At 74.8% G+C, this 56,566-nt stretch carries 55 protein-coding genes (2 of these 55 cut by a window edge); 6 read left to right on the top strand and 49 right to left on the bottom strand.

The window, feature by feature from the left end:
- The 31 genes from whiA to pyrR form a co-directional block, all read right to left on the bottom strand.
- Positions 1–552, bottom strand: the 5' portion of a protein-coding gene (whiA, locus tag QRT03_RS18745; RefSeq protein ID WP_286054511.1) for a DNA-binding protein WhiA. Its footprint begins 465 nt before the window's first position; the window shows 552 of its 1,017 coding nt (coding positions 1–552); it begins with the start codon at positions 550–552; its stop codon lies off the left edge, out of view.
- The gene (locus tag QRT03_RS18740; protein ID WP_286054510.1) at positions 543–1,703 is read right to left on the bottom strand and encodes a gluconeogenesis factor YvcK family protein; all 1,161 of its coding nucleotides are present in this window, start codon (positions 1,701–1,703) and stop codon (positions 543–545) included. The genes whiA and QRT03_RS18740 overlap by 10 nt, the downstream gene beginning before the upstream one ends.
- Positions 1,700–2,590, bottom strand: coding sequence for an RNase adapter RapZ (rapZ, locus tag QRT03_RS18735; protein WP_286054509.1), 891 nt, complete (start codon positions 2,588–2,590; stop codon positions 1,700–1,702). The genes QRT03_RS18740 and rapZ overlap by 4 nt, the downstream gene beginning before the upstream one ends.
- Positions 2,587–4,611, bottom strand: a complete 2,025-nt coding sequence (gene uvrC / locus QRT03_RS18730; RefSeq protein ID WP_286054508.1) for an excinuclease ABC subunit UvrC — start codon at positions 4,609–4,611, stop codon at positions 2,587–2,589. The genes rapZ and uvrC overlap by 4 nt, the downstream gene beginning before the upstream one ends.
- 111 nt (positions 4,612–4,722) lie before the next feature.
- On the bottom strand, positions 4,723–5,268 hold the full coding sequence (locus QRT03_RS18725; protein ID WP_286054507.1) for a MarR family transcriptional regulator: 546 nt from the start codon (positions 5,266–5,268) through the stop codon (positions 4,723–4,725).
- Positions 5,269–5,765: 497 nt separating this feature from the next.
- On the bottom strand, positions 5,766–6,491 hold the full coding sequence (locus QRT03_RS18720; protein ID WP_286054506.1) for a PIG-L deacetylase family protein: 726 nt from the start codon (positions 6,489–6,491) through the stop codon (positions 5,766–5,768).
- 18 nt (positions 6,492–6,509) lie between these two features.
- Positions 6,510–7,328, bottom strand: a complete 819-nt coding sequence (locus tag QRT03_RS18715) for an SWIM zinc finger family protein (RefSeq protein ID WP_286054505.1) — start codon at positions 7,326–7,328, stop codon at positions 6,510–6,512.
- Positions 7,318–10,359 (bottom strand): DEAD/DEAH box helicase, encoded by a 3,042-nt coding sequence (locus QRT03_RS18710; protein ID WP_286054504.1) that lies wholly within the window; start codon positions 10,357–10,359, stop codon positions 7,318–7,320. The genes QRT03_RS18715 and QRT03_RS18710 overlap by 11 nt, the downstream gene beginning before the upstream one ends.
- Positions 10,360–10,412: 53 nt before the next feature.
- On the bottom strand, positions 10,413–10,907 hold the full coding sequence (locus QRT03_RS18705; protein ID WP_286054503.1) for a Rieske (2Fe-2S) protein: 495 nt from the start codon (positions 10,905–10,907) through the stop codon (positions 10,413–10,415).
- A gap of 62 nt (positions 10,908–10,969) precedes the next feature.
- On the bottom strand, positions 10,970–11,656 hold the full coding sequence (locus tag QRT03_RS18700) for an HAD family hydrolase (protein WP_286054502.1): 687 nt from the start codon (positions 11,654–11,656) through the stop codon (positions 10,970–10,972).
- A gap of 636 nt (positions 11,657–12,292) precedes the next feature.
- A complete protein-coding gene (locus tag QRT03_RS18695; RefSeq protein ID WP_286054501.1) occupies positions 12,293–13,309 on the bottom strand; it encodes a quinone-dependent dihydroorotate dehydrogenase in 1,017 nt (338 codons plus the stop codon).
- Positions 13,309–13,791 (bottom strand): PH domain-containing protein, encoded by a 483-nt coding sequence (locus QRT03_RS18690; protein WP_286054500.1) that lies wholly within the window; start codon positions 13,789–13,791, stop codon positions 13,309–13,311. The genes QRT03_RS18695 and QRT03_RS18690 overlap by 1 nt, the downstream gene beginning before the upstream one ends.
- On the bottom strand, positions 13,788–14,294 hold the full coding sequence (gene ribH, locus QRT03_RS18685; protein WP_286054499.1) for a 6,7-dimethyl-8-ribityllumazine synthase: 507 nt from the start codon (positions 14,292–14,294) through the stop codon (positions 13,788–13,790). Before ribH ends, QRT03_RS18690 begins: the two co-directional genes overlap by 4 nt.
- The gene (locus QRT03_RS18680; protein WP_286054498.1) at positions 14,291–15,556 is read right to left on the bottom strand and encodes a bifunctional 3,4-dihydroxy-2-butanone-4-phosphate synthase/GTP cyclohydrolase II; all 1,266 of its coding nucleotides are present in this window, start codon (positions 15,554–15,556) and stop codon (positions 14,291–14,293) included. The genes ribH and QRT03_RS18680 overlap by 4 nt, the downstream gene beginning before the upstream one ends.
- Complete coding sequence (locus tag QRT03_RS18675) at positions 15,553–16,215, bottom strand: riboflavin synthase (RefSeq protein WP_286054497.1); 663 nt, start codon at positions 16,213–16,215, stop codon at positions 15,553–15,555. Before QRT03_RS18675 ends, QRT03_RS18680 begins: the two co-directional genes overlap by 4 nt.
- 122 nt (positions 16,216–16,337) lie before the next feature.
- Entirely contained in the window at positions 16,338–17,027 is a 690-nt protein-coding gene (gene rpe, locus QRT03_RS18670) for a ribulose-phosphate 3-epimerase (protein ID WP_286054496.1), read from the bottom strand.
- A gap of 24 nt (positions 17,028–17,051) precedes the next feature.
- Positions 17,052–18,515: an RsmB/NOP family class I SAM-dependent RNA methyltransferase gene (locus QRT03_RS18665; RefSeq protein ID WP_286054495.1), complete on the bottom strand. Its 1,464-nt coding sequence runs from the start codon at positions 18,513–18,515 to the stop codon at positions 17,052–17,054.
- Between the two features lie 34 nt (positions 18,516–18,549).
- The gene (gene fmt / locus QRT03_RS18660) at positions 18,550–19,476 is read right to left on the bottom strand and encodes a methionyl-tRNA formyltransferase (RefSeq protein WP_286054494.1); all 927 of its coding nucleotides are present in this window, start codon (positions 19,474–19,476) and stop codon (positions 18,550–18,552) included.
- Positions 19,477–20,046, bottom strand: coding sequence for a peptide deformylase (gene def, locus QRT03_RS18655; protein ID WP_286054492.1), 570 nt, complete (start codon positions 20,044–20,046; stop codon positions 19,477–19,479).
- 43 nt (positions 20,047–20,089) lie between these two features.
- The gene (locus QRT03_RS18650; RefSeq protein ID WP_286054920.1) at positions 20,090–22,150 is read right to left on the bottom strand and encodes a primosomal protein N'; all 2,061 of its coding nucleotides are present in this window, start codon (positions 22,148–22,150) and stop codon (positions 20,090–20,092) included.
- A 205-nt stretch (positions 22,151–22,355) separates the two neighbouring features.
- Positions 22,356–23,552, bottom strand: coding sequence for a methionine adenosyltransferase (gene metK, locus QRT03_RS18645; RefSeq protein ID WP_286054919.1), 1,197 nt, complete (start codon positions 23,550–23,552; stop codon positions 22,356–22,358).
- 168 nt (positions 23,553–23,720) lie between these two features.
- Positions 23,721–24,938 (bottom strand): bifunctional phosphopantothenoylcysteine decarboxylase/phosphopantothenate--cysteine ligase CoaBC, encoded by a 1,218-nt coding sequence (gene coaBC, locus QRT03_RS18640; RefSeq protein ID WP_286054491.1) that lies wholly within the window; start codon positions 24,936–24,938, stop codon positions 23,721–23,723.
- A 30-nt stretch (positions 24,939–24,968) separates the two neighbouring features.
- Positions 24,969–25,253 (bottom strand): DNA-directed RNA polymerase subunit omega, encoded by a 285-nt coding sequence (rpoZ, locus tag QRT03_RS18635; RefSeq protein ID WP_179793234.1) that lies wholly within the window; start codon positions 25,251–25,253, stop codon positions 24,969–24,971.
- A complete protein-coding gene (gene gmk / locus QRT03_RS18630; protein WP_286054488.1) occupies positions 25,250–25,900 on the bottom strand; it encodes a guanylate kinase in 651 nt (216 codons plus the stop codon). Before gmk ends, rpoZ begins: the two co-directional genes overlap by 4 nt.
- On the bottom strand, positions 25,897–26,214 hold the full coding sequence (gene mihF, locus QRT03_RS18625) for an integration host factor, actinobacterial type (protein WP_018333653.1): 318 nt from the start codon (positions 26,212–26,214) through the stop codon (positions 25,897–25,899). Before mihF ends, gmk begins: the two co-directional genes overlap by 4 nt.
- A 195-nt stretch (positions 26,215–26,409) precedes the next feature.
- On the bottom strand, positions 26,410–27,309 hold the full coding sequence (pyrF, locus tag QRT03_RS18620; RefSeq protein WP_286054487.1) for an orotidine-5'-phosphate decarboxylase: 900 nt from the start codon (positions 27,307–27,309) through the stop codon (positions 26,410–26,412).
- A complete protein-coding gene (carB, locus tag QRT03_RS18615; RefSeq protein WP_286054486.1) occupies positions 27,306–30,668 on the bottom strand; it encodes a carbamoyl-phosphate synthase large subunit in 3,363 nt (1,120 codons plus the stop codon). Before carB ends, pyrF begins: the two co-directional genes overlap by 4 nt.
- 4 nt (positions 30,669–30,672) lie before the next feature.
- Positions 30,673–31,782 carry a glutamine-hydrolyzing carbamoyl-phosphate synthase small subunit gene (carA, locus tag QRT03_RS18610; protein ID WP_286054484.1) on the bottom strand — a complete coding sequence of 370 codons (1,110 nt, stop codon included), beginning with the start codon at positions 31,780–31,782 and terminating at the stop codon, positions 30,673–30,675.
- A complete protein-coding gene (locus QRT03_RS18605) occupies positions 31,779–33,071 on the bottom strand; it encodes a dihydroorotase (RefSeq protein WP_286054483.1) in 1,293 nt (430 codons plus the stop codon). The genes carA and QRT03_RS18605 overlap by 4 nt, the downstream gene beginning before the upstream one ends.
- On the bottom strand, positions 33,068–34,024 hold the full coding sequence (locus QRT03_RS18600; protein ID WP_286054918.1) for an aspartate carbamoyltransferase catalytic subunit: 957 nt from the start codon (positions 34,022–34,024) through the stop codon (positions 33,068–33,070). The genes QRT03_RS18605 and QRT03_RS18600 overlap by 4 nt, the downstream gene beginning before the upstream one ends.
- 23 nt (positions 34,025–34,047) lie before the next feature.
- Positions 34,048–34,632, bottom strand: coding sequence for a bifunctional pyr operon transcriptional regulator/uracil phosphoribosyltransferase PyrR (gene pyrR / locus QRT03_RS18595; RefSeq protein WP_286054482.1), 585 nt, complete (start codon positions 34,630–34,632; stop codon positions 34,048–34,050).
- A gap of 348 nt (positions 34,633–34,980) precedes the next feature.
- Here pyrR and bldD point away from each other — a divergent pair, with 348 nt between their 5' ends.
- Positions 34,981–35,469 (top strand): transcriptional regulator BldD, encoded by a 489-nt coding sequence (gene bldD / locus QRT03_RS18590; RefSeq protein WP_286054480.1) that lies wholly within the window; start codon positions 34,981–34,983, stop codon positions 35,467–35,469.
- Positions 35,470–35,607: 138 nt separating this feature from the next.
- Here bldD and nusB read toward each other — a convergent pair whose 3' ends face one another.
- The 3 genes from nusB to QRT03_RS18575 are packed head-to-tail and all read right to left on the bottom strand — an operon-like array spanning position 35,608 to position 37,837.
- Entirely contained in the window at positions 35,608–36,108 is a 501-nt protein-coding gene (gene nusB, locus QRT03_RS18585) for a transcription antitermination factor NusB (protein ID WP_286054478.1), read from the bottom strand.
- The gene (gene efp, locus QRT03_RS18580; protein WP_286054477.1) at positions 36,108–36,671 is read right to left on the bottom strand and encodes an elongation factor P; all 564 of its coding nucleotides are present in this window, start codon (positions 36,669–36,671) and stop codon (positions 36,108–36,110) included. Before efp ends, nusB begins: the two co-directional genes overlap by 1 nt.
- A gap of 50 nt (positions 36,672–36,721) precedes the next feature.
- A complete protein-coding gene (locus QRT03_RS18575; RefSeq protein ID WP_286054476.1) occupies positions 36,722–37,837 on the bottom strand; it encodes a M24 family metallopeptidase in 1,116 nt (371 codons plus the stop codon).
- 52 nt (positions 37,838–37,889) lie between these two features.
- Here QRT03_RS18575 and QRT03_RS18570 point away from each other — a divergent pair, with 52 nt between their 5' ends.
- Positions 37,890–38,717, top strand: coding sequence for a hypothetical protein (locus QRT03_RS18570; protein WP_286054475.1), 828 nt, complete (start codon positions 37,890–37,892; stop codon positions 38,715–38,717).
- A 9-nt stretch (positions 38,718–38,726) separates the two neighbouring features.
- On the opposite strand, the gene QRT03_RS18565 is transcribed toward QRT03_RS18570, so the two are convergent.
- Complete coding sequence (locus QRT03_RS18565) at positions 38,727–39,617, bottom strand: LysR family transcriptional regulator (RefSeq protein ID WP_286054474.1); 891 nt, start codon at positions 39,615–39,617, stop codon at positions 38,727–38,729.
- A gap of 74 nt (positions 39,618–39,691) precedes the next feature.
- Here QRT03_RS18565 and QRT03_RS18560 point away from each other — a divergent pair, with 74 nt between their 5' ends.
- Positions 39,692–40,585, top strand: a complete 894-nt coding sequence (locus QRT03_RS18560; protein WP_286054473.1) for an EamA family transporter — start codon at positions 39,692–39,694, stop codon at positions 40,583–40,585.
- A gap of 20 nt (positions 40,586–40,605) precedes the next feature.
- On the opposite strand, the gene QRT03_RS18555 is transcribed toward QRT03_RS18560, so the two are convergent.
- From QRT03_RS18555 to QRT03_RS18500, 12 genes are all read right to left on the bottom strand, one after another.
- Positions 40,606–41,145, bottom strand: coding sequence for a protein-L-isoaspartate O-methyltransferase family protein (locus QRT03_RS18555; RefSeq protein WP_286054472.1), 540 nt, complete (start codon positions 41,143–41,145; stop codon positions 40,606–40,608).
- A gap of 4 nt (positions 41,146–41,149) precedes the next feature.
- Positions 41,150–42,244: a 3-dehydroquinate synthase gene (aroB, locus tag QRT03_RS18550; protein ID WP_286054471.1), complete on the bottom strand. Its 1,095-nt coding sequence runs from the start codon at positions 42,242–42,244 to the stop codon at positions 41,150–41,152.
- Positions 42,237–42,761: a shikimate kinase gene (locus tag QRT03_RS18545; protein ID WP_286054470.1), complete on the bottom strand. Its 525-nt coding sequence runs from the start codon at positions 42,759–42,761 to the stop codon at positions 42,237–42,239. The genes aroB and QRT03_RS18545 overlap by 8 nt, the downstream gene beginning before the upstream one ends.
- Positions 42,761–43,963 (bottom strand): chorismate synthase, encoded by a 1,203-nt coding sequence (gene aroC / locus QRT03_RS18540; RefSeq protein WP_286054469.1) that lies wholly within the window; start codon positions 43,961–43,963, stop codon positions 42,761–42,763. Before aroC ends, QRT03_RS18545 begins: the two co-directional genes overlap by 1 nt.
- Positions 43,964–43,988: 25 nt before the next feature.
- Positions 43,989–44,597, bottom strand: coding sequence for a prepilin peptidase (locus tag QRT03_RS18535; protein ID WP_286054917.1), 609 nt, complete (start codon positions 44,595–44,597; stop codon positions 43,989–43,991).
- A 99-nt stretch (positions 44,598–44,696) separates the two neighbouring features.
- Entirely contained in the window at positions 44,697–45,569 is an 873-nt protein-coding gene (locus QRT03_RS18530) for a shikimate dehydrogenase (protein WP_286054468.1), read from the bottom strand.
- Positions 45,569–47,308: an endolytic transglycosylase MltG gene (locus QRT03_RS18525; RefSeq protein ID WP_286054467.1), complete on the bottom strand. Its 1,740-nt coding sequence runs from the start codon at positions 47,306–47,308 to the stop codon at positions 45,569–45,571. Before QRT03_RS18525 ends, QRT03_RS18530 begins: the two co-directional genes overlap by 1 nt.
- Complete coding sequence (ruvX, locus tag QRT03_RS18520) at positions 47,305–47,751, bottom strand: Holliday junction resolvase RuvX (RefSeq protein ID WP_286054466.1); 447 nt, start codon at positions 47,749–47,751, stop codon at positions 47,305–47,307. The genes QRT03_RS18525 and ruvX overlap by 4 nt, the downstream gene beginning before the upstream one ends.
- Before the next feature lie 2 nt (positions 47,752–47,753).
- A complete protein-coding gene (gene alaS, locus QRT03_RS18515; RefSeq protein ID WP_286054465.1) occupies positions 47,754–50,447 on the bottom strand; it encodes an alanine--tRNA ligase in 2,694 nt (897 codons plus the stop codon).
- A gap of 87 nt (positions 50,448–50,534) precedes the next feature.
- The gene (locus QRT03_RS18510; RefSeq protein ID WP_286054464.1) at positions 50,535–50,849 is read right to left on the bottom strand and encodes a hypothetical protein; all 315 of its coding nucleotides are present in this window, start codon (positions 50,847–50,849) and stop codon (positions 50,535–50,537) included.
- Positions 50,846–51,250, bottom strand: coding sequence for a DUF948 domain-containing protein (locus tag QRT03_RS18505; protein WP_286054916.1), 405 nt, complete (start codon positions 51,248–51,250; stop codon positions 50,846–50,848). Before QRT03_RS18505 ends, QRT03_RS18510 begins: the two co-directional genes overlap by 4 nt.
- 102 nt (positions 51,251–51,352) lie before the next feature.
- Positions 51,353–52,078, bottom strand: a complete 726-nt coding sequence (locus QRT03_RS18500) for an SDR family oxidoreductase (protein ID WP_286054463.1) — start codon at positions 52,076–52,078, stop codon at positions 51,353–51,355.
- Between the two features lie 186 nt (positions 52,079–52,264).
- Here QRT03_RS18500 and QRT03_RS18495 point away from each other — a divergent pair, with 186 nt between their 5' ends.
- A complete protein-coding gene (locus QRT03_RS18495; protein WP_286054462.1) occupies positions 52,265–52,582 on the top strand; it encodes a hypothetical protein in 318 nt (105 codons plus the stop codon).
- On the opposite strand, the gene QRT03_RS18490 is transcribed toward QRT03_RS18495, so the two are convergent.
- Positions 52,579–53,976: a replication-associated recombination protein A gene (locus tag QRT03_RS18490; protein WP_425604866.1), complete on the bottom strand. Its 1,398-nt coding sequence runs from the start codon at positions 53,974–53,976 to the stop codon at positions 52,579–52,581. The genes QRT03_RS18495 and QRT03_RS18490 overlap by 4 nt on opposite strands.
- A 212-nt stretch (positions 53,977–54,188) precedes the next feature.
- On the opposite strand from QRT03_RS18490, the gene QRT03_RS18485 reads away from it, so the two are divergent.
- Together QRT03_RS18485 and QRT03_RS18480 are read left to right on the top strand one after the other, a co-directional pair.
- Positions 54,189–54,668, top strand: coding sequence for an Lrp/AsnC family transcriptional regulator (locus QRT03_RS18485; protein WP_286054461.1), 480 nt, complete (start codon positions 54,189–54,191; stop codon positions 54,666–54,668).
- Complete coding sequence (locus tag QRT03_RS18480; RefSeq protein WP_286054460.1) at positions 54,668–55,825, top strand: aminotransferase class I/II-fold pyridoxal phosphate-dependent enzyme; 1,158 nt, start codon at positions 54,668–54,670, stop codon at positions 55,823–55,825. The genes QRT03_RS18485 and QRT03_RS18480 overlap by 1 nt, the downstream gene beginning before the upstream one ends.
- A gap of 21 nt (positions 55,826–55,846) precedes the next feature.
- On the opposite strand, the gene QRT03_RS18475 is transcribed toward QRT03_RS18480, so the two are convergent.
- Positions 55,847–56,566, bottom strand: the 3' portion of a protein-coding gene (locus tag QRT03_RS18475; RefSeq protein WP_286054459.1) for a hypothetical protein. Its footprint extends 534 nt past the window's final position; 720 of the gene's 1,254 nt are visible here — the last part of the coding sequence; its start codon lies beyond the right edge, outside the window; its stop codon occupies positions 55,847–55,849.

The raw sequence follows: 56,566 nt of genomic DNA, 5'->3' as shown, positions 1-56,566 counted from the left end.
GACGCGGTCCGCCCCCCGGACCTCACGGGCCTTCGCCGCCACGCCCAGCCGACGCGCGGCGCCGACCAGCGCCATCGCGGCCTCCATGCCCGGGCAGGTGATCTCCAGCGCGGACGAGCGGCCGGGCTCGGTGAGCGAGCCGTGCGCGAGGAACGCGCCCCGCCACGCGGCCTCGGCGTCGCACACCCCGCCGGAGACGACCTGCGGCGGCAGCCCGCGCACCGGCCGCCCGCGCGGGTCGAGCAGCCCGGTCTGGCGGGCGAGCGAGTCGCCGTCGGCCGCGACCCGCACGACGTACCGCGTGCCCTTGCGCAGGTTGCCCTGGGAGAGCACGTGCACCTCGGGCTGGTGCCCGTAGAGCTCGTGGATCTCCCGGCGGAGGCGCCGCGCGGCGTTGCCGGTGTCGAGCTCCGCCTCCACGACGACCCGCCCGTTCACGATGTGCAGCCCGCCCCCGAACCGCAGGAGAGCCGACACCTCCGCGCGCCGGCAGCAGGTCTTCGTGACGGCGAGTCGGCTCAGCTCGTCCTTCACCGCAGCGGTCATGGCCACCGTAGGTCCTCCTCGTCGTGGCGGTACGTGCCGTCGGTGGGCGTGAAGAACACGTCCGCTCCGAGGCGGCGCCGTGCCGCTCTCCCCCAGGTCTCGACGCGCGCGTCCCACTCGTCGTCGGGCACGCGCTCGCGCGAGGCGGCACTGCCCGCCGCCTCCCGCAGGGCCCCGGCCAGTGCCACGGCATCGTGGCGCGGGGCGCCGTCGGGCTCGCCGACGGGTGTGAACAGGGTGGTCGCGCCGAACGCCTCCGCGCCGCGGCGCAGGCGGTCGGGCTCCGGTGTCGCCTCGGGATCGGCGATCACCACGTCCAGGCGCAGCCGCGGGGCGTGCTCGGCCAGCGCGTCGAGGTGCTGCTCGGGCGAGAAACCCGCGGTCTCCCCCGGCTGCGGTGCGAGGTTGAGCACCAGGATCCGGCGCGCCTCCGTCTCGGTCAGCGCCGTGAACAGTTCCGGTACCAGCAGGTGCGGCATCACGCTGGTGAACCACGAGCCCGGGCCCAGGGTGACCACGTCCGCCGTCCGGATCGCCTCGACGGCCTCCGCGCACGCCTTCGGGCGCCGCGGCACGAGCCGGACCTGCCGGACCTGCCCCGGCGTCGTCGCGACCGCGACCTGGCCCCGGATGCGGTGCGCGATGTCGTCGTCGGTCGCGCGCGAGGACGACAGACCCAGCCCGGTGACGTCGGCCTCGAGGTCGACCGGCATCGGGCTCATCGGCAGCACGCGGCCGCGGACGCCGAGCAGGCGGCAGGCCTCGTCGAGGGCCGCGACCGGCTCACCGAGCACGTCGAGCAGGCCCGCGAGCACGAGGTTCCCGACGGCGTGCCCCGCGAGCGCCCCCGACCCGCCGAAGCGGTGCTCGAAGAGGCGCCGCCAGGCGGACGTGTCGGTCGGACCCGGGTGGTCGCGCTCCGCGAGGGCGTCCAGGGCCATCCGCAGGTCGCCCAGCGGGAGGATGTCGAGCTCGCGGCGGATGCGGCCGGAGGACCCGCCGTCGTCCCCGACGGTCACGACGGCCGTGACGTCGTCGGTCAGCCGCCGCAGGGCGCGCAGGGTGGCGTGCAGGCCGTGGCCGCCGCCGAGGGCGGTCGCGCGGAACGGGGAGCCGGGGCCGTCGGGGTGGCTCCCGTTGCCGTTGAGCGCGCTCACTCGCGCCCCACGTCCCGGTGCGACACCGTCACGCGCACCCCGTCCTCGCCGGCCATCCGGCGGGCGATCTCCTCGGCGATCGCGACGCTGCGGTGCTTCCCGCCGGTGCAGCCGATGGCGACGGTCAGGTACCGCTTGCCCTCGCGGCGGTACCCGACGCCGACGATGCGCAGCAGCTCCAGGTAGCGGTCGACGAACTCGGCCGCGCCCTCCTGGGAGAGCACGTAGTCGCTGACCACCTCCTCGCGGCCGTCGTGCTCGCGCAGCTCCGGGATCCAGTGCGGATTGGGCAGGAAGCGCACGTCGACGACGAGGTCCGCGTCCTGGGGCAGGCCGTGCTTGTAGCCGAACGAGAGCACGGTGACGGTGGAGGCGACCTCGGCGGCGCTCTCGTGGAACGCCTCCTCGATGGCCTTGCGCAGCTCGTGCACCGACCGGTTCGAGGTGTCGACGACGAGGTCGGCGAGGTCGCGCAGCGGGGCCAGCAGCTCCCGCTCGGCGTCGATCCCGTCGACGAGTCGGCCGTCGCCCTGCAGCGGGTGCGAGCGCCGGTTGGACTCGAAGCGGCGGATGAGCACGCTGTCGTCGGCGTCGAGGAAGACCACCCGCGGGCGCGCGCCCCGGGTGTCGAGCTCCTTGATCGCGGCGCCCAGGTCGGCCGTGAACGCGCGGCTCCGGACGTCCATGACGACGGCGATCCGGGTCACCTGGCCCTGCGACCGGGCGCCCAGGTCGACGACGGTCTCGAGCAGCTCGGGCGGCAGGTTGTCCACCACGAACCACCCGAGGTCCTCGAGGACCTTCGCCGCCGTGCTGCGCCCCGCCCCCGAGACGCCGGTGACGATGGCGACCTCCACTCCGCCGTGCGGCGGCCCCCCGCTGGTCACGACGCCTCCCCCTGTTCGTGGTTCAGTGCGGCCAGCACCGCCTCCGCGGTCCGCTTCCCGACGCCGGGTACCTCGGTGATCTGCTCGACGGTGGCCGCCCGCAGCTTCTTCACCGAGCCGAAGTGCTTGATCAGCGCGGTCTTGCGGGCCGAGCCCAGCCCGGGGACCCCGTCGAGTTCGGAGGTCGTCATCCGGGCCGACCGCTTCTGGCGGTGGTAGGTGATCGCGAAGCGGTGCGCCTCGTCGCGCACGCGCTGCAGCAGGTAGAGCGCCTCCGAGGTGCGCGGCAGGATCGCCGGCATCTCGTCGCCCGGCAGCCACACCTCCTCGAGGCGCTTCGCCAGCCCGCACACCGCGACGTCGGTGATCCCGAGCTCGGAGAGCACCTCCTGCGCGGCCGCGACCTGCGGCGCGCCGCCGTCGACGACGAGCAGGTTCGGTGCGTAGGAGAACTTCCGCGGGCGGCCCGTCGTCGGGTCGATGCCCGGGAGCGGCCCGTCGATCTCCGCCGGGTCGATCTCCCGCGACGCCGGCGAGCCGTCCGGGGTCTCGCCGGAGCACGACGTCGTCGTCGGGTCGTGCTCGTGGTCCTCCGCGGTCTCGCGCAGGTAGCGCTGGAACCGGCGCCGCACGACCTCGGCGATCGCCGCGACATCGCCGCCCTCCGCACCGCCGCGGATCGCGAACCGGCGGTAGTCCGCCTTCTTCGGCAGGCCGTCCTCGAACACCACGAGGCTCGCGACGACGTCCGAGCCCTGCACGTGGCTGACGTCGGTGCACTCGATGCGCAGCGGCGCCGAGTCGAGCTCCAGGTACTCCTGGATCTCCTCCAGCGCGGCGCTGCGGGCGGTGAGGTCGCCGGCGCGCTTGAGCTTGTGCTGGGTGAGCGACTCCTTGGCGTTGCGCTCGACGGTCTCGGCGAGCGTCCGCTTGTCGCCCCGCTGCGCGACGCGCACGCTCACCCGGCTCCCGCGCAGCCCGCTGAGCCACTGCGTGAGGACGGCGTGGTCCTCGGGCAGGGCCGGCACCAGCACCTCGCGGGGAACCGGCTGCACGGCGTCGTCGGCCGACCCGGCCAGGGCTGCCTGCTCGCCGTAGAACTGCGACAGGAACTGCCCGACGAGGACCTCGAGCGAGTCCTCCTCGCCGCGCTCCACGACCCAGCCGCGCTGCCCGCGCACCCGGCCCCCGCGCACGTGGAAGACCTGGACCGCGGCCTCCAGCGGGTCGAGCGCGAACGCGACGACGTCGGCGTCGGTGCCGTCGCCCAGCACCACGGCCTGTTTCTCGACGACCCGCTTGAGCGCCCCGGCGTCGTCGCGCAGCCGGGCGGCGCGCTCGAAGTCCATGTCGGCCGATGCGGTCTGCATCTCTTTTTCGATGCGGTTGATCAGCTGGTCGGTGTGGCCGGCGAGGAAGTCGCAGAAGTCCAGGACGATCTGCCGGTGCTCCTCGGCGGAGACCCGGCCGACGCACGGCGCGGCACACTTGCCGATGTAGCCGAACATGCACGGCCGCCCGATCTGGCCGTGGCGCTTGAACACCCCGGGCGAGCAGACGCGCGCCGGGAAGACCCGCGTGAGGAGCTTCAGCGTCTCGCGGATGGCCCAGGCGTGCGCGTAGGGGCCGAAGTAGCGGACCCCTTTGCGACGGGGCCCGCGGTACACCTTGAGCTGCGGGTACTCCTCGTTCAGCGTCACCGCGAGGACCGGGTAGGTCTTGTCGTCGCGGTAGCGGACGTTGAACTGCGGGTCGTACTCCTTGATCCAGTTGTATTCGAGCTGGAGGGCCTCGACCTCGGTGCCGACCACGGTCCACTGGACGGCGGCCGCGGTGGTGACCATCCGGCGGGTGCGGGGGTGCAGGCCCGAGAGGTCGGCGAAGTAGGAGTTCAGGCGGCTGCGCAGGCTCTTGGCCTTGCCGACGTAGATCACGCGGCCGCCCGCGTCGGAGAACCGGTAGACGCCAGGCGCCTCCGGGATGGTTCCCGGGGCGGGGCGGTAGGTGCTCGGATCGGCCATGGCGGGCACCAGCGTAGGCGTGTCTCCTCAGCGTGTCGGCGTGCACCCAAGCGGGTGGTCTCGGCGTGTCGTTCGGCGTGTCTCGTGGGGAGACACTTGCGTCCGGGCGTGTCACCACTCGTCGCGCAACCACTCCCGACGGCGCCGCACGAGGGTGCGCTCCAGGCGTCGGTCACCTCGGGAGCGGGCCCGGACGGTGATGATCTCGACGACCTCGTCGAGGAACCGGAGCACGGTCGCCCGGTCCGCCGGCGCGAGCGCCTCGACGGCCGCGGCCAGGGGACTGCGCACGTCCTGCAGCGAGGCGGCGAGCACGGCGGTCGTCCCCTCGGCCCGCGTGATCTCGACGTAGCCGTGCACCTCGCTGCACCGGTCGACCCACGTCCGCTCCGCCAGCCGTGACGTCGCGCGCGAGGTCGCGGCGTGGCTGAGGGCGACGCGGTCCGCCACCGCGGTCAGCCGGAGCGCGCGGACGGTTCCGAGCACCTCGACGATCGCCAGCTCGGCGGGGTCCAGTCCGAGTTCGACCGCGTTCGCCCGGTGCAGCGCCGTCGCGGCCGGGAGCAGGTGGTGGAGGATCCGGTCCGCGATCCATGCGCACTCCTCGTCCTTCTCGGCACCCCAGGACGGGAAGGGGTCGATCGTGATGTCGGGCATGCAGCGGACGGTAGGAACGCCGGGGGCGCGCCGGGTGTCGTTCGGACGCACTTGCTCCGGATGCCACGTCAGGAATGTGCGTGGCGCACACGGCCGGAGGAGTTGGTGCCCGGTCGGCGAGGCGTTGCGTGGCGCACACGGCTGGAGGGGTCGGTGCTCGGTCGGCGGGGCGTTGCGGGACGCATACGGCTGGAGGGGTCGGTACCGGGTCGGCGGGGCGTTGCGGGACGCACACGCTCGCGCGCAGGCATGAAAGATGCGTGCCGTGGCACTCATGGGCCAGACGCTCGGCCCGCCGTGTGCGTCGCGCAACGCCGGTGCGGCGGGGAGCGAGGCGGCCGGGCCGTGTGCGTTGCGCAACGCCGGTGCGGCGGGGAGCAGGGCGGCCTGACCGTGTGCGTCGCGCAACGCCGGTTCCGCGGGGAGCGAGGCGGCCGGGCCGTGTGCGTCGCGCAATGCGACCACACGAGCCGCACCGACCCGGCGTCGTGAAGGGGCTACTTGGTGTCGAGGACGAGGAAGCCCTCGGCGTAGCGGCGCTCCTCGGGCGGGGTCCCGTCGGAGCACCAGCCCGCGGCCTTGGCCTGGGCGTAGCCCCACATCTGCATGCGCTCGGCGAGGTCGGTCATGTGGGCGGTCTGGGACTCGTGGGCGCGCAGGGCCTCGATCTTGCGGTCCATCACGTCGGTGATGTCGACGTAGAGGTCCGCGCCCTCGCCGGGGTTCGCGATGTAGGTCTCCCCCACCGTCCAGGCCTCGAGGCCCTCGTCGGCGAGGAGCTCCGGGTGGGCGAACGGGTTGCGGGCGTCCGGATACACCGCGCACATCGCGGCCTCGCCGGCGGCGATGTGGTCGGGGTGGCTGCCGTAGGTGCTGCGGATGTTGCGGGTCGGCGACTGGACGACGACCCGGTCCGGGCGACGGCGGCGGATCGAGCGGGAGATGTCGCGGCGCAGCTCGTGGGTGACGTAGAGGCGGCCGTCGGGGTGCCCGAGCCAGTCGATCTCGTGCACGCCGTACACGTCGGCGGCCGCGCGCTGCTCCTTGCGCCGCAGCTCGGCCATCTCGACGCGACCCACGGCCTCGTCGTACCCGCCGGCGTCGCCGTCGGTGCAGATGCAGTAGTCGACGGTGTTGCCCTCGGCGACCCACTGCGCCACCGAGCCGCCGCTGCCGAAGTCGATGTCGTCGGGGTGCGCGACGATCAGCAGGATGCGTGCCACGATCACCGTTCTACCCGGTCAGGCCCCGAACCGCCGATAGAGGGGCCGCAGCAGTTCCCGCGCGTCGACCCCGTCGAGGGCGACCCCGAGCGGCGGCATCTGGTCGAGCAGTTCCTCGGAGTTCGACACCGGCCCGCCGACCTCGGGCAGCGGCCCACCCGCCGTCCAGAAGCGGTCGAGCACGTCCGCGAGCGGGGTGACCGCCGGGCCGACGTCGTCGCGGCGGTCGCGGAGGCCGGCGAGCAGCGTCGCGCGGTCGCGGCCGCGCCAGCGCAGGATCAGGAACGGGTCGTCGTCGAACCGCTCGGCCACGAGGTAGGCGACCGCGGCGAGGTGCTTGCAGGGGACGGACCAGTCCGGGCAGGAGCAGTCCATGGGCATCTCGCGGGCCCCCGTCGGGAAGAGCGACAGGCCGACGGCGGCGAAGACGTCCTCGAGGTCGTCGGGCACAGTGCCGCCGAGCAGCGAGGCGGCGTACCAGGAGTCGCGGGCGAACGCCTCCTCGACGGCCTCCCACGCCTCGTCGGCGAACGTCGTGATCCCGATCCGCGCGCGGTAGGGCTCGGCGCGCGACCCCTGAACCGTCGCGACGACCTCACCCGGCTCGATCGCGAGGTCGATCACCTGGCCGGCGCGGGCGTAGGTCTTGCCGCGGTCCAGGCGTCCGCCGACGCCGAGCTCCTGCAGCACCGCGAGGAACCGGCCGGACCACCACGACTCGCCGATGTCCCCGCGGCGGCTCTTCGCGGCGATGCCGTCCTCGACCGCGATCCGCTTCCCGTACTCGGGGAACCTCTCGCGGAACGGCTCCTTGGGGGCACGACGTCTAGGCGGCATCGTCGTCCCCCATCTCGTCGTCCTCGTCCTCCGCGGTGGCGCCCGGGTCGAGCGCGACGATCCGGCGCAGCTCGTCGGTGGACAGACCGGTGAGCCAGTCCGGGTCGTCCCCACCGTCGCCGATGACCTGGCCGGCGAGGACGCGTTTGCCCTCGATGAGGTCGTCGATGCGTTCCTCGACGGTGCCGCCGCAGACCAGCTTGCGGACCTGCACGGTGCGCTTCTGCCCGATGCGGAAGGCCCGATCGGTGGCCTGGTCCTCGACGGCGGGGTTCCACCAGCGGTCGAGGTGGATCACGTGCTGGGCGGCCGTGAGCGTGAGTCCCGTGCCGCCGGCCTTGAGGGAGAGCAGGAAGAGCGGCGGGCCGTCGTCCGACTGGAACGCCTCGACCATGCGGTCGCGGGCCCGGCGTGACGTCCCGCCGTGCAGCCACAGCACCTCGACCCCGAAGCGCCGCGCGAGGTGCGGGGCGAGTTCGTCGCCGAACGCCGTGAACTGCGTGAACAGCAGCGCCTTCTCACCCGCCGCCAGGATCTCCGCGACGATCTCCTCGACGCGCGCGAGCTTCCCGGAGCGGCGGGCGAGCGGCGACCCGTCGTGCAGGAGCAGGGCCGGGTGGTCGCAGACCTGCTTGAGCTTGGTCAGCGCGGCGAGCACCCGGCCGCGCCGCTCGATGCCCTGCTTGCCGGCGGTCTCCAGCCCGTGCAGCGTCTCGGTCATCTCGTCGACGACCACCTGGTACAGCGACGCCTGCTCGGCGGTCAGGCTGCACCGCTCGACGGTCTCGATCTTGTCCGGCAGGTCGTCGACGACGGCCTTGTCGGTCTTGACCCGGCGCAGCAGGAACGGGCGGACGGCGGTCTGGAGCCGTTTCGCGACGTCGGAGCGGCCGTGGCGCTCGATCGGCACGGCGTAGCGGTCGCGGAACGCGGTGATGCCGCCGAGCAGGCCGGGGTTGACGGCGTCCATGATCGACCACAGCTCGGCGAGCCGGTTCTCCACCGGCGTCCCGGTGAGCGCCAGCCGGTGCTCGGCGTCGACGGTGCGCACCGCACGCGCCGCCCGCGACCGGTTGTTCTTGACCAGCTGGGCCTCGTCGAGCACGAGTCGGCGGTAGTGGTGGCGGGACAGCTCGGCGACGTCGCGGGTGAGGGTCCCGTAGGAGGTCACGACGAGGTCGGCGTCCGCGAGCATCGCGGTGAGGTCGCCGGTCGTCCGGCCCGACCCGTGGTGCACCACGACGCGGAGCCCGGGCGTGAACCGGGCCGCCTCCCGCTGCCAGTTCCCGACGACGGAGGTCGGCGCCACCAGCAGGGTCGGCGCGAGCTCCTCGGTGCGCTCGTGGGCCTCCAGCGCCAGGACCTGCAGCGTCTTGCCGAGGCCCATGTCGTCGGCGAGCACCCCGCCGACGCGGAGCCCGGACAGGAACGCGAGCCACGACACCCCGCGCCGCTGGTAGGGGCGCAGGGTCGCCTCGAGGGCGGGCGGGTCGTCGAGCAGTTCGAGGTGGGCGTCGACGGCGCCGGCGAGCAGCGATCCGAGCGGACCGCTCGCGGCGACGTCCTCCACGGGCAGCGGCGCGGCCCACTCCGGGGGGAGGTCGTCGTGGTAGGCCGAGTGCAGGGTGAGGACGTCACCGACCGTGCCCTCCGTGGGCGCCCGGTCGAGGAACTCCAGCCCGGCCCGGAGCCGTTCCGGGTCGACCGCGACCCACCGCCCGCGCAGGAAGACCAGCGGCGCCTTCGCGTGCACCAGGGCGCGCATCTCCTCGTCGGAGAGGGACTCCCCGTCGACGGCGAGTTTCCAGGAGAAGTCGACGAGTTCCTCGCGGCGCAGGCGTCCGTTCGTCGCGACGACGCCCTCGGGGCCGGCGCCGCCCGCGGTGGCGGTGAGACCCAGCCGCGCGGGCTCCGTCCACCAGCTCGGCAGCAGGACGCCGAACCCGGCGCGGTCCAGGGCGGCGGCGACGTGGAGCAGGAAGTGGTGGGTGCCCTCGCGGTCCAGCTCCATCCCGGTCGGGCGCGGGACCCGCAGTGCGTCGGTGAGCTCCGGGTAGATCGCGGCCGCCCGCCCGAGCTCGGCGAGCAGTTCCTCGCTGGGGTCGTCGAGCCAGCGGCGCAGCGACCCGGCGTCGCGCCAGATCGACTCGGCGGTGACCCGCAGGCTCGGGTCCTGCGAGGACTGCAGCGAGAACTCCAGCCAGAACCGCGGCTCGCCCTCGACCGCGTGCCCCAGGTCGTCGACGACGATCTCGGTGAGCCGGAAGGTGCCGCGCGCCGGCCCGGCGTGCGGGGCGCCGACGACGTCCCAGCGGGCGAGGCCCTCGTCGAGATCGCCGGCGCCGGCGGCCTCCAGCAGGACCGGGACAGGCGGATCGTCGACGAGGCGGTGCCGGGCCTCGGCGTCGGCGAACACGGTGAGGGCCTCGGTGACGACCTCGGCCGGGTCGGGGCCGACGCCGTCGGCCAACGCCCGCCCGTCGACGGCCTCGGCGCGCACGGCCGGTGGGAGCGCTGCGGCGAACGCGTCGGCGGCGACCAGGTCGCGACCCTGCAGGACGGGGCGCCAGCCGAGGGCGCCGTCGTCGTGACCGGGGTCGGGGGCGGGGAGGAGCCGCCCGCGGGTGACCAGGTCGGCGGCGAAGGACGCGAGCGCCCGGAGCACCGCGAACCCCGGGCCCTCGCCCGGCAGCGGCTCGGAGCGCTGCAGCGCCCCGGCGTCCAGCTCGAGGACGGGCACGGTCCACGGGGCCAGCGCCGCGGGTGCCGTGTCGGCGTCCGACCGGACGGGGGCGCGGTCGGTGCTGCCCGGGCCGCCGGTCGAGGGCAGGTGCAGGACCGCCTGACCCTCGCCGCCCGTCGTCGCCAGTGCCGCCGCGACTGCGCGGAGCTGCTCGTGGTCCGCGGCGAACGGGTGCGGCCGGGCACCGCGGGCGCGGCTGCGGGGTGCGTCGCCGGCGGTGCGCGCCGGGTCCTCGGCCCACAGACAGAGTCCCCGGCCGGGCGACCAGGCGGCGTGCAGCGCGAGCATGCGCTCCATCCTGCCCGCGTCCCGCTCCGCCCCGTCGCTCCGCTCGCCCAGGGTCAGGCGAACTGCACCTGTCCGTTCACCACGGTGGTCGCGACCGGGGTGAGGCCGCTCTCCGCCGGGCCCTTCTTCAGGGCGCCGGACGTGGCGTCGAACTGGCTGCCGTGGTTCGGGCAGGTGATCGTGCCGCCCTCGGGCGGGTCGACGGGTGTGCCCTGGTGCGGGCAGGCGGCGTCGAAGGCCTTGATGACGCCGGCCTGGGGCTGGGTGAGCAGGACCGGCCCGTTCGGCCCGTCCACGACGGTGCCCCCACCGACCGGGATCTGCGCGACCGGCGTGCCCCCGGCGGGCGGCGCGGTGGTGGTGCCGCCGCCGCCCGAGCCCCCGGCGGGCGGGGCCTGGCCGCCGGACTCGGATCCGGAGGAGCAGGCGGCCAGGGCGGCCGGCGCGGCGAGGGCGACGACGAGCCCGCACAGGGCGCGCCGGCGAGTGAGGCCGGGGGTAGGGATGGACTGCTCGGTCGACTGCTCGGTGGACGGCTCGGTGGACACGGGGAGGGACCTCCGTCGGGGCGGTGGTGGGCGCGTGTGGTGGTCGCGACCGGTCGTCGAACCTACTCGGGCAGGGCGAGCAGCCCGGCGACGACGTCGTCCAGGGTCTCCGCCACGACGTGCGGCCGGAGTACGGCATCCGGGACCCGACCCTCGAGACGCTCGCAGAACCCGCCGAGCAGACCGGCGGCGATCGCGCCGTGCACGTCCCACGAGTGCACCGCGACCAGGGCGGTGCGGGCCGCGTCCCCGCCCACCCGCTGCACCGCGAAGTCGTAGACCCGGCGCGGCGGCTTGAACGAGGCGATCTCCTCGCAGCTGAACACGTCCGCGAGCAGGTCCCGGACCCCGGCCGCCTCCAGCGCCGCGCTCGCGGTCGTGGCGGAGCCGTGGGTGAACCCGTAGGCGGGCACCCCGGCGTCGCGCAGGAGCGTGAACGCCTCGCGGACATCATCGTGGGCCGGGAGCTCGCGGAAACCGTCGAGGACGGAGGCGACCTGGTCGTCGGTGAGGTCACGCCCGCTGGTGCGCCGCAGCATGTCCGCGGCGACGACCCGGAACGCAGGCGCCTCCCCCGCGAGCGTCATCGCCATGCCCTGGTGCAGCAGCCGGGCGAAGAACAGTTCCAGCTCGTGCTCCGGGCGGCCGAGCGCCACGAACCGGGGACGCAGGCCCTCGAGCTGCAGGCAGGTCTCGAAGACGTCGAACAGCACGACCTTCGGGCGACGGGCCGGCGCGGTGTCGGTCATGGGTGCTCATCGTGCCGGGCGCCGGGGTGCGTGGCGCGGTGGGCGTTGCGGGGGTGGGCGGGCGCCGGCGTTGCGGGACGCACACGGCTGGAGGCCGGCGCACGTCGCGGCACTCGCGTTGCGGGACGCACACGGCTGGAGATCGGCGCACGGCGCGGCACTCGCGTTGCGGGACGCACACGGCTGGAGACCGACGCAGGTCGCGGAACCTGCGTTGCGGGACGCAACGCCCGCGCGGAGGTGGACCGGCCGGCCTGGCAGTGTGCGGGACGCAACGCTGGTCAGGAGGTGGACCGACCGGCCCGGCCGTGTGCGGCACGCAACGCTCGTCCGACGATGGACCGACCGGGTCGGCCGTGTGCGGGACGCAACGCTCGCGCAGAGGTGGACCGACCGGTCCGGCCGTGTGCGGGACGCAACGTTCGTCAGGAGGTGGACCGGCCGCCCGGCCGTGTGCGGGACGCAACGCTCGTCCGACGATGGACCGACCGGGTCGGCCGTGTGCGGGACGCAATGCGGGGTTCGGACTGGATCGAGCGGGCGGGCCGTGTGCGGGACGCAACGCGGGTTCGGGGTAGGTCGGGCGGGCGGGCCGTGTGCGCGACGCAACGGCGGCGCGCCCGGCAGGACCCGCCATCAGGAACGGGCGAGATCCGCGTTGACCCGCGAGGGCCAGGCGGGGCCGCCGTAGACGAAGCCCGTGTAGGACTGCACGAGGGTCGCACCGGCCTCGAGTCGGCGCCGCGCCTCGGCGGCGTCGGCGATCCCGCCGACCGAGACGATCGTGAGCCGCCCGCCGACGCGGGAGACCAGTCGGGCCAGGACCGCCCGGGCCGGTTCGACGAGCGGGGCGCCCGACAGGCCGCCGGTCCCGGTCTCCGCGACCGTGGCGGGGTCGGTGACGAGGCCGGTGCGCGAGACCGTCGTGTTGGTGGCGATGACGCCGTCGAGGCCCAGGGCGACGGCGAGGTCGGCGACCGCGTCCACCCCGTCGTCGTCGAGGTCGGCGGTGATCTTCACGAGCAGCGGGGTGGCACCGAGCTCGTCGCGCACCGCCGTGAGCAGCGGTTCCAGCGCGTCGACGCCCTGCAGGTCGCGCAGACCCGGGGTGTTCGGCGAGGAGACGTTGACGACGACGTAGTCGGCGAGCGGGCCGAGGACGCGGGCGGAGTAGCGGTAGTCCGCGACGGTCTGCTCCGGGCCCGTGGCGGCCTTCGACTTCCCGATGTTGACGCCGAGGACGGTGCCGAGCGGGCCGCCGCGGCGCAGGGTCGCGAGCCGTTCGCCCACCGCGTCCGCGCCGGCGTTGTTGAAGCCCATGCGGTTGACCAGCGCGCGGTCCTCGGGCAGCCGGAACAGGCGGGGCCGCGGGTTGCCCGGCTGCGGCCGCGCGGTCACGGTGCCGATCTCGACGGCGCCGAACCCGAGGCGGGCGAGCCCGCGGACGCCCTCGGCGTCCTTGTCGTACCCGGCGGCGACGCCGAGCGGGGACGGGAAGGTCAGACCCATCGCGTGGACCGCGAGGCACGGGTCCGGCGTCTGCTCGGGGATGACCGGGGTCGCGGCGGCGAGGGCGCGCAGGCCGATCCGGTGGGTCCGCTCCGCCGGGACGCGGACGGCGACGTGGCGGAACAGCGCGTCGTAGAGGGGCATCAGCTCGCGTACTGCGCGTGGAGCTCGCGGAGGCGCGTCACCCCGGCCACCGCGTGCCCCTTGTCCACGGCCTGCAGCGCCCCGACCACCAGGTACTCGTCGTCGGGCAGGTCGACCCGGGCGAACTGCGCGCCGTCGGGGAAGCTGATCCCGACGACGTCGGCCCAGGCGACCCGTCGCGTCAGGAGGGTCGCCCGGACCTCGATCCCGCCGGAGCCCGCGCGCAGCCGCGGCCGGGTGAACAGCAGCGCCCCGCCCGCCAGCAGCAGACCGAGGACGACCATCGCGACCTGGTCCGCCGGCCGGAAGTTGAACCCCGCCGACTCGACGTACACGAGCAGCGCCCCGGACGCGAAGAACGCGAACAGCAGGATCGCGATCACCCAGGCGACCCAGCGGATGCGGACCGGGCGGACCTCCAGCTCGACCGGACCGAGATCGAGGCCCTCGGGCGGGACGACGACGGGGCTGTCGGTCGTCATCGCGAGAACCCGACCGGCGCCCGGCGGGCACCGTCGCGCAGATCGGCGAGGGTGAGGGCGGCGTCCAGCGCGGCGACGACCGCCTCGAAGCCCTTGTCCTCGGTCGACTCCGGGGTCCCGGCGCGCTCCCACGCCTGGTCCAGGTTCTCCGTCGTCAGGACGCCGTTGCCCACCGGGGTGCGCTCGTCGAGCCCGACGCGCAGCAGACCCGCCGTCACCGCGTCGCAGACGTAGTCGAAGTGCGGCGTGGCGCCGCGGATGACGACCCCGAGGCCGACGACGGCGTCGTGCCCGGCCGCCAGGCCCTGGCAGACCACCGGCAGCTCCATCGCGCCCGCCACGTGCACCACGGTCGGCTTCTCGACGTTGCCGCGCTCGGCGGCGAGCAGGGCCCGCTCGAGCATCGTCTCGACGATCTCGCCGTTCCAGCGGGTCGCCGCGATGCCGAGCCGCAGGCCGGTCGCGTCGGGGACCGCGATCTCCGGGCGTCCCTGGGTGCTCATGCGCCGGACTCGCTGTTCACCAGGCCGTCCTCGTAGGCGTCGAGGCCCTCGAGGTCGTGGCCCATGCGGTCACGCTTGGTCCGCAGGTAGCGCAGGTTCTCCGGGGTGGCGCGCAGCGGGAGGGCGACCCGGTCGAGGATCTCCAGCCCGTAGCCCTCCAGCCCGGCGCGCTTCTCCGGGTTGTTGGTCAGCAGGCGCATGCTCCGGACCCCGAGGTCGGCGAGGATCTGGGCGCCGGTGCCGTAGTCGCGGGCGTCGGCCGGCATGCCGAGCGCCAGGTTGGCGTCGACGGTGTCGGCCCCGGCGTCCTGGAGCTGGTAGGCCTGCAGCTTGTGGATCAGGCCGATCCCCCGGCCCTCGTGGCCGCGCACGTAGAGCACGACCCCGCGGCCCTCGGCGGCGACCGCGGCCATGGCCGCGTCGAGCTGCGGGCCGCAGTCGCAGCGCCGCGAGCGGAGCACGTCGCCGGTGAGGCACTCGGAGTGCACCCGGACGAGCACGTCCTCGCCGTCGCCGAGGTCGCCGTACACCAGGGCGACGTGCTCGATGCCGTCGAGCAGCGAGTCGTAGCCGTAGGCGACGAAGTCCCCGTGGTCGGTGGGGATGTTCGCGTGCGCGACCTGGGCCACCTGCTTCTCCGAGCGGCGCCGGTAGGCGATCAGGTCCTTGATCGTGATCAGCGCGAGGTCGTGCTCGTCGGCGAACACCGCGAGCTCGTCGTAGCGGGCCATCTCCCCGTCGTCCTTCTGGGAGACGATCTCGCAGATCGCGCCGGCGGGCACGAGCCCGGCGAGGCGGGCCAGGTCGACCGCGGCCTCGGTGTGGCCGGGACGGCGCAGCACCCCGCCCTCCCGGGCCCGCAGCGGGACGACGTGCCCCGGCCGGGAGAGGTCGGTGGCGGCGGAGTCGGGGTCCGCGAGCACGCGGATGGTGCGGGCGCGGTCGGCCCCGGAGATGCCCGTGCCGATGCCCTCGCGGGCGTCGACCGACACCGTGTACGCGGTGCCGTGCCGGTCCTGGTTGATCGAGTGCGCGGGCGGGAGGTCGAGCCGGTCGCACGTCTCGGCGGTGAGCGGGACGCAGATGTAGCCCGAGGTGTAGCGGACCATGAACGAGACCAGCTCCGGCGTCGCCTTCTCGGCGGCGAAGATCAGGTCGCCCTCGTTCTCGCGGTCCTCGTCGTCGACGACCACCACGGCCTTACCGGCCGCGATGTCGGAGATCGCCCGCTCGATGTGCTCGAAGCCCTCCACGTGATTCACGCTCCCGACGCTCCCGACTCCTGGTTCACGCCTGTCCCGCTCCCCGTCGCTGCGCTCGCCCCGAGCAGGCGCTCCACGTACTTCGCGACCACGTCGACCTCCAGGTTCACCGTCTCCCCCACGGCGCGCGACCCGAGGGTCGTCTCCGCGAGGGTCGTCGGGATCAGGCCGACGGAGAACCCGTCGTCGTCGACCTCGGTCACGGTCAGGCTGACGCCGTCCACGGCGATCGAGCCCTTCTCGACGACGTAGCGGGCGATCCCGACCCCGCCCTCCGTCGTGCGCGGCGTGGTGAACCGCACCGCCGTCCAGTGCTCCGAGGGCTCGATCGCGGCGACCGTGGCGGTCCCGTCGACGTGGCCCTGCACGATGTGCCCGCCGAGCCGCGCGCCCGCGGCGAGGGCGCGCTCCAGGTTGACCGGCGTGCCCGACGCGGCGTCCGCGAGGCTGGAGCGCCGCAGCGTCTCCCCCATCACGTCGACCGCGAAGCTGTCCGGCTCCGGATCCACCACGGTCAGGCACACGCCGTTGACGGCGATCGAGTCGCCGGGGCGCGCGTCGGAGACCACGAGCGGGCCCCGGATGCGCAGGCGGGCGGAGTCCGCCAGCGGGGTGACGTCGACGATCTCGCCGACCTCCTCCACGATCCCCGTGAACACTCGCCGCTCCCTGCCCTCGGACGTCCGATGGTGCCACTGTGAACCACCGGCGCTGCCTGCATCATCCTCGCGTGGCCCGCGACCGCTGCGGTCCCGGCCGGTGAGACCGGCCACTGCCGAGATTACTCGCGGGTAGCCGACGTGCGGTGCGGCGAGACGCCCGCCGCCTGCTGCCGGAGCGCCGCGACCGCCCGGCCCGGGTCGTCCGCGCCGTACACCGCGCTGCCCGCGACGAAGCAGTCGACGCCGGCCTCGGCGGCCTGCTCGACGGTGTCGGCGCTGATCCCGCCGTCGATCTCGACCAGCACCTGCAGGTGCCCGGTGTCCACCAGCCGGCGCGCCGTGCGGACCTTCTCCAGGACCTCCGGCATGAAGCTCTGCCCGCCGAACCCGGGCTCGACGCTCATGACGAGCAGCGTGTCGTAGTCCCGGAGCACCTCGAGCCAGTCCTCGAGCGGGGTGTTCGGCTTCACCGACAGCCCGGCGAGCGCGCCCGCGGCCCGGAGGTCCTTCGCGATCCCGCGCGGGTCGTGCGCGGCCTCGGCGTGCACCGTGACGTTGTGCGCGCCGGCCTCGGCGTACGGCGGGGCCCAGCGGTCCGGGTCCTCGATCATGAGGTGGCAGTCCAACGGGATGTCCGTCGCCCGCAGCAGGCTCTCCACCACTGGCAGGCCGAGCGTCAGGTTGGGCACGAAGTGCGCGTCCATGACGTCCACGTGCAGCCAGTCCGACCCGGTGACGGCGGCCGCCTCGTCGGCGAGGTGGGCGAAGTCCGCGGACAGGATGCTGGGCGCGATGAGCGGGGCGGGCACGGCCCCAGTCTGTCGCACCCGGGCTCAGGCGACCCGGCGCAGGGTCGCGCAGTACATCGCGTCCGTGCCGTGCCGGTGCGGCCACAGCTGGATCCCGGGCCCCGTCCCGACGGTGGACGCGTCCAGCTCGGGCAGGGAAGCGGCGGTGTCGAGCACCTCGGCCCCCGTCGCCTCGACGACGGCCCGCACGACGTCGACGGTCTCCGCGGGGTGCGGCGAGCAGGTCGCGTAGGTGACGACGCCGCCGGGACGCACGCGCTCGAGGGCGTGGGTGAGCAGGTCGCGCTGGAGGGCGGTGAGCTCCGCGACGTCCTCGGGGCGGCGCCGCCACCGGGCCTCCGGGCGGCGGCGCAGGGCGCCGAGCCCGGTGCACGGCGCGTCGACGAGCACCCGGTCGTAGGCGGCCTCGGGGAGGGCGATCTCGCGGGCGTCGCCGGTGTGCACCCGCACTGGGAGCCCGGCCGTCGCCTTCTCCACGAGGGCGGCACGGTGCGGCGCGCGGTCGACCGCGTCCAGGGTGGCGCCCTCGATCGCGGCGAGCGCGCCCAGCAGGGCGGCCTTGCCGCCCGGGCCGGCGCACAGGTCCAGCCACAGCTCGTCGCGGCCGGTCAGTGGCGCGCGGGCGGCGGCGAGCGCCACCAGCTGGCTGCCCTCGTCCTGCACCGCGGCGAGGCCCTCGCGCACGGCCTCCAGGTCGCCGGGGTCGCCGCCCTCGGTGAGCAGCACGCCGTACGGCGAGTACGGGGCCTCCTCCCCACCGGTGACGGCGGCCAGCTCCTCGGCGCTGATCTCGCCCGGCCGGGCGGCGAGGTGCACGGCGGGACGGGCGTCGTCCGCCGCGAGGGCGGGCTCGAGCTCGTCGTCCGGGAGGGCCTCGCCGAACACCTCCGCGATCCAGCGCGGGTGGGCGTGGACGAAGGCCGCGTGCCCGACCGGGTCGGTCGCCGCGTCGGGGGCGAGCTCGGCGACCCAGCCGGCCTCGTCGCGCTCGGCGACCCGGCGCAGGACGGCGTTGACGAAGCCGGTCGGCTTGGAGCCGGCGCGGGAGCGGACGAGCTCGACGGTCGCGCCGACGGCCGCGTGGGCCGGGATCCGGGTCCGGAGCAGCTGCTGCGCGCCGAGCCGCAGGGCGTCCAGGACGACGCCGTCGAGCCGGTCCAGCGGCCGGTCGACGCAGGCGGAGAGCACCGCGTCGAGCAGGCCGCGCGCCCGGCAGGCGCCGTAGGCCAGATCCGTCGCCAGCGCCGCGTCCCGCCCGGACACCCGGCGTTCCCGGAGGAGCCGGGGCAGCGTCAGGTTGGCGTACGCGTCGTCCTCGCGGACCGCGCGCAGCGTGTCGAGCGCGGCCTCGCGGGCGGCGTCCCCCTGGGGCGGACGGTCCGGGCCGGAGCGTCCGCGCGGCGGACCCGACCGATGCGGGCGGCCCGGTCTGCGCCGCGGCCCGCGGCCGGAGCGGTGGCCGCCGGGCGGGACGGAGCTGTCGCTCATGCGCCCGCCTCCGCTGCGCTCACACGTCCCCCGCTCACACGAACCGTTCCCCCGGGGTCGGCTGCGCGCCCCGGCTCCAGTCCACCGCGGGCATGGCGGGCTTCCCGGCCGGCTGCACCGTACCGAGGACGACCGGGGCGGACGCGGTCCCCACCAGCACCCGCTTGCGCTCCACGACGATCTCGCCCGGGGCCAGGTCGTCGAACCCCGTCGTCGTGACCGGCCCGATCTTGAGGCGGGTGCCGCGGAACTCCGTCCACGCCCCGGGGGCCGGTGTCACCGACCGAACGTGCCGGTCGACCGCGAGCGGCGGGTCGGTCCAGCGGACGCGGGCGTCGTCGACGGTGACCTTGGGGGCGACCGACACCCCCTCGCCCGGTTGCGGCACGGGCTGCAGCGACCCGTCGGCGATGCCGTCCAGGGTCGCGGCGAGCAGGCCCGCGCCGTTCTGCGCGAGGCGCTCGAGCAACGCGCCGGCGGTGTCGTCGTCGGCGATCTTCTCGGTGACCGTGCCGAAGACCGGCCCGGTGTCCATGCCCTCCTCGAGCCGGAACGTGCTCGCGCCGGTGATCTCGTCGCCCGCCCGGATCGCGGCCTGCACCGGCGCGGCGCCCCGCCAGGCGGGCAGCAGCGAGAAGTGCAGGTTCACCCAGCCGTGCACCGGGATCGCCAGGGCCGCGGGCCGCAGCAGGTTTCCGTAGGCGACGACGGGCGCGCAGTCCGGCGCGATCGCCGTCAGCCGGGCGAGGAACTCCGGATCGGACGCCTTCGCGGGCGTGAGGACCTCGACGCCGGCCTCGTCGGCGAGCCGGCCGACCGGCGAGCGCTGCAGCTGCCGCTTCCGCCCGGCGGGCGCGTCCGGGCGGGTGACGACCGCGACGACCTCGTGGTCATCCGACTCCAGGAGCCGGCGCAGCGACGGGACGGCGGGCTCGGGCGTACCGGCGAAGACGAGCCGCATCTAGCGGACGCCCCCGAACAGCGGGTTGGTGGTCCCGACGTGCGGGTTCTGCTGGATCCGCGGCGGCGCCGTCGGGTCGAACCAGTCGGCCTGCCGAATCGCGGCCATCGCCTCCTTGCGGGTGGCCGCGTCCAGCCGGTCGAGGAAGAGCACGCCGTCGAGGTGGTCGGTCTCGTGCTGGATCGCGCGGGCGAGCATCGCGGTGCCCTCGACCCGCAGCGGCTCGCCGTGCATGTCCCACCCGGTGGCGACGACGTGGTCGTAACGGGTGCAGTCCCAGCGGAACCCGGGGATCGAGAGGCAGCCCTCGGGGCCGGTCTGCTCGGTGTCGTCCAGGACGTTCCACGTCGGGTTGACCAGGTGCCCGTACATGTCCTCGCCCGCCCGGTAGGTGAACACGCGCAGGCCGACACCGATCTGCGGCGCCGCGAGGCCGGCGCCGCCCTGCTCGCGCATGGTCTCGTCGAGGTCGGCGACGAGCTGGCGCAGCTCCTTGTCGAAGGCGGTCACCTCGGCGGCGCGCTCGCGCAGGACGGGATCCCCGAAGTAGCGGACGGGCTGGACGGTCACGATCGTCCAGTCTAGGCCCGCGCTCGTCCGCGGCGTCGGCGCCTCAGAGCGGGTCGTGCGGGTCGAGCAGGATGCGGACGGCCTCGCCGTCCTTGCGCGCCGCCCGCACCGCGCGGGCCTCCTGCAGCGCCCGGGCGAGCTGCCGTCCCTCCGCCCGCGGCACGCGGACGAGGGTCCGCTCGGCCCGCTCGGTGCGCTCCTCGCCGCCCGGCAGGCGGGTGCCCGGCGGGAGCTCGACGGGCCCCAGGACGTCGGCGTCCTTCGGCAGGCGCGCGGTGTCGAGCAGGTCGCGCAGGGCCGCCGGCTCGCCGTCCAGGGCGGCCATCCGGACGGCGGGTGGCAGGCCCAGCTCGGTGCGCCCGTCCAGCTCGGTCCCGGCGTGGCCGGCCGGGTCCCACCGGACCAGGGCCTGCACGGCGGGGAGGTTCGACTCGGCCACGACGACCACGCGCCCGCCCTGCGGCGAGGGCCGCACCAGGCTCGCCGCCGCGAACCAGCGCCGCACCGTGTCCTCCGCGGCGCGCAGCTCGGGGCGGGCGAGCAGGGCGGCACCGTCGAGGAGCAGGGCCGCCCCGTAGCCGTCCTCGGCGACCGGCTCGGCCCCCGGCGTCGCGACGACGATGGCCGGGGCCGCGTCGACGGTGTCGAGGATCGCGGTCCCTCCCCCGGAGCTGCGCACGACGGTCTGCGGGAAGGCGCGGCCCAGCTCCTCCGCGGTGCGCCCGGACCCGACCACGGTCGCCCGCAGACGCGGCGAGGCGCACGCCGGGCAGCGGTGGTTCGTCGCGGGCCGCCCGCACCAGCGGCAGGTCGGCGGGGCGGGCGCGTCGCCGGCGGACGCGGGGATGCCCAGGGGGCCGTGGCAGCGCCGGCACCGGGCGGGCTCGCGGCACTGCGCGCAGGCGACGGCGGGGAGGTATCCGCGCCGCGGGACCTGGACGAGCACGGGCCGCCCGGCGGCGAGGGCGCCGCGGGTGGCCTCGAAGGCCACCGCGGGGATGCGGGCGGCGCGGGCGGTCGGGTCGCGCAGCAGCTGGCGCTCGTCCTCGCCGATCGCGGTGACGCGGGGGGCGCGCTCGCGCACCGTGGTGCGGTCGGCGACGACCGGGTGGGCCCACCCGCTGCGCACCAGCACCTCGGCCTCGGCGGTGCGGGTCGCCCCGCCGACGAGCAGGGCCGCGCCGCTGCCATGGGCGCGGGCGATCAGCACGTCGCGGGTGTGCGGGTACGGCGCCCGGGGGTCGGCGTGCGAGTCGTCGCCGTCGTCCCACACCACGAGCAGGCCCGGGTCCTGTACCGGCGCGAACGCGGCGGCCCGGGTGCCGATCGCCAGGCGCTTCTCCCCGCGCGCGACGGCGAGCCAGCGGCGGTAGCGCTCGGCGGGGCCGAGGTCGGCGGCGAGGGCGGCGACGTGCTCCTCGCCGAGGACCGCGAGGCAGGCCGCGTGCAGCCGGTCGAGGTCGCGGCGGTCGGGCACGACGACCACCGCGCTGCGCCCGGCCCCGAGGGTGGTGTGCGCGGCCTCGGCGAGCCGGGTGGCCCAGTCCTCGCCGGGCAGCGCCTGCCACACGCCGTGTGCCGGCCGGTGGGCGGCGAGCGCCTCCAGGAACGCCGGCCCGCGGGGGTACGCGGCCCAGCCCGACCCGTCGTCGGGAAGGGGTGGGAGGGCGGTGTCGGGCGGGCCGTGCGGCTCGGCCTCCACCCGCGCGTGCCGCGGCGGCACGGCGAGGCGCAGCACGTCGGCGAGGGTGCCCGCGTACCGGTCGGCGACCGTGCGGCAGAGCGCGGCGAGCTCCGGCGAGAGCACCGGCTCGGGCGAGACGACCTTGTCCAGCCAGCCGAGGCGGCCGTCGTGGTCGGTGTGGTCGGAGCGGTCCAGGACGAAGCCGTCGACCATCCGGCCGGCGAACCGCACCCGTACCCGGGCGCCGACGACGGTGGCCTCGTCGAGCTGGACCGGCACGCGGTAGTCGAAGCTGCGGTCCAGGTGCGGCAGCGGGACGTCTACCGCGACGCGCACGATCGACCGCTCGGGGGCCGGGACGCGTTCGTTGTGCTTGGGCTGCTTGCGCTCCGGTGGGGGCGGCGGTGCGGCGGACGGCATGCCGGGCAGCGCCACGTCGCCCGGTGATCCGCTCACGGGCGCCGGTCTACCAGAGGGGCCCGACCGACCGGTGCGGGACGGGATACCGCGTCCGATTGTGACGTCCAGCGTCAGCATGGCCGCACTGCTGACACGAGGAGGAGGCGACGACGACGGCCCGGCCACCCCTGAAGGGGCGTCCGGGCCGTCGAGGGTCGTGCGTGGGTCAGCCGGCGATCGACTTCAGCTGGTCCGCGCGGTCGGTGCGCTCCCAGGGCAGGTCGAGGTCGTCGCGGCCGAAGTGGCCGTACGCGGCGGTCGGCTGGTAGATCGGGCGCAGCAGCTCGAGGTCGCGCACGATCGCGCCGGGGCGCAGGTCGAACACCTCGTGGATGGCCTTCTCGATCTTGGCCGGGTCGACGTTGGCGGTGCCGAACGTCTCGAGGAAGACCCCGACGGGCTCGGCCTTGCCGATGGCGTAGGCGAGCTGGACCTCGGCGCGCTTCGCGAGGCCGGCGGAGACGACGTTCTTCGCGACCCAGCGGCCCGCGTAGGCGGCCGAACGGTCCACCTTCGACGGGTCCTTGCCGGAGAAGGCGCCGCCGCCGTGGCGGGCGTAGCCGCCGTAGGTGTCGACGATGATCTTGCGGCCGGTCAGGCCGGCGTCGCCCATGGGGCCACCGACGACGAAGCGGCCGGTCGGGTTCACCAGGACGCGGGTGTTCGACGAGTCCAGGTCGATGCCCTCGAGCACCGGCTGGATCACCTTCGAGCGGATGTCGGGGGCGAGCATCTCGTCGAGGTCGATGTCCGCGGCGTGCTGGGTGGACAGGACCACGGTGTCGACGGCGACCGGCTTGTCGCCGTCGTAGGCGATGGTGACCTGGGTCTTGCCGTCGGGACGCAGGTAGGGCAGGACGCCCTCGCGGCGGACCGAGGTCAGCTTGCGCGCGAGCCGGTGCGCCAGCCCGATCGGCAGCGGCATGAGCTCGGGGGTGTCGGCGTCGGCGTAGCCGAACATCAGGCCCTGGTCGCCCGCGCCCTGCTTCGCGATCTCGTCCTCGGAGCCCTCGACGCGGGACTCGTAGCCCTCGTCGACACCCTGGGCGATGTCGGCGGACTGCGCGCCGATCGAGATCGAGACACCGCAGCTCTCGCCGTCGAAGCCCTTGGCCGACGAGTCGTAGCCGATGTCCAGGATCGTCTTGCGGACCACGTCGACGTAGTTGACCCACGCGTTCGTGGTCACCTCGCCGGCGACGTGCACCTGACCGGTGGTGACCATCGACTCGACGGCCACGCGGCTCTTCGGGTCCTGCGCCAGCAAGGCGTCCAGAATCCCGTCGGAGATGGCGTCACAGATCTTGTCCGGGTGGCCTTCGGTGACGGACTCGGAAGTGAACAAACGCCTAGCGGGCACAATTTCTCCCTGCCTCGACAGTGGGACGGGGCAACACTAACGGCATCCGGCGCAACGCACAGGGCCCTGTCCGGGCCTTCTGCGCAGCGCGTCACAGTCCGGTTGTGATGCGTGACGAGGTGTGGGAAAGGCGATCGGCGCCCATTCTCGCCACGCTCCGTGAGCAGGCCCTCACGCCAGGCGTTCGGCCACCGCGTCCCAGACCCGGGCCGCGAGGGCCGCCTTCGAACCCATCGGCAACTGCACCGAGGAACCGTCGGCGCCGAGCAGCCAGCCCTCGTTGTCGGCGCCCTCGAAGGCGTTGTGCCCGGTCCGACCCCCCACGGCGTTGACGACGAGGAAGTCGCAGCCCTTCCGTTCCAGCTTCGCGCGGCCGAACGACAGCACGTCGTGGTCGGCGTCGCCGGTCTCGGCCGCGAACCCGACGACGAGGCGTCCGGGGACCTGCTCGGCCACGACCTCGCGGAGGATGTCGGGATTCCGTGTGAGACGGATCGCGTCCGGGTCGGAGTCGGTCTTCTTGATCTTGAAATCGGCGACCGCGGCGGCACGGAAGTCGGCGACCGCGGCCGCCATCACCACCACGTCGGCGTCCTTGCCCGCGTCCAGGACCGCGCTGCGCATGTCCTCGGTGGTGCGCACCCCGACGACGTCCACGGCGGCCGGCGGCTCGAGCGCAGCCGTGGTGCCGGAGACGAGGGTGACGCGGGCGCCGCGCTGGGCGGCGACCCGGGCGAGCGCGTAGCCCTGCCGCCCGGAGGAGCGATTCCCCAGGATGCGCACCGGGTCCAGCGGCTCGGCGGTGCCGCCGGCGGACACGACGACGTGGCGGCCCTCGAGGTCGCGGGGCAGGGCGCCCGGGGCCTCGAGCAGCAGCCGGGCGAACTCGGCGATCTCGACGGGCTCGGGCAGGCGGCCGGGCCCGGAGTCGGCACCGGTCAGCCGACCGGAGGCCGGCTCCAGGACGACGGTGCCGCGGCGGCGCAGCGTGGCGACGTTGTCGACGGTCGCCGGGTGGTCCCACATCTCGGTGTGCATCGCGGGCACGGCGAGCACCGGACATCGCGCCGTGAGCAGCGTGGAGGTGAGCAGGTCGTCCGCGCGGCCCGCCGCCATCCGCGCGAGCAGGTCGGCGGTGGCGGGGGCGCAGACGACGAGGTCGGCGCGACGCCCGAGCGCGACGTGGGTGACCTCCGGGACGTGCTCGAAGACCCCGGAGAGCACCTCGCGCCCGGACAGCGCCTCGAAGGTGGCCGCCCCGATGAACTCGAGCGCGTTCGGGGTGGCCACCACCTGGACCCCGTGGCCGGCCTCGCGCAGCCGACGGAGGAGCTCGCACGCCTTGTAGGCGGCGATGCCGCCGGACACGCCGAGGACGATCTCAGCCATGGGGGCGTCCACCCGATCCGGAGGAGGGAGCTACTCGCCCTCGGTGTGCTCGAGCAGGTGCGAGTGGATCTCGCGCATCGCGATCGAGAGCGGCTTCTCGCGCGGGCCCGGCTCCACGAGCGGCCCGACGTACTCGAGCAGGCCCTCACCGAGCTGGGCGTAGTAGTCGTTGATCTGGCGCGCCCGCTTGGCCGCGTAGATCACCAGCGCGTACTTCGAGCTGACGGTCTCCAGCAGCTCGTCGATCGGCGGGTTGGTGATGCCCTCGGGCACGTCGTGGAAGCCACCGGTGACGCGACTGGTGGTGATGCTCATTCACTGGCTCCTGCGGATCGGGGTCCGACGGCGCCCGCGCGGGTGTCTCCGCAGGCAGGGGCGTCGGAGGGATGTGCCAAGTCTACCAAGCGCCGTGCGGTCTCCCGGACGTCGTGGTTCACCAGCCCGACGTCGAACTCCCGGCGGGCGTCGAGCTCGATGCGGGCGGTGGCGAGCCGACGGTCGATCACGTCCTGCGGTTCGGTGCCCCGGCCGGTGAGGCGGTCCACCAGGACCTCCCACGACGGCGGCTCGAGGAACACGAGCAGCGCGTCCGCGCGCCGCTCGCGCACCGCACGCGCCCCCGCCAGGTCGAGCTCGAGCAGCACCGGCTGGCCGGCGGCGAGGTGCTCCTCGACCGGCCCGGCCGGGGTGCCCGACCGGTGCAGCCCGCGGTGGATCGACGCCCACTCCAGCAGGGCGCCGTCCGCCACCATGCGGTCGAAGTCGGCGTCGGTGACGAAGTGGTACTCGCGCCCGTCCACCTCGCCGGGCCGGGCCGCCCGGGTGGTCGCCGAGACGCTGAACCACAGCGGGGCGTCCATCCGGCGCAGCTCGGCCACGACGGTGCTCTTGCCGACCCCGGACGGCCCGGCGAGGACGAGCAGACGTCCCCGCCCGCCCGTCGCTCCCAGGTCGGGGCTCACTCCCCGTCGAACTCCGCCAGCAGCGCCTTGCGCTGCCGCTCGCCCAGGCCCCGCAGCCGCCGGCTCGGGGCGATCTCGAGGCGCTCCATGATCTGCTGGGCCCGCACCTTGCCGACGCCCGGCAGGGCCTCGAGCAGCGCCGAGACCTTCATCTTGCCGAGCACCTCGTCGGAGTCGGCCTGCTCGAGCACGTCACCGAGGGTGGTACCGCCGCGCTTGAGCCGCTCCTTGAGCTCGGCCCGGGCCCGGCGGGCAGCGGCAGCCTTCTCCAGCGCGGCCGCCCGCTGCTCCTCGGTCAGCTCGGGAAGTGCCACGGTCTCCTCCGATATCAGGTTCTGGTGATGGTCATCCGGGGTCCGCCCTGCACAGCGGGCCCTCGTCGTCCGCGAACGTACCGTCTGGGGTGCGACTCCACAGTGTTCGGGTGTCCGGCGTGTGAACGGCGCCGCACCGCCGCGGCCGTGGCCGCTCCCCGGACCCCGGCGCGCCGGTGGGTCCGCTGGTGGGCGCTACGCGCCGATCGGTCCGGCGGGCAGGCCCAGGTCCCCCAGCGCGCCGTTCAGCGCCCGACACGCGTCGCGCAGCGCCTCCGGGTCGGGGCCCGCGGACAGGATCTCCCGCGAGCTCGACGGGACGACGGGCCCGGTCCCGTCGCCGAACGCGCGCGCGAGGTCGTCCGGTGTCGCGCCCTGCGCGCCGAGACCCGGCACGAGGACCGCCGCGCCGAGGCGGGTCAGGTCGAGCCCGTGGGCCTGGCCGGTGGTGCCGGCCGTCGCGCCGACCACGACGCCCGCCACGCCGGTGCCGCGCGCGCGGTTGGCGGCCGCGCAGGCGTCCACCACGCCCTGGGCGACCTCCCGCATGCCCGGGGTGGTGGGGTCCGACAACGGCGTCCAGGACTGGGCCGACTGCACGGCCGGCGCCTCCGGGTTCGAGGTGCGGGCGAGGACGAACACGCCCCGGCCGGTCTGCGCGGCGAGGTCGAGCGCGGGCGTCAGCGAGCCCACCCCGAGATAGGGCGACAGGGTGACCGCGTCCGCCGCGAGCGGCGAGGTGTCGGCCAGCCAGGCCCGCGCGTAGGCGGTCATCGTCGAACCGATGTCGCCGCGCTTCGCGTCGGCGATCGTGAGCAGCCCGGCGTCCCGCGCGTCGGCCAGCACCCGCTCCAGGGCGCGCACTCCCCCGCTGCCGTGCACCTCGAACAGCGCCACCTGGGGCTTGATGACGGCGACGTGGCCGGCCAGGGCCGCGACCGCCTCGCGGCCGAAGCGTTCCACCCCGGCCGCGTCGTCCTCGTGCCCCCAGCGCGCGAGCAGACCGGGGTGCGGGTCGATCCCCACGCACAGCGGCCCGTGGCGCGTGACGACCGCGGTCAGCCGGTCGACGAAGGCCCCCCGCGCCGAGGTCACACCGTCTCCGACGCGCGCGCCTTCGCCAGCCGCTCGTGGAGCACCTGGAGCGGGGTGACGGTGATCTCGCCGCGGATCACCGCCTCGATGCCCTGCACCGCCGCGGACGCACCCTGGACCGTCGTCACGCACGGGATCCCCACGTTGAGCGCGGCGGCGCGGATCTCGTAGCCGTCGATGCGGGGCCCGGAGTGCCCGACCGGGGTGTTGATGATCATGTCGACCTCGCCGGCGGCGATCGTGTCGACCACGTTGTCCGGGCCCTCGAAGTGCTTGCGGACCACCTGGCAGGGGATGCCGTTGCGCTCCAGGACGCTCGCCGTGCCCGCCGTCGCGAGGATCTCGAACCCGAGGTCGGCGAGGCGCTTGACCGGGAAGATCAGCGCCCGCTTGTCGCGGTTGGCCACCGACACGAAGACCTTCCCCGACGTCGGGAGGGGTCCGGCCGCGGCCGCCTGCGCCTTCGCGAACGCCGTCGAGAAGGCCACGTCGATGCCCATGACCTCGCCCGTGGACTTCATCTCCGGGCCGAGCAGCGAGTCCACGCCACGCCCGTCGGGGCGCCGGAAGCGGTGGAACGGCAGCACGGCCTCCTTGACCGCCACCGGGTGCTGGGCGGGCAGGTGCCCGCCGTCGCCGGAGGCGGGCAGGATGCCCTCGGCCCGCAGCTGCGAGATCGTCGAGCCGAGCATGACCCGCGCGGCCGCGCTCGCCAGCGGGACACCGGTGGCCTTGGAGACGAAGGGGACCGTGCGGCTCGCGCGCGGGTTCGCCTCGAGGACGTAGAGGACCTCGTCCTTCAGGGCGTACTGGACGTTCATCAGCCCGAGCACGCCGAGCCGCCGGGCCAGCGCGACCGTCGACGAGCGCACGACCTCGAGGTCGGAGAGGCCGAGCGTGATCGGCGGCAGCGTGCACGAGGAGTCCCCGGAGTGCACCCCGGCCTCCTCGATGTGCTCCATCACGCCGCCCAGGTACACCTCGCCGGTCGCGTCGCAGAGCGCGTCGACGTCGATCTCGATCGCGTCGTCGAGGAAGCGGTCGACCAGCACCGGGTGGTCGGGGGTGACCTCGGTGGCGCGGGCGATGTAGTCCGCGAGGGTCTCGTCGTCGTAGACGATCTCCATGCCGCGCCCGCCGAGGACGTAGGACGGGCGGACGAGCACCGGGTAGCCGATCTCGGCCGCGATCGCGCGGGCGCCGTCGAAGCTGGTCGCGGTGCCGTAGGGCGGGGCGGGCAGCCCGGCGTCGTCGAGCACGTGGCCGAAGGCCCCGCGCTCCTCGGCGAGGTCGATCGCGGCGGGGGCGGTGCCGACGATCGGCACCCCGGCGGTCTCGAGGGCGGCGGCGAGCTTCAGCGGGGTCTGTCCGCCGAGCTGGACGACCACGCCGGCCAGGCCGGCGCTCCACCCGCCGTCGGGACCCCGGACCGCGTCCCCGCCGCCGGAGAGCCGCTCGGAGTGGACGACCTCGAGCACGTCCTCCTCGGTGAGGGGCTCGAAGTACAGCCGGTCCGCGGTGTCGTAGTCGGTGGAGACCGTCTCCGGGTTGCAGTTCAGCATGACCGTCTCGAAGCCCGCGGCCCGCAGACTCGTCGCGGCGTGCACGCACGAGTAGTCGAACTCGATGCCCTGCCCGATCCGGTTCGGCCCGGAGCCCAGGATGATGACCTTGGGGCGCTCGCCCTGGGCGCTGACCTCGGACTCCGCGGCGGGATCGGACTCGTAGGCCGAGTAGTGGTACGGCGTGCGGGCCTCGAACTCGGCCGCGCACGTGTCGACAGTCTTGTAGACCGGCCGGACGCCGAGGCGGTGGCGCAGCGCCCGCACGCCCGCCTCGCCGGCGAGCTCCGGGCGCACCGTCGCGATCTGGAGGTCCGAGAGCCCGGACCGCTTCCCGCGGCGCAGCAGCGCGGCGTCGAGGACGGGCGCGTCGGCGATCTCGCGGCGCAGCGCCACGATGCCCTCGATCTGCTCGACGAACCACGGGTCGATGCCGGACGCCTCGCTGACCTCGGCCACGGTCGCGCCCAGACGCAGCGCGCGCTCGACGGCGTAGAGCCGGCCGTCACGGGGCAGCGCGGCCTGCTTGAGGGCGTCGTCCTTGGACAGCCCCAGCGGGTCGGGGCGGGTGCCGAAGCCGGCGTCCTTGGTCTCGGCGGAGCGCAGCGCCTTGTTCAGGGCCTCGGGGAAGCTGCGGCCGAGCGCCATGCCCTCGCCGACCGACTTCATCGTCGTGGTCAGCGTCGGGTCGGCGCCGGGGAACTTCTCGAACGCGAAGCGCGGCACCTTGACCACGACGTAGTCCAGCGTCGGCTCGAAGCTCGCCGGGGTCTCGCCGGTGATGTCGTTGGTGATCTCGTCGAGGGTGTACCCGACGGCGAGCCGCGCGGCGATCTTCGCGATCGGGAAGCCGGTGGCCTTGGAGGCCAGCGCGCTCGAGCGGGACACGCGCGGGTTCATCTCGATGACGACGAGGCGCCCCGTGGTCGGCTCCACCGCGAACTGGATGTTGCAGCCGCCGGTCTCGACGCCGACCTCGCGCAGCACCGCGATGCCGGTGTCGCGCATGACCTGGTACTCGCGGTCGGTCAGCGTCATCGCCGGGGCCACGGTCACCGAGTCGCCGGTGTGCACGCCCATCGGGTCGACGTTCTCGATCGAGCAGATCACGACGACGTTGTCCTTGCCGTCGCGCATCAGCTCGAGCTCGTACTCCTTCCAGCCGAGCACGGACTCCTCGATGAGGACCTCGTGCACCGGGCTGGCGGCCAGACCCGTGCCGGCCAGGCGCTCGAGCTCGTCGTCGGTGTAGGCGAGCCCGGAGCCCAGGCCACCCATGGTGAAGCTCGGCCGGATCACCACCGGGAGACCGACCTCGGCGACCGTGGCCCGGACCTCCGCCATCGAGTGGCAGACCTCCGAGCGCGGGACGTCGCCGCCGATCGAGCGGACGATCTCCTTGAACTTCAGCCGGTCCTCGCCGCGCTGGATGGCGTCGACGTCGGCGCCGATCAGCTCGACGCCGAACCGCTCCAGCACCCCGGCGTCGTGCAGCGCGATCGCGGCGTTGAGCGCGGTCTGGCCGCCCAACGTCGCGAGCAGGGCGTCGGGCCGCTCGGCCTCGAGGACCTTGGTGATGTGCTCGACGTCGATCGGCTCGACGTACGTGGCGTCGGCGACCTCCGGGTCGGTCATGATCGTCGCCGGGTTGGAGTTGACCAGCGAGACGCGCAGGCCCTCCTCGCGCAGCACGCGGCAGGCCTGGGTGCCCGAGTAGTCGAACTCGGCGGCCTGCCCGATGACGATCGGGCCGGAGCCGATGACCAGGACGTGGTGGATGTCCTCGCGACGCGGCATGGGCTCAGCGCCCTCCCATCAGGGCAGCGAAACGGTCGAAGAGGTCCGCGGCGTCGTGCGGGCCCGCGGCCGCCTCCGGGTGGTACTGCACGGAGAACGCGGGGACGGACGCACAGGTCACGCCCTCGACCACTCCGTCATTCGGACAGCCGTGCGAGAGGTGGACCCGGCCGAACGGCGAGTCCACGTGCTCACCGGGCGTGCCCGCGAGCGCGAAGCCGTGGTTCTGACTGGTGATGGCCACGGTCCCGGTCGTGTGGTCGACCACCGGGACGTTGATCCCGCGGTGGCCGTAGCGCAGCTTGAACGTCCCGAGTCCGAGCGCGCGCCCGAGGATCTGGTTGCCGAAGCAGATCCCGAACAGCGGCACCCCGCGCTCGAGCACTCCCCGGGTCAGCTCCACGGCGTGGTCCGCGGTCGCCGGGTCGCCGGGGCCGTTGGAGAGGAACACCCCGTCGGGCGAGCCGTCGAGCAGTTCGTCGAGCGTGGTGGTGCTGGGCAGGACCCGGGTCTCGATGCCGCGGGCCGCCAGCATGCGCGGCGTGTTGGCCTTGATCCCGAGGTCCAGGGCGGCCACGGAGAACCGCCGGGTGCCCTCGGCGGACACCACGTACGGCTCGGTGGTGGTCACCTCGCCCGCGAGGTCGGCGCCGGCCATCTGCGGGCTGTCGCGGACCGCCCCGAGCATCTCGCGCTCGGTGCCGAGCGCGTCGCCGGAGAACAGGCCGGCGCGCATCGAGCCGTGCTCGCGCAGCCGCCGCGTCACCGCGCGGGTGTCGATCCCGGCCAGCCCGACGACGCCCTGACGCTCCAGCTCGTCGTCGAGCGACCGGCGGGAGCGCCAGTTCGACGGCGTCCGGGCGGGGTCGCGCACCACGTAGCCGGCGACGTGGATGCGGGCGGACTCGTCGTCCTCGTCGTTCCAGCCGGTGTTGCCGATGTGCGGCGCGGTCGCGACGACGATCTGGCGGTGGTAGCTCGGGTCGGTGAGGGTCTCCTGGTAACCGGTCATGCCGGTGGTGAAGACGGCCTCGCCGAGGGTGCGGCCCCGCGCCCCGAAGGACTCGCCGCGGTGCACGGTGCCGTCCTCGAGCACGAGGAGCGCTTCACTCATAGTTCCTTGACCTTTCCGTCCCGCACCGTCCATCGTCCCCGCAGCATCGTGTGGATCACCGAGGTGGGTAGCTCCATGCCCTCGTACGGGGTGTTGTCGGCGATGCTCGCCAGCTCGGCCCCCCGCACCGTCCAGCGGGCGTCGGGGTCGACCAGGACGAGGTTCGCCGGCTCCCCGACCGTCAGCGGGCGTCCCTGGTCGGACAGCCCGGCGATCGCCGCCGGCACCTCGCTCATGACCCGCGCCACGCCGCGCCAGTCCAGCAGACCCGTCGTCACCATCGTGGCCGTGACCACCGACAGCGCGGTCTGCAGGCCCAGCATGCCGGGTCGGGCCTGGGGCCACTCGCAGTCCTTGGCCTCGACCGGGTGCGGGGCGTGATCGGTGGCGACGCAGTCGATCACGCCGTCGGCCAGCGCGCGCCGCAGCGCGAGGGTGTCGGCCTCCGGGCGCAGCGGCGGGTTGACCTTGTGCACCGGGTCGTAGTCCTCGGCCGCGGTGTCGGTGAGCAGCAGGTGGTGGGGGGTGACCTCGGCGCTCACGGTCGCGGTGGTCCCCGGCAGGAGCGTCTCCCGTGCCCAGTGCAGCACGCCCACGGACCCCGCCGTGGAGAGGTGGCAGACGTGCAGCCGCGCCCCGGCCGCGGCGGCGAGCATCGCGTCGCGGGCGACGATCGACTCCTCCGCCGTCGCGGGCCAGCCGGTCAGCCCGAGCCGGGCCGCGACCGGCCCCTCGTGCGCCTGGGCGCCGACGGTGAGCCGGTGGTCCTCGGCGTGCTGCGCGACGACCGCGTCCAGCGACCGCGCGTACTCCAGCGCCCGGCGCATGATCAGCGGGTCGTTCACGCAGCGACCGTCGTCGGAGAACATCCGCACGCCGGCCGCGGAGGCCGCCATCATCCCCATCTCGGCGAGCCGTTCGCCGCCGAGCCCGACGGTGACCGCGCCGACCGGGTGCACGTCGACCAGGCCGACCTCGCGCCCGCGCCGCCAGACGTGCTCGACGACGACCGGCGAGTCCTGGGTGGGGTTCGTGTTCGGCATCGCGAATACCGCGGTGTAGCCGCCGAGCGCGGCCGCGGCCGACCCGGTGGCGACCGTCTCGGCCTCCTCGCCGCCCGGTTCGCGCAGGTGGGCGTGGAGGTCGACCAGGCCCGGCAGGGCGATCAGGCCGTCGCCGTCGACGGTCTCGTCGGGGTCGGCGACGTGATCGACCAGCACGCCGTCCCGGACGTACAGGTCGGTCGGGTCCTCGCCGTAGGGGCGCACGTTCCGGATCAGGGTGGTCATCGGGAGTCCTCCCCGGCGAGCAGGTGGTAGAGCACGGCCATCCGCACGTGCACCCCGGCGGTGACCTGCTCGGCGATCGCGGCACGGGCGGAGTCGGCCACGGAGCTGGCGATCTCCATGCCGCGGACGGCGGGGCCGGGGTGCAGGACCACGGCGTGGTCGGGCAGCGTGTCGGCGCGCCGCTGGTTGAGCCCGAAGCGGACGGCGTACTCCCGCGCGCTCGGGAAGAACCCGCCGTGCATCCGCTCGGCCTGCACCCGCAGCATCATCACGGCGTCCGGGCCGGTCGTCAGGTGCGCGTCGAGGTCGTGGGTGACCGCGACCGGCCAGGCGTCGACCCCGGCGGGCAGCAGGGTCGGCGGGGCGACGAGCGTGACCTCGGCGCCCAGCGTCGCGAGCAGGTGGGCGTTGGAACGGGCGACCCGGCTGTGCAGGACGTCGCCGACGATCGCGACCCGCCGTCCGGCGAGGTCCGCACCGAGCCGCTTGCGCAGGGTGGCGGCGTCGAGCAGCGCCTGGGTGGGGTGCTCGTGGGTGCCGTCGCCGGCGTTCACCACGGCGACGTGGCCGTCGGTGTGGGAGTGGCCGACCCGGTCGAGCCATCCCGCGATCCGGTGCGGCGCGCCCGAGGCGGGGTGCCGGACCACGATCGCGTCCGCGCCGGCGGCCGCCAGGGTCGAGGCGGTGTCGCGCAGCGACTCCCCCTTGCCGACGCTCGAACCGCTCGCGGAGACGTTGATGGTGTCCGCGCTCATCCACTTGCCCGCGACCTCGAACGACACCCGGGTCCGGGTGGAGTTCTCGTAGAACAGGGTCACGACGGTGCGGCCGCGCAGCGTCGGCAGCTTGCGCACCGCGCGGCCGGTGAGCGCCTGCTCCATGCTCGCCGCGGTGTCCAGCAGCGCCTCGGCCTGCTCGCGGCGCAGGCCGTCGGTGGACAGCAGGTGGCGCAGGCCGATGTGGCCCTCGTCGGACGTCATCGGATCGCCACCCCGTCGGCGCCGTCGGACTCGACCAGGGAGACCACGACGTCCTCGCCCCGGTTGGTCGGGACGTTCTTCCCGACGTAGTCGGCGCGGATCGGCAGCTCGCGGTGGCCGCGGTCGACCAGGACGGCGAGCTGCACCGCGCGGGGACGGCCGTGGTCGCGCAGCGCGTCGAGGGCCGCGCGGACCGTGCGGCCGGACATCAGCACGTCGTCGACGAGCACCACGGTCACGTCGTCGATGCCCGCGGGAGGGATGTCGGTGTCGGCGAGCGGCCGGGTCGGCTGACGCCGGAGGTCGTCGCGGTAGAGCGTCGGGTCCAGCGTCCCGACCGCCACCGTCGTGTCGGGGTCGATCGCGGTGACGCGCTCGGCCAGCCGGTGCGCGAGATGGACGCCGCGGGTGGGGAGTCCGAGGAGCACGACGGGTGCTCCGGAGTCCGCGGTCTTCTCGAGGATCTCGTGGGCGATCCGCGCGACGGTGCGGGCGATGTCGGCCGAGGAGAGCAACTCGCGCTCACCCTCGGCGTTCGACGCACCGTTCGGTACGGGACCGCCCCGGCGCCGCGTGGGCACTCGGGGACCTCCTTCTCCGCCTCTCGGGACGGCTCTTAAAGGACGTCTGCTGTGGTCATCTCCGACACTATCAGCCACGTTCTGCGACCGATCGCGTCGCCCAGGGTCCCCTCCACCCCTCCGCCGCAGGCGCTGTGCAGCCGGTCGATCACGGGCGGCGTTCGATGGGGCACAAGCGGATCCACCCGGTCGGAACGGCGTGCCGCGGGACACACCGGGCGGACACTCCGGCCGCCCCGGCTTGACCTCGTGATCGCCGAGGGCGCATCATCACTCTCCGTATCGACTTCAGCATGGCGTCGTCGGGGCATGCGAAACGCTCGGCGCGAGGGAACGGGGTGCCGCCACATGGGCGACTACGCGAAGGCGCTCGGCGCCAAGCTTCGGGGAATCCGACAGCAGCAGGGCCTGTCACTGCACGGGGTCGAGCAGAAGTCGGGCGGACGCTGGAAGGCCGTCGTCGTCGGCTCGTACGAGCGTGGCGACCGCGCGGTGACCGTGCAGAAGCTCGCCGAGCTCGCCGACTTCTACGGCGTGCCGGTCGCCGAGCTGCTGCCCGAGGGCCGGATCCCGTCCGGCTCGGAGCCCGCCGCCAAGATCGTCATCAACCTGGAGCGGCTCCAGCAGCTGCCCGCGGACAAGGCAGGGCCGCTCGCCCGCTACGCCGCGGCCATCCAGAGCCAGCGCGGCGACTACAACGGCAAGGTCCTCTCGATCCGCAACGAGGACCTGCGGTCGCTCGCGATCATCTACGACATGACCCCGGGCGACCTGTCCGAGCAGCTCGTCGAGTGGGGCGTGCTGCCGCCCGAGGCGCGCGCGATGCGCGAGGACTGACCCGGCGCCGCATCGAGCGAAGGGCCCCCTCGGTCGAGTAGACGGGCCGTGGGCGCCCACCGCCAACCGGCGGTACCCGGGCACGAAGTGAGCGAAGGGCCCCTTCGGTCGATCTATCCGACCGAGGGGGCCCTTCGCTCATTCCGGGGTGGTGTCGGCCGCCGGCTCGGCGTCCGCCGGGAGCTCGACGCGCTCGCGGGCCGGCGCGGCCACCGGCGCCCGGTCGCCCGAGGCCAGCGCGGCGAGGACGCCGTTGACGAACCGCGGCGAGTCGTCGGTGGAGAGCTCCCGGGCGAGCTGGATCGCCTCGTCGATCGCGACGGCGTCGTCGACGTCGTCGGTGAAGAGGATCTCGAACGCACCGATCCGCAGCACCGCCCGGTCGACCGCGGCCATGCGCTCCACCGACCACCCGCGCGCGAGCTCGCCGAGCGCGGCGTCGATGTGGTCACGGTGCGAGACGACGCCCTCGACCAGGGTCGCCGCGAAGTCGGACACCGGCGGGGCGTCCGACCCGGCGACCCGGCGGCGCAGCACCTCGATCGGGTCCTCGGCCCGGGCCTCGGACTCGAACAGGATGTCCAGGGCCCGCTTCCGGGCCTTGGACCGTGACCCCCGCCGAGTGGCGTGCTGCGGCACTAGTTCGACACGCGGCCGAGGTAGCGGCCGTCGCGGGTGTCGACCTTGACGACCGTCCCGGTCTCCAGGAACAGCGGGACCTGGATCTCCGCACCGGTCGAGACCGTGGCCGGCTTGGTGCCGCCGGTGGAGCGGTCGCCCTGCAGGCCCGGGTCGGTGTGGGTGATCTCCAGCTCGACCGACGACGGCAGCTCGATGAACAGCGGCGCCCCGTCGTTGAAGGACACCTGCACCTCCTGGTTCTCCAGGAGGAACCGCGAGTTGTCGCCCACCGTCGCCGCGGGCACCGGGATCTGCTCGTAGTCGCTCGCGTCCATGAAGACGAAGTCCTCGCCGTCCCGGTACAGGAAGGTCATGTCGCGACGGTCCACGTTCGCCGTCTCGACCTTCGTGCCCGCGTTGAACGTCTTGTCGACCACCTTGCCGGTGAGGACGTTCTTCAGCGTCGTCCGGACGAAGGCGCCGCCCTTGCCCGGCTTGACGTGCTGGAACTCGGTGACGGACCAGAGGTTCCCGTCGATCCGCAGCACCAGGCCGTTCTTCAGGTCGTTCGTCGTCGCCACTGCCGCGTCGTCTCCTGCGCTCGTGATCGGTGATCCTTCGGGGGCACCCGTCAGCCCAGGACCACGAGATCCCGCGTCGACGCGGTCAGCGGTTCGGCGCCGGATTCGGTGACGACCAGCGTGTCCTCGATCCGCACACCGCCACGACCGGGGAGGTACACGCCCGGCTCGACGGTGACCGTCATGCCCGCCTCCAGGGTAGCGGTCGCCGTCGCGGACATCGCCGGAGCCTCGTGGATGACGAGCCCGACCCCGTGCCCGACCGGGTGCACGAAGTGCTCCCCGTACCCCGAGTCGGTGACGACGGCCCGTGCCGCCGCGTCGATCTCGCTCGTCGGGACGCCCGGGCGCAGCGCGTCACGCCCGGCCGCGGCGGCCGCGTCGACGAGCGCGTAGATCTCCTCCTGCCATGGGGCGGACGGTCCGAGGAGCACGGTCCGCGTCATGTCGGAGTGGTAGCCGTCGACGAGCGCGCCGAAGTCCATCGTGACGAGGTCGCCGGGCGCGAGCGGTGCGTCCGAGGGGCGGTGGTGCGGGATCGCGGAGTTCGCGCCGGCCGCGACGATCGTCTCGAAGCTCGGCCCGGCGGCCCCGGCCGCGACCATCCGCTCCTCCAGCTCGCGGGCGACGTCACGCTCGGTGCGGCCGGGCGCGAGGACCCCGTCGGCGATCGCCCCCGCCAGGGCCGCGTCCCCGGCTGCGCAGGCCAGGCGTAGCGCGTCGATCTCGGCGGCGTCCTTGACCGCCCGGAGCCGTTCGACGAGGCCGGGCGCGCGTACGAGCTCGCCCCGGGCCGTGGCCAGCAGCGTGTCGTGGGCGTCCACCGTGACCTGGGCGGAGTCGAACCCGACCCGACCCGCCGTCGTGACCCCGAGCAGTTCCGGCGCGCACCGCCGTTCGACGAGCAGGCGCAGTTCGGGGGTCTCGCCCGCGGCCTGCGTGGTGTAGCGGCCGTCGGTGGCGAGCACGGTGTCGTCCTCGCCCCGGGCGTCGACGAGCAGCGCCGCGTTCGAGCCGGTGAAGCCGGTCAGGTAGCGGACGTTGACCAGGTCGGTGACCAGCAGCGCGTCCAGGCCGGCCTCGACCAGCAGCCCCCGGAGGCTCTCCCGACGGCGGGTCCCGGCCGGGTGCGGGCGGGGACGGGCCGTGCGCTGCGGTGCACTCACCCGCGCGAGGGTAGTGATGGCGGGTGACGCGGCGCACCGTACGGTGACCCCCGTGCGACAGCTGAGTCCCTGGGTGCTCCGCGCCCTGGTCATGACGCTGCTCTACGGCGTGGGGCAGACGGCGTTCGTGGCGCTGGCGTCACGGTTCGTGTCGCTGTCCCTGCTGTGGACGGTGCTGCTGCTCGGCGTGCTGCTGCTCGTCGGCCTGGTGTGGGGCGGCGCCGAGGTGATCGCCGACCGGATGCCGCCGGAGTGGACCTGGCTGAAGGCCTCGCTGGCCACCGGCCCCGCCGCGGGCCTGCTGAGCTGGATCCTGCTCGGGCTGTTCGTGGACGCCACCGGGGTCGAGGACCTCGGGTCGGCCCTGGTCGGCCGCGCGGCGTTCACGGTCCTGCTGGTCCTCGCCTCGGTCTCGCTCGGTGCGCGGTTCGGCTGGCTGTCGCTGCGGCGCGCCGACGACCCGCGGGCCGACCAGGACCCGGGCGCCGACGTCGACCTGCCGCCCGAGGAGGTCCCCGAGCCCGCCCTGACCGCGTCCGGCGACGCCGCGGCGCCCCCGGTGCTGCCGGAGTCGACGACCGCGAAGGTCGCCTCCCGGCGCTCCGGCACGCGCGACGAGCCGGTCCCGGCCGGCTCCGCCCGCGCGCAGCGGGTTCCCGACGACGACCCGACGCGGGTCCCGTTCGGCACCGGCCCGTTCGCGGAGCGCGCCGGGTCCGCGCCGGCCTCCTCCCCCGTCGTCGCCGTGCTGCCGCCGGTCACCCCGCTGCCCGAGGGTGTCGGGTCGTCGACCCCCGCCCCGGAGGAGCCGGCCGAGGAGACCGGGCGGTCGTCCGGGCGGCGGCGGTTCGGGCTCAAGCGGCCCACCGACGGGGAGTGACCGGGGCGCTCAGCGCAGCGTCCGCAGGACCGCCGCGAGCGGTGGCCAGGAGCTCCGTCCGCGCCGGGTGACCGGTCGGCAGCGCAGCCGCACGAGCGGGTCCGGGAGGTCCAGGACCCGGACGCCCGGGGCCACCGGTCGGTCGTGCGGCAGGAGGCCGACCCCGAGGCCGGCGACGACCAGGTCGTCCACCAGGTCCAGGCTGTCGGCCTCGTGCGTCATGCGCGGGACGAAGCCCGCCGTCGAGGCGAGCAGGCGGAGCACCTCCTCGTCCGCGCTGTTGCGGGAGTTGCCGATCCACTCGCGGTCGGCGTAGGCGGCGAGGACGCCGGGCGAGGTGTCCGCGGACGGTGCCGGACTCCCGTCGTCGGGGACCCCGAGACCCCAGCGGGCCTCCCAGAGCACCTCGCCGACGTGGGCGGAGGCGGGGATCGGGACGGCGGACGGGGCGAGGTCGTAGTCGTAGACCAGCGCGAGGTCGACGGCGTCCGCCTCGAGCAGGCCGAGCGCCTCGGTCGGTTCGTGCTCGCGGAACGTGAGCCGCACGCCCGGGTGGCGGGTGGCGAACTCGGCGACGATCGGCATGAGCGAGCGGCGGATCGCGGTGGCGAAGCCGGCGACCCGGACGGTGCCGCTGGGCTCGGCGCCCGGGTCGAGGTCCTCGACGGCCGCGTCGATGGCGGCGAGCAGGTCGATCCCGTGCTCGGCGAGCCGGTGCCCGGCCGGGGTGAGCCGGACGCGGCGGCCGTCGGGCTCCACGAGCGTCGCGCCGACCTCTCTCGCCAGGGCCGCGATCTGCTGCGAGACCACCGAGGTGGAGGTCCCCGTCACGTCGGCGACCGCGCGCATCGACCCGAGCCGGGCGAGTTCGACCAGGTAGGGCAGGCGCCGCGTGTCCACCGTCGGGATTCTACGAACGGACCGTCCGTGTTTCTCACGTGGACGCGGACGATCCACCCGCGTTGACTCGCGCCGTGTCCACCGCCCGTGCCCGCTCCGGCGCCGTCCTCGCCCTCGGGTCCATGTCCTGCGTCCAACTCGGGCTCGCCGCCTCGGTGAGCCTGTTCGCGATCGTCCCGCCGGAGGGGGTCGCGGCCCTGCGCCTCGTCTGGGCGGGGGTGCTGCTCCTGGTGATCGTCCGACCGCGCCCGTCGTCGTTCACGCGCTCGTCGTTCGGCGCGGCCGTCGGTCTCGGGGTGGTGACGGCGGGCCTGACGATGCTGTTCATGGCGGCCGTGGCGCGCATCCCGCTCGGCACGGCGTCCGCGATCGAGTTCCTCGGTCCGCTCGGGGTCGCGGTGCTGCGCGGCCGCGGGGCCGGGCTGCTGTGGCCGGTGCTCGCGGCGGGCGGGGTCGTCCTGCTCACCGAGCCGTGGCACGGCGGCGCCGACCCGGTCGGCGTGGGGTTCGCCCTCGCGGCCGCGGCGTGCTGGGCCGGCTACATCCTGCTCACCCAGCGGGTCGGCGACACCGTGACCGGCCTGCAGGGGCTCGCGGTGTCGATGCCGGTGGCGGGCCTGGTCAGCGGGGCCGTGGCGGGCCTCGTCGTGCCCGACCTCGGCGCGGTCGCGACGTGGCCGGTGCTGCTGACCGGCCTCGGGCTCGCGCTGCTGCTGCCCGTGGTGCCGTTCGCCCTCGAACTGCTCGCGCTGCGGAGGCTCGCGGCCGGCGCCTTCGGCACCCTCATGGCCCTCGAGCCCGCGATCGCCCTGCTGGTGGGCGCGGTGATCCTCGGTCAGGTGCCGTCCGTCGTAGCCGTCGCCGGGATCGTGCTCGTGGTGACGGCCGGGATCGGGGCGGCCCGGACCGGGGACCGCCGGCCCGACGTCGGGGCCTTCGTCGAACGCGAACCGGCCCCGGCGGGCTGAGGGCGGGGCGCCCGCACCGGTCACAGGTGGGGTCGGCCGAAGGCGGCGCCGATCGTGCGCTCCGGGGACAGCGTGCGGCCGTCCGCCGTGCGGCGGAACCGGACGACGCCGCGGCGGTCACGGACCGGGACGACCAGCAGACCACCCGGTCGGACCGCCCCGATCCAGCACTCCGGGACCGCCGCCGCGACCGAGACGAAGGCGACGAGCCGGTCGACCGGTCCGCCGTCCGGGACCGTGCGGAGCCCGTCGCGCACGGAGACCGACACGTTCGCCCGGCCGTCCGCGGCGAGCAGCCGGCGTGCCCGCGCGGCGACCTCGACGTCGAGCTCCACGGACCGGACGGTGCCGTCGTCCCCGACCGCCCGGGAGAGCACCCCCGCCGCGAACCCCGACCCGGTACCGATCTCGAGGACCACGGCGCCCCGGGCCAGATCGAGCAGGCGGAGCATCGTCAGGACGACGTCCGGCGCCGTGCTCCGCCCCTCCCCCGCGCCGCGCTGGTAGTGCTCCGGGTCGGTGCGGGCGTGCGCGCCGACGACGTCCGCCCGGGGCCGCACCGCCTCAGGCCGCGAGCGCGGCGTAGGCCGCGGCGAGCTCCTCGGGCGCAGGTCCCTCCAGGCGTCCGGGCCGGGCCAGGCCGTCGAGCACGACGAACCGCAGGACCGCGCCGCGGCTCTTCTTGTCGACCTTCATGTGCTCGACGAGGTCCGGCAGGGCGTCCGCGTCGTACCGGACCGGCAGGCCGACCGAGGTCAGGACCTCGCGGTGCCGGTCGGCGGTCGCGTCGTCGAGCCGCCCGGCCCGCCGCGCGAGTTCGGCGACGAAGACGAGCCCCACGCCGACTGCCTCGCCGTGCCGCCACCGGTAGTCCTCCCGGCGCTCCACCGCGTGCCCGAGGGTGTGCCCGTAGTTGAGGATCTCGCGCAGGTGCGACTCGCGCAGGTCGGCCGCGACCACCTCGGCCTTCACCCGCACGGAGCGGGTGACGAGCTCGGCGATCACGTCGCCGCCCGGGTCCAGCGCGGCCTTCGGGTCGCCCTCGATGAGCTCGAGGATCCGCGGGTCGGCGATGAACCCGGTCTTGATCACCTCGGCCATCCCGGCGGCGATCTCCGCGGCGCCCACGGTGCGCAGGGCGTCGAGGTCGGCGATGACCGCGGCGGGCTCGTGGAAGGCCCCGACCAGGTTCTTCCCGGCACCGGTGTTGATGCCGGTCTTGCCGCCCACGGCCGCGTCGACCATCGCCAGCAGCGTCGTCGGGACGTGGACGATCCGGACCCCGCGCATCCAGCCCGCGGCGACGAACCCGGCGAGGTCGGTCGCCGCACCGCCGCCGACCGCGACGACGGCATCCGACCGCGTCAGCCCGATCCGCCCCAGGACCTCCCAGCAGAAGCCCGCGGTCGCGAGGTTCTTGCCGTCCTCGGAGCCCGGCAGCTCGACACGGTGCACGTCGACGCCGGCCGCCTCGAGCCCGGCGGCGACCCGGCCGGCCACCTCGTCGACGGCCGGCTGGGACAGCACCGCGATCCGCGCGGCGCCGGCGAGGGCTCCACCCTCGCGGACGGCCTCGGCCACGGCGTCGGTGACCCCGCGCCCGACGACGACGTCATAGGGGCTCCCGGAGGCCACGCGAACGGTCTGCGTCTCAACCACGGCTCGACACCTCCGCCCCCACCAGGGCGTGCACGGCCTCGGCGACGGCCTCCGGGTCGAGGGAGTCGGTGGCGACCTCTTGGGCGGCCACCGAGCGGTACACCGGGAGCCGCTCGGCGAGCAGGGCGGCGAAGGTGGCGCGCGGGTTGACCCCGGCCAGCAGCGGCCGGGCGGTCGACAGTCCCGTCCGGCGGACCCCCGCGGCGAGGCCCACCGAGAGCAGCACGACGGCGTGGCCCGCGAGGGCCTCCCGGGTCGCCTCCGCGAGCACCGCTCCCCCGCCGAGGGCGAGGACGCCGTGGTGGGTCGTCAGCGCCTCGGCGACCGTCTCCTGCTCCAGCGCCCGGAACACCGGCTCGCCGTCGGTGGTGAAGATGTCGGCGATGACGCGGCCGGAACGCTCCTCGATCAGCGCGTCGGTGTCGGCGAACGGCACGCCCCACCGGTCCGCGAGCAGGCGACCGACGGTCGACTTCCCCGCCCCGGGCGGGCCGACGAGCACGACGGCGGGAGCCATCACTCCACGACCCGCAGCGGGTCGATGCCCGCCCGGTAGGCGGCGGCGTTCCGGGCGGTCTCGGCCAGCGAGTCGCCCCCGAACTTCTCCAGGGCGGCGTCGGCGAGCACCAGCGCGACGAGGGCCTCGGCCACCACGCCCGCGGCCGGTACGGCACACACGTCGGAGCGCTGGTGGTGGGCGGTGGCGGCCTCACCGGTCGCGAGGTCCACCGTGCGCAGGGCGCGGGGCACCGTCGAGATCGGCTTCATCGCGACGCGCGCCCGCAGCGGCTCGCCGTTGGTCATGCCGCCCTCGATGCCGCCGGCGCGGTTGGTCGCCCGGTCGATCCCGGACCCGTCGGCACGGTCCATCTCGTCGTGCGCAGCCGAGCCGCGGCGCCGAGCGGTGGTGAACCCGTCGCCGATCTCGACGCCCTTCATCGCCTGGATCCCCATCAGCGCGGCGGCCAGGCGGGCGTCGAGGCGACGGTCGGCCTGCACGTAGGAACCGAGGCCGACCGGCAGCCCGTGCGCCACGACCTCCACGACCCCGCCCAGGGTGTCGCCGTCCTCCTTGGCGGCGTCCACCTCGGCGACCATGCGGGCGGTGGACTCCTCGTCGACCGCCCGGGTCGGGGAGGCGTCGATCCGCTCGCCGTCCCCTGGCATCGGGATCGTGTCCGGGGTCGCGTCCGCGGTCCCGAGCGACACCACGTGCGAGAGCACCTCGACCCCGAGGGCCTGGGCCAGGAACGCCTTCGCGACGGCGCCGAGCGCGACCTTGGCCGCGGTCTCGCGGGCCGACGCGCGCTCCAGCACCGGGCGGGCCTCGTCGAAGCCGTACTTCGTCATCCCCGCGAGGTCGGCGTGACCGGGGCGCGGGCGGGTGAGCGGGGCGTTGCGGGCGCGGCCCTCGATCAGGTCCGGGTCGACCGGGTCGGCGGCCATGACCGTCTCCCACTTCGGCCACTCGGTGTTGCCGATGCGCAGCGCCACCGGGCCGCCCTGGGTCAGCCCGTGCCGGACCCCGCCGAGGATCTCCAGGTCGTCGGCCTCGAAGCTCATCCGGGCCCCGCGGCCGTACCCCAACCGGCGGCGGGCCAACTCCGCCGCGATCTCCTTCGAGGACACCGAGACCCCCGCGACCATGCCCTCGAGCATCGCCGTCAGGGCCGGACCGTGCGACTCTCCCGCCGTCAACCACCGCAACACGCCCGCCATCGTTCCATGTCCTCCGTCCGGCTCCTCAGGCCGAGGCCAGGAGGACGATCCAGCTCACGCCGAGCAGCGGTGGGCCGAGGGGCAGCGCCCGCCGGCGCAGGACCGCCGCCGCCGCGACCAGCAGCACGGCGGCCGCCACCGGCACGAGCGCGACCGTCCACCAGCCCGCCGCCGCGAGCGGCCCGCCGAGCGCCGCCGCCAGCTTGACGTCCCCACCACCCGTCGATCCCGGGGCGAGCACCCCGACCAGGGCGTGCACCCCGCCGAGCACCAGGGTCCCGGCCACCCCGGCGAGCACCGCCGACCCGCCCAGCGGCACCAGGGCAGCCCACCCGACCGGGACCGCGGGGAGCGTCACGGCGTCGGGCAGCCGGCCCACCGCCAGGTCGGTGGCCACTCCGGCGACCCCGACCACCGACACCACGAACAGGACCGGCACGGCCGCCGGCGACACGCCGCCGAGCACCGCCGCCGTCCCGACCACGGCCCAGGCCAGGCCCACGCCCGCCTCGCACCACCCGGCCGCGAGCAGCACCCCGCGCCGGGTCGCCGCCAGGCCCCGGCGCACCCCAGCGCCGACGACCGCCCCGACGCCGAGCGGCGCCAGCACCCCCAGGACCACGTCCAGCCACATCACCACGACGCCGAGCGTGGGCCGGGCATCTCCCCGCCGTCACGCGGTGCCGGTCCGGCTGTGGACAACCCGCTCCAACGTGCCGGTGGGGACGGAGCGCTACGGCGGACGGACGTCGAAGCGCGTCGCACGGACCAGCGCGCGATGCATCTCCCGGCGGGGTGCGCTGCACCCGGTGAACTGCTCGACCTGCCCGAACGCCTGGTGCAGCAACATGTCCAGGCCGGTGGCCACCGCGAGGCCCCGGCGCCCGGCCGCGGCGGCGAGCGGGGTCGGCCACGGGTGGTACACCGCGTCCAGCACGACGGCGTCGTCGGGCAGCCCGGCGACCAGGCCGTCGGCGAGCGCATCGTCGACGACACCCGCCGGGGTGGTGTTCACCAGGGCCTTCGCGCGCGCCAGGTCCACCTCGCCGACCCGGCCGAAGGTGCGCACGAGGCCGCGCATGCCGTAGGCGTCGATCACCGCGACCGTCTCCACCGCGCGCGCGGGGTCGCGCACGACCAGGGTCACGTCCTCGTTCCCCAGCTCGTAGAGCCCCCCGACGGCGGCCGAGGCGGTCGCCCCCGCGCCCAGCACCACGACGTCGCGCAGACCCGCGGCGAGCGGCGCCGGCTGCGGCACCCCGGCGGCGCGCAGGGCCCCGGCCACGCCGTCGACGTCGGTGCAGTCCGCGACCCACCCGCCGTCGGTCCGGACGAGGGTGTTGGCCACCCCGAGGCGCCGCGCCCGGCCCGAGGCCTCGGACGCGACCGCCAGGGCGGCCTTCTTCCCCGGCATCGTCACCGACAGCCCGACCCACGACCCGTCGAGCCCGCCCACCAGGGCCGGCAGCTGCTCCGCGGTGCACTCGACGCGCTCGTAGGTCCAGCCCCGCAGGCCGAGCGCCTCGTAGGCGGCGTCGTGCAGCACCGGCGAGAGCGAGTGGGCGACCGGCGACCCCAGCACCGCGGCCCGCCGGGCCCCGGCCATCAGTACACCCCGCGGGCCTGCGCCAGGCGCCGGTTCGCGTCGTGCTCCTCCGGGGAGACCGCGAAGCACGACGCGCCCGAGTTCTCGCACTTCACGAAGTAGACCCAGCCGCCGGCATCCGGGCCGAGGGCCGCGGTGAGGGCCGGCCCGGAGACCGCGCCGATCGGCGTCGGCGGCAGCCCGAAGTTGAGGTAGGTGTTGTAGGGGCCGGGCGCGGCGCGGTCGACCGGGGTGGTCAGGAGCGTCTGCCGGTCGAGCGGGTAGTTGATCGTCGAGTCCATCTGCAGCCGCATCGGGATCGGCAGCCGGTTGTAGACGACGCGGGCGATCTTCCCGAAGTCGGCCTCGATGCCCTCGCGCTCGGCGATCGAGGCGACGACCAGGGCCTGGTACGGCGTGACGTCGTTCGCCGCGGCCTTCGTCACGAGCCCGCTCGACTCCAGCCGCTCCGCCGACCCGCGCACCACCGAGGTGAGGGCGTCGGCGGCGTCGGCCCCCGGCCGCACGTCGTACGTCCCCGGGGCCACGAGGCCCTCGAGACGGCGCTCGGGCAGTGCGCGGCGGGCGCCGTCGAGCGCCCAGTCCGGCACCCCGAGCTCCGCGGGGTCGGTGGTGGACATGGTGCGCCGCAGGTCGTCCACGGAGGTGCAGCGGCGCTCACCGGACTCCTCGACCACGCACGTGGCCTCGGAGATCAGGCTCAGGACCCCGGGCACCCGGGCGTTCCCCGCCCCGGCCGTGTCGTCGAGCTGGGTGCCGCCGCGGACCTCGAGGCGGCCCAGGCGCGCGGCCGGGTCGAGCATGCGGGTCACGGCCTGGGCGGCGGGCATGCCGCGCGCCATGTCGTAGTAGCCCGGCTGGATGCCGCGGCCGCGCGGGTCGTCCTCGGCGGCCTGACCGAACCCGCGGGCGGAGGCGACCACGCCGTCGGTCACCAGGCTCTCGCCGATGTCGCGGGTGGAGTCGCCGTCGGCGACCTGGACCACCACGTGCCCGCTGCCCGGACCGTCGAAGTCGGGCGGGAACACGATCCCCCACAGGTCGCGGGCGAAGAACGCCCCGCCGACGAGGGCCAGCAGCAGCACCCCGGCCACGACCGGCAGCACCAGCCGCCGCCGGCGGGCCGGGCGCTCGTCGTCGGGACCCGAGGCGTCCGACGGCGGGGCGGCCGCGAGGCCGCCGAACAGGTCGAGCCCCTCCCCCTGCTCGTCGCGCGGGGCCGGCCGGGGTGCGGGACCGCTCGACGCGTTCGGGGCGGCGGGATCCGCGCCCGGGCGGCCCGTCGCGACGGGCCGCGTGTGCTCGGTCGGCTCGGGTCGGGCCTCGGGTCGCGGCTGCTCCCGCCACGACTGCTCCGCCCGCGGCGCCCGCCGCGCCTCCTGCGGACCGGGACCGGGCCGGACGGTCCGCGGGGGCGGGCCGGGGAGCCCGACGCGCGAGGGCACGCCCGGAGCGGGCTCGCGGACGAGGGTGTCGGTCACCGCGTCGTGCTCGTCGGCGTCCGGGGCCGGCCGTGCGGCCAGGGCGGTGGTGGGCGGTTCGGGTTCCCGACGGCGGGTGGCGTCCCGTCCGTCGTCGGCCTCGCCCGGCCGGCGCAGCCCGCGACTGCGCCGCGGCACGCGGACCTCGCGCGACCCGGAGCCGCCCTGCTCCGTCGACGTGGCGCCGTCCCGGTGCTCGGCGCCCGAGGACGCCGACATCGCCACGAGGCGGGGCGGGCGCGACGGGTCGCGGCTCACGGGGCCGCCCGGCGGGCGTCGAGCCAGGTCTGCAGGATCTCGACCGCCGCCGCCTGGTCGATCACCCGGCGCTGCGCGCGGCCCTTCACCCCCCGGTCGGAGAGCATGCGCCCCGCCGACACCGTGGAGAGCCGCTCGTCGGCCATCGTCACCGGCACCCCCGACACCCCGCGCTCGTCGAACACCTCGCGGAGGTCGTCGGCGTAGCCGAGAGCGGCCCGCGCGGCCGGGCCCTCACGCCCGGCCAGGGTGCGGGGCAGGCCCACGACCACCTCCACGACCTCGTGTTCGGCGACGAGATCGGTGAGCTGGTCCAGGTCGGACCACGTCGTCTCGTCGCGATCGAGGGTAACGAGCGGCGTCGCGAGCACTCCGGCGGGATCGGAGAGGGCGACGCCGACGCGCACCGCGCCGACGTCGACCCCGAGCACGCGCCCCGTCACCGTCAGGAACCCGCCGTCGCCACCTGTGCCCGCAGCGCGTCGATGGCGGCACCGATCCCGGCGTCCATCCCGGCCGGTCCGCCGGACGGCGAGCCACCGCCCTGGGCGAGGTCGGCCTTGCCGCCACCCCGCCCGCCGACGGCCGGCGCGAAGGTCTTCACCAGGTCCCCGGCGGCCAGTCCGCGGTCGCGGGCGGCGGCCGTCGTCGCGACGACGAAGGAGAGCTTGTCGTCGTCCGGGGCGAACAGCGCGACCACGCCCGGTCGGTCGCCGAGGCGGCCGCGGACGTCCGAGGCCAACGTGCGCAGGTCGCCGCCGCCGACCCCGTCCGGGGTACGGGCGGCGACCAGCGCGATGCCGCCGACGTCGTCGGCGCCCTCGGCGAGCGCCCCGGCCGACGCGAGGACCTCACGGGCCCGGACGTTCTCCAGTTCCTTCTCCGCGGCGCGGAGCCGGTCGACGATGCCGGAGATGCGCTCCGGCAGCTCCTCGGCGGGGGCCTTGAGCTGCTCGGCGAGCTGGCTCACCAGCACGTGCTCGCGGTTGAGGTACCGGAAGGCGTCCAGGCCGACGAGGGCCTCCACGCGGCGGACCCCGGACCCGACGGAGCCCTCGGTGATGACCTTGACCATGCCGAGCTCGCCGGTGCGGGCGACGTGCGTGCCACCGCACAGCTCCCGGGAGTATTCGCCCATGTCGACCACCCGGACCCGGTCGCCGTACTTCTCGCCGAACAGCATCATGGCGCCGAGCTCGCGCGCCTGGTCCATCGACGTCACGTACCAGTCGACCGGGCGGTCCTCCTGGAGGATCTCGTTGACCTCGTCCTCGACCTCGAGCAGCACCGACGGCGGGATGGCGCCGCTCGGGGAGGTGAAGTCGAACCGGAGGCGCCCGGGCGCGTTCAGCGACCCGGCCTGCGCGGCCGCCGAGCCCAGGGCGTTGCGGACGCCGGCGTGGATCAGGTGCGTCCCGGTGTGGGCGCGGGCGATCGCGTTCCGGCGCGCGATGTCGACCTCGGCGTCGGCGGCCGTGTCCACGGCGACCTCGCCGCCGGTGACCACGCCGCGGTGCAGGCGCAGACCCGGCACGGGCAGCTGGACGTCGTCGATCCGGGCCGTGCCGCTCGCCGTGCGGATCACCCCGGTGTCGGCCTGCTGACCACCGGACTCGCCGTAGAACGGCGTGTTGTCCAGGATGATCTCGACGGCGTCGCCCTCGCGGGCGACCGGGACGGATGCCCCGTCCACGAGCAGCCCGACGATGCGGGTGGCGGCCTGCAGGTCGGTGTAGCCGAGGAACTCCCCGGGCGGGTGTTCCTCGAGGAGGCGCCGGTAGACCGAGTGGTCGGCCGCACCCTGCTTGCGGGAGGCGGCGTCGGCCTTCGCGCGGGCCCGCTGCTGCCCCATCAGCGACTGGAATGCACCCTCGTCGACGTCCAGGCCGGCTTCCGCGGCCATCTCCAGGGTGAGGTCGATCGGGAAGCCGTAGGTGTCGTGCAGCAGGAAGGCGTTCTCCCCGGACAGCTGGGTGCTGCCGCCGGCCCGGGTCTCCGACACCGCGGACTCGAACAGCCGCGAGCCGGTGGCGAGCGTGGCCAGGAAGGCCTCCTCCTCGGCGGCGGCCACGGCGGCGATCCGCGGGAAGTCCGTGACGAGCTCCGGGTACGACGGCCCCATGGCGTCCCGGACGACGCCCACGAGGTCGACCAGGACCGGCTCGGTGATCCCGAGCAGCCGGGCGTTGCGGACGACCCGGCGCAGGAGGCGGCGCAGCACGTACCCGCGACCCTCGTTGCCGGGCACGACGCCGTCGCCGATGATCATCGCGCCGGTGCGCACGTGGTCGGCGATGACCCGGAAGCGGACGCCGTCCTCGGCCGACCCGTCGTCGTACGAGCGGCCGGAGAGCTCCTGCACGCGGTCGATGACCGGGCGGACGAGGTCGGTCTCGTAGACGTTGTCGACGCCCTGGAGCAGGAACGCGACGCGCTCGATGCCCATCCCGGTGTCGATGTTCTTCTGCGGCAGTTCGCCGATCGGGGCGGCCCCGTACTTCGGGCTCTGGTCCCCGCGGACGTCCTGCATGAAGACGAGGTTCCAGATCTCGAGGTAGCGGTCCTCGTCGGCGACCGGGCCGCCCTCGACGCCGTACTCCGGCCCGCGGTCGTAGTAGATCTCCGAGCACGGCCCGCCGGGACCGGGGATGCCCATGTCCCAGTAGTTGTCCCGGCCGTCGCGGCGCTGGATGCGCTCGGCGGGCATGCCGATGACCTCGTGCCAGATGCGCTCGGCCTCGTCGTCGTTCTCGTAGACGGTGACCCAGATGCGCTCCGGGTCGAACCCGAACCCGCCGTCGTCCTGGGAGCCGGTGATCAGCGCCCAGGCGTGGCGGATCGCGCCTTCCTTGAAGTAGTCGCCGAAGGAGAAGTTGCCCGCCATCTGGAAGAACGTGTTGTGGCGGGTGGTGTGCCCGACGTTCTCGATGTCGCCGGTGCGCACGCACTTCTGGATCGAGGTGGCCGTCGCGTACGGCGGCGGGGCCTCGCCGAGGAAGTACGGCTTGAACTGCACCATCCCGGCGTTGACGAACAGCAGAGTGGGGTCGTCGAGGATCAGCGAGGCGCTGGGGACGGGCGTGTGGCCGGCGTTCTCGAAGTGGGCGAGGAAGCGTCGGCGGATCTCGTGGGTCTGCACGTGTGGTCCTGCTCGTGGGTGCGTGGAGCCTCTCGGCTCGGCGGTGGAACGGGCGCGACGGGCGGGGGCGCCGCGGACGGGGCGCGCTCAGCGCCCGGCGGCCCCCCGCCGGGACGCTCGGGCGTGCCGCCCGCTCGGCGACGGCTCGACGAACGACGGCTCCGGACGCACCGGGATCTCGGTGGTGTCCTCGACCAGCGAGTACAGCTCCTGCTCCCGCTCGTTCATCCCCGCGCGCACCTCGGCGCCGAACGCCCCGAGACCGGCCCCGAGCTCGCGCAGACCCTCGCCGAGGCTGGCGCCCATGCCGGCCGGGGTGGCGCGCTGGGTGACCTGGTTGACCTTGCGGGTGGCGCTGACGCCGATGGCGACGCCGACGCCCACCCAGAACAGACGCTTCATGCGCGGGAACTCCGCTTGCTCTTGGTGGACCGCTTCGAGGGCGGTGCGTTCTTCAGCTTGCGTGCCTGGCTGGCCTTGCGCAGCCCGTAGGACAGGGCCGCCGCCTTCACCAGTGGCCCGCCCAGGGTGGCGGTGAACAGCGAGCTCAGCGCCCGGGTGTTCGCGGCGACCGCCTGGGCGCTCGCGGTCACGCCGTCGACGCGCTCGAGCTGGGTGTTCACCGTGGTCAGCGTGACCTGGGCGTCGTCCAGCAGCGGGGCGGACCCCTCGTGCGCCTTGCGGATGGCGATGGTCGCCTCGTCCAGCGTGCGACCCAGCTTGATCAAGGGAACGGCCAGCAGCAGCACCAGGATCACGAACGCCACCGCGGCGATGATCGCCGCGATCTGCCCGACCGACACGGTCATACCCCTTCGGCTGGTGGTCGTGGACCGACGCGGACCACGACGGGTCCTCGGCGGTGGCGGCAGGCTACCGGGTGACCATGGTCGTGCGCCCCGTGGCTACGCCGTCCACCGGCGGAACCCGCCCTCGGCGTCCACGACCTGACCGGTGATCGTCGCCGCCCGCCCGTCGAGCAGCAGGGCGACGACGTCCGCGGCCTCCTCCGGGCGGTTCCACCGCCCGCGGGGCAGCTGCTTCCCGACGGCGGCCGTGGTCGCCTCGTCCGCCCATCCGGTGTCCGTGGGCCCGGGGTTCACCGTGTTCACCGTGATCCCGCGGTCGGCCAGGGCGTCGGCGAGCGTGGCGGTGATCGCGGCGAGCGCGCCCTTGGTGGTGGCGTAGGGGATCTCGGTGGGCATCGGTCCGCGGTGCTGGCCCGAGGTGAACAGCACGACGCGCCCGCCGTCGGGTGCCTGCGCGGCGAACGCCTGGACCAGCAGCAGCGTCGCCCGCACGTTGACCGCCCAGGTGCGGTCGAGCGTGTCGGCGTCCAGCTCGCCGAGGCGACCGAGCTGCGAGCGGGCGTGGTTGACCACCAGGGCGTCGAGCGGCCCCGCGTCCGCGACGAGTCGGGCCGGGGCGCCCGGATCGGCGAGATCGGCGGTCACGACGGTGACGCCGGGTCGGTCGGTGAACGGCTCGTCGTCGGCGCCCCACGGCTCGGTCTCGTCGTAGGGCCGCCACCCGTGCGCGACGACGCGGTGCCCGTCGTCGTGCAGGCGGCGGACGATCGCGGCTCCGATGCCGCGCCGTCGGCTGGCGCCGGTGACCAGGACCCGTCCCATGTCCGCGAGACTGCCTCCGTGTCGCGGATGACCGCGACCGAATTCGGCGTCGGCGCCAGGGGGAGACCCGCACTCGTGTGGCGTGTCGTCGCTCTGCTCGCGCGTGTCGCCACAGAAGTGCGCAGCCCGGCCGCGAGGTGCGCGGAACGCCCTCGGGACCGGGTCTCTCGTCGCTACCGTGTCGCCATGACCGAGTACGACCTCGCGCCCCGCGTCGACCGCCTGGAGGTCCGGGTCGACGGGCTGAAGGAGGACCTCCGTGCCCTCGCGGACACCGTCGACGACATCAAGGTGATCGTCGACGGGCACACCGCGACGCTTGCCGAGCACACCGCGACGCTTGCCGAGCACACCGCGACCCTCGACGGGCACACCGCGACGCTCGAGGGGCACACCGCGACGCTCGAGGGGCACACCGCGACGCTCGAGGGGCACACCGCGACGCTCGAGGGGCACACGGAGATGCTGACCGAGATCCTCCGGCGGCTGCCACCGGTGGCCTAACCTCCCCGCACGACCTCCCGGAGGCGCGCGAGCCGCTCGGAGATCGCCCGCTCCTCCCCGCGGCCGGACGGCGTGTAGTAGTCCCGGCCGACCAGCTCGTCCGGCGGGTACTGCTGGGTGACGACGGCGGCGCGCTCGTTGTGCGGATAGCGGTACCCCACCGCGTTGCCCAGCTTCTGCGCACCGGCGTAGTGCCCGTCGCGCAGGTGCGGCGGCACGGGACCGGCCGCCCCGGTGCGCACGTCGGACATCGCGGCGTCGATCGCGGTGATCACGGCGTTCGACTTCGGCGCGGTCGCCAGGTGGATCGTCACCTGGGCGAGCGCGATGCGGCACTCCGGCAGTCCGATCAGCTGCACCGCCTGGGCGGCGGCGGTCGCGGCCTGCAGCGCGGTCGGGTCCGCGAGGCCGACGTCCTCGCTCGCGTGCACCACGAGTCGCCGCGCGATGAACCGCGGATCCTCTCCTGCGACGATCATGCGGGCCAGGTAGTGCAGGGCGGCGTCCGGGTCGGACCCGCGGATCGACTTGATGAACGCCGAGATGACGTCGTAGTGCTGGTCGCCCGCGCGGTCGTAGCGCACGGCGACCTCGTCGACGACCTGCTCGACGACGGCCAGGTCCAGGACCCCGCCCTCCCCCACCGCGTCGGCGGCCGCCTCCAGCGCGGTCAACGAGCGACGGCCGTCGCCCGCTGCGAGGCGCACGAGGTGCGCGCGGGCCTCGTCGGTCAGCGTGACGGTGCCCGCCAGTCCGCGCGGATCGGCGACCGCCCGGTCGAGCAGCGTCCCGACCGCCTCGTCGTCGAGCGCGTGCAGACCGAGGACCAGGGAGCGGGACAGCAGCGGCGCGACGACGGAGAAGCTCGGGTTCTCCGTCGTGGCCCCGACGAGCAGCACCACCCGGTCCTCGACCGCGCCGAGCAGCGCGTCCTGCTGCGTGCGGCTGAAGCGGTGGATCTCGTCGATGAACAGCACCGTGCGACGGGGATCCGAGGCCGCGAGGCGACGCCGGGCCACCTCGATGACCCCACGTACCTCCTTGACGCCCGCCGAGAGCGCGGACAGCGCCTCGAACGCCCGCCCGGTCGCCTGCGAGATGAGGCGGGCCAGCGTCGTCTTGCCGGTGCCTGGCGGGCCGTGGAGCAGCACCGACGCCGGCGCCGCGCCCTCCACGAGCCGGCGCAGCGGGGCACCCGGGGCGAGCAGATGGTCCTGCCCGACCACCTCGTCGAGCGAGGCCGGGCGCATCCGGACGGCGAGCGGCGGGCGCACGTCGTTCCCGGCCGGCGAGGGACGGTCCTCCACGACGCCCCGGGTCACCGGCCGGAGGTCGTCGGCCGCCGGCCGCTCGGGCTCCGGCGGCGCCACGTCGAACAGCCCCTCCTCGCTCACGCGCCCGACGCTACTGCCCGCCCCCGACAACCCGGCCTCGAGAGTCACACGGCGCAGGTTCCGGGGGCACAGATCCTGCCTTATGTAGCCCTCGCGAGAGTGGGACTCCCGGACACCGAGCTCGCCCACGACGACGGGAGCACGGAGCACCTGCCACCTGCCCGTGACCGCCACCCGCGGTGATCCCGCACGCCCGGCTAGGGTCGATGACCATGCGGGAGATCCTCACCGTGCTGGAGTCCGACGCGCACGCGAGCTCCGAACGGATCGCGACGCTGACCGGGATCGACGAGGCGACCGTGCGCGAGCAGGTCGCGGCGTGGGAGGCGTCCGGGGTGATCCGGCGCTACAAGGCGGTCGTCGACTGGGACCGGTTCGGCGACGAGCGCGTGACGGCGTTCGTCGACGTCACCGTCGCCCCGGAGCGCGGGCGCGGGTTCGACGACGTCGCCGAGCGCATCGCCCGGTTCCGCGAGATCCGCGCGGTGCACCTGGTCAGCGGGGCGCAGGATCTCCGCGTCGAGGTGGAGGGCGCGTCGATGAAGGAGGTCGCCGACTTCGTCGCCCAGAAGCTCTCCGGCATCGACCGCGTGACGGCGACCAGCACGCACTTCCTGCTGCGCCGCTACAAGGACGACGGCCAGCTGCTCACCGATCCCGAGCCCGACCAGCGTCTGTCGGTGACGCCCTGATGAGCACCCCGCAGAAGCCGTTCTCCCGCGTCGTCGAGGCGATCCCGCCGTCAGGAATCCGCAAGTTCTTCGACCTCGCGCAGAGCATGCAGGGCGTCATCTCCCTCGGCGTCGGCGAGCCGGACTTCCCCACGCCGTGGAGCGCCCGCGAGGCGGCGATCCACGCCCTGGAGCACGGCGCGACGACGTACACCTCGAACAGCGGGCTGCTGGAGCTGCGCGAGGCGGTCACCGACGACCTCGCGGACCGCTATGGCGTGCGCTACCGCGCCGCGGACGAGTGCCTGGTGACGAGCGGCGTCTCCGAGGGGCTCGACCTGACCCTTCGGGCGCTGCTCAACCCCGGTGACGAGGTGATCGTGCCGGAGCCCTGCTACGTCGCGTACCAGCCGTGCGTGGCGTTCGCGGGCGGCGTGCCGGTGCCGGTGGCGCTCGACCCGGGCGATGCGTACCGGCTGGACCCGGCGATCATCGGCGCCGCGATCACGGAGAACACGAAGGCGATCCTCTTCGGCTCGCCGTCGAACCCGACCGGCAGCGCCCAGAGTGCCGCCGACATCGAGGCGCTGGCGGCACTCGCCCGCGAGCACGACCTCTGGCTGCTCTCCGACGAGATCTACGACCGGCTGACCTACCACGGCACGCACACCCCGGTCTCCGCTGCGGCGTGGGAGCGCACGGTGCTGCTCGGCGGCTTCTCGAAGTCCTACGCGATGACGGGCTGGCGGGTCGGCTACGTCTGCGCCCCCGAGCCGCTCGCGCAGCTCATGCACCGCATCCACCAGTACACGATGTTGTGCGCGCCGCACATGTCCCAGATCGCCGCGCTCGAGGCGATGCGGACCGCGCAGGACGACGTCGACGAGATGGTCGCCGACTACGACCGTCGCCGTCGCCTCTTCTCCAAGGGCCTCGACGAGCTCGGGCTCACCTGCCCCGTGCCCGGCGGCGCGTTCTACGTGTTCCCGTCGATCACCGCGACCGGCATGTCCTCGGAGGAGTTCGCCGAGGGGCTGCTGACGCAGGAGAAGGTGGCCGTGGTGCCGGGCAACGTGTTCGGGCCCTCCGGGGAGGGGCACGTGCGCTGCTCGTACGCCACGGCCCTCCCCCAGCTCGAGCAGGCACTCGAGCGGATCTCCCGCTTCATCGGTTCCTGACGGCGGCTTCCTGACGGCGGGTCAGGCCCGCGCGAACGCCGGGAACGGCGGCAGCGGCACGTCGCCGCCGTACGGCGCGAGCGCTCGGGTGACGGCGTCCGCGAGGTCGACGACGGGCTGCTCCCGCTGACGGACGGCATCGGTCCGCAGGCGCTGCCAGTAGCCCGAGAGCACCGCGGCGGCCCGGTCGTGCGGGCGCCCGACCACGACCTGCTCGGGCGCGCTCGCCTCCCCCGTCACGACGGGCAGCAACGAGCGGGTGGCCACCCAGACCCACAGCGTGGTCGCGGCGAGGTGCCGCGGCCCGGCGACGGCGGGATCGGCCAGCTCCGGCCACACCCCCGCGACCTCGGACTGCCACGAGGCGGTCATGGCCTCGGCCATGCCGGTCGGCAGCGAGTAGGGCGCCGCCCAGCCCGGGAAGGGCAGGCGCACCGAGGACGCGGTGAACGCCACGTCCCGGAAGCAGCCCCACTCGAAGTCCAGGAACCGCGCGCCCGCGCCGGTCAGCAGGCAGTTCTCCGGCGAGATCTCCGAGGGGCTGAAGGCGCGGTAGCGGGTGCCGCCGAGCAGGCCGGCCGCGGACCGCGCGTACGCGACGGCGGCCGGCGCGGCCTCGACGCGGAGCCGGGCTGCCAGCAGGTCGGGGATCTCTGCGAGCGCGCTGCGGGCGTCGTCGGCCAGCGGGTCGCGCCAGTGCCGCACCCCGGAGCGCCGCAGCAGGGCGCCGAAGTCGCCCTC

It is taken from the genome of Actinomycetospora termitidis (genome assembly GCF_030286555.1).
In the GTDB taxonomy this organism is placed as follows: domain Bacteria; phylum Actinomycetota; class Actinomycetes; order Mycobacteriales; family Pseudonocardiaceae; genus Actinomycetospora; species Actinomycetospora termitidis.
Note: the sequence above shows the minus strand (reverse complement) of the source record. Positions and strands in the feature narration are given on the sequence as shown.

Excerpts from the sequence above, each read along its gene's own strand:
- QRT03_RS18725 (WP_286054507.1), bottom strand. The coding sequence starts at position 5,268 with ATGCCCGACATCACGATCGACCCCTTCCCGTCCTGGGGTGCCGAGAAG.
- QRT03_RS18715 (WP_286054505.1), bottom strand. The coding sequence starts at position 7,328 with ATGCCGCCTAGACGTCGTGCCCCCAAGGAGCCGTTCCGCGAGAGGTTC.
- coaBC (WP_286054491.1), bottom strand. The coding sequence starts at position 24,938 with ATGGCTGAGATCGTCCTCGGCGTGTCCGGCGGCATCGCCGCCTACAAG.
- QRT03_RS18700 (WP_286054502.1), bottom strand. The coding sequence starts at position 11,656 with ATGACCGACACCGCGCCGGCCCGTCGCCCGAAGGTCGTGCTGTTCGAC.
- QRT03_RS18495 (WP_286054462.1), top strand. The coding sequence starts at position 52,265 with ATGACCGAGTACGACCTCGCGCCCCGCGTCGACCGCCTGGAGGTCCGG.
- bldD (WP_286054480.1), top strand. The coding sequence starts at position 34,981 with ATGGGCGACTACGCGAAGGCGCTCGGCGCCAAGCTTCGGGGAATCCGA.
- QRT03_RS18650 (WP_286054920.1), bottom strand. The coding sequence starts at position 22,150 with ATGCCGTCCGCCGCACCGCCGCCCCCACCGGAGCGCAAGCAGCCCAAG.
- QRT03_RS18530 (WP_286054468.1), bottom strand. The coding sequence starts at position 45,569 with ATGGCCGGGGCCCGGCGGGCCGCGGTGCTGGGGTCGCCGGTCGCCCAC.
- QRT03_RS18535 (WP_286054917.1), bottom strand. The coding sequence starts at position 44,597 with ATGTGGCTGGACGTGGTCCTGGGGGTGCTGGCGCCGCTCGGCGTCGGG.
- QRT03_RS18545 (WP_286054470.1), bottom strand. The coding sequence starts at position 42,761 with ATGGCTCCCGCCGTCGTGCTCGTCGGCCCGCCCGGGGCGGGGAAGTCG.
- fmt (WP_286054494.1), bottom strand. The coding sequence starts at position 19,476 with ATGCGGCTCGTCTTCGCCGGTACGCCCGAGCCCGCCGTCCCGTCGCTG.
- QRT03_RS18665 (WP_286054495.1), bottom strand. The coding sequence starts at position 18,515 with ATGAGCGACAGCTCCGTCCCGCCCGGCGGCCACCGCTCCGGCCGCGGG.
- carB (WP_286054486.1), bottom strand. The coding sequence starts at position 30,668 with ATGCCGCGTCGCGAGGACATCCACCACGTCCTGGTCATCGGCTCCGGC.
- QRT03_RS18510 (WP_286054464.1), bottom strand. The coding sequence starts at position 50,849 with ATGAAGCGTCTGTTCTGGGTGGGCGTCGGCGTCGCCATCGGCGTCAGC.
- QRT03_RS18500 (WP_286054463.1), bottom strand. The coding sequence starts at position 52,078 with ATGGGACGGGTCCTGGTCACCGGCGCCAGCCGACGGCGCGGCATCGGA.
- QRT03_RS18605 (WP_286054483.1), bottom strand. The coding sequence starts at position 33,071 with ATGACCACCCTGATCCGGAACGTGCGCCCCTACGGCGAGGACCCGACC.
- aroC (WP_286054469.1), bottom strand. The coding sequence starts at position 43,963 with ATGGCGGGCGTGTTGCGGTGGTTGACGGCGGGAGAGTCGCACGGTCCG.
- ribH (WP_286054499.1), bottom strand. The coding sequence starts at position 14,294 with ATGAGCACCCAGGGACGCCCGGAGATCGCGGTCCCCGACGCGACCGGC.
- QRT03_RS18710 (WP_286054504.1), bottom strand. The coding sequence starts at position 10,359 with ATGCTCGCGCTGCACGCCGCCTGGTCGCCCGGCCGGGGACTCTGTCTG.
- carA (WP_286054484.1), bottom strand. The coding sequence starts at position 31,782 with ATGAGTGAAGCGCTCCTCGTGCTCGAGGACGGCACCGTGCACCGCGGC.
- QRT03_RS18690 (WP_286054500.1), bottom strand. The coding sequence starts at position 13,791 with ATGACGACCGACAGCCCCGTCGTCGTCCCGCCCGAGGGCCTCGATCTC.
- uvrC (WP_286054508.1), bottom strand. The coding sequence starts at position 4,611 with ATGGCCGATCCGAGCACCTACCGCCCCGCCCCGGGAACCATCCCGGAG.
- QRT03_RS18695 (WP_286054501.1), bottom strand. The coding sequence starts at position 13,309 with ATGCCCCTCTACGACGCGCTGTTCCGCCACGTCGCCGTCCGCGTCCCG.
- QRT03_RS18485 (WP_286054461.1), top strand. The coding sequence starts at position 54,189 with ATGCGGGAGATCCTCACCGTGCTGGAGTCCGACGCGCACGCGAGCTCC.
- QRT03_RS18480 (WP_286054460.1), top strand. The coding sequence starts at position 54,668 with ATGAGCACCCCGCAGAAGCCGTTCTCCCGCGTCGTCGAGGCGATCCCG.
- rpoZ (WP_179793234.1), bottom strand. The coding sequence starts at position 25,253 with ATGAGCATCACCACCAGTCGCGTCACCGGTGGCTTCCACGACGTGCCC.